The sequence below is a fragment of the Bacillus sp. z14 (2026) genome (assembly GCF_058313575.1).
Genome location: NZ_JBZFQK010000007.1, coordinates 1 through 57671, shown reverse-complemented (window position 1 = coordinate 57671; position 57671 = coordinate 1). Strand labels below are relative to the sequence as shown.

General features: G+C 38.7%; 60 protein-coding genes, 10 tRNA genes and 1 rRNA gene (1 of these 71 running past the window's edge). 53 read left to right on the top strand and 18 right to left on the bottom strand.

The window, feature by feature from the left end; genetic code table 11:
- Nucleotides 1–351: the start of a cation:dicarboxylate symporter family transporter gene (locus tag AC4G3O_RS17310; protein ID WP_066102597.1), read on the bottom strand. It extends 912 nt beyond the left edge of the window; only the first 351 of its 1263 coding nucleotides appear in the window; its start codon is at nt 349–351; the stop codon falls past the left edge of the window.
- A 479-nt stretch (nt 352–830) separates the two neighbouring features.
- On the opposite strand from AC4G3O_RS17310, the gene AC4G3O_RS17305 reads away from it, so the two are divergent.
- Together AC4G3O_RS17305 and manA are read left to right on the top strand one after the other, a co-directional pair.
- Nucleotides 831–1397 carry a superoxide dismutase family protein gene (locus tag AC4G3O_RS17305; protein WP_066102594.1) on the top strand — a complete coding sequence of 189 codons (567 nt, stop codon included), beginning with the start codon at nt 831–833 and terminating at the stop codon, nt 1395–1397.
- Nucleotides 1398–1572: 175 nt separating this feature from the next.
- On the top strand, nt 1573–2520 hold the full coding sequence (gene manA / locus AC4G3O_RS17300) for a mannose-6-phosphate isomerase, class I (RefSeq protein ID WP_491136504.1): 948 nt from the start codon (nt 1573–1575) through the stop codon (nt 2518–2520).
- Between the two features lie 25 nt (nt 2521–2545).
- Here manA and AC4G3O_RS17295 read toward each other — a convergent pair whose 3' ends face one another.
- A complete protein-coding gene (locus AC4G3O_RS17295; protein WP_066102587.1) occupies nt 2546–3226 on the bottom strand; it encodes an N-acetylmannosamine-6-phosphate 2-epimerase in 681 nt (226 codons plus the stop codon).
- Between the two features lie 137 nt (nt 3227–3363).
- Between AC4G3O_RS17295 and AC4G3O_RS17290 the strand changes: the two genes are divergently transcribed.
- Both AC4G3O_RS17290 and AC4G3O_RS17285 read left to right on the top strand, forming a co-directional pair.
- Entirely contained in the window at nt 3364–3900 is a 537-nt protein-coding gene (locus tag AC4G3O_RS17290; protein WP_066102583.1) for a GNAT family N-acetyltransferase, read from the top strand.
- A gap of 260 nt (nt 3901–4160) precedes the next feature.
- Nucleotides 4161–5066, top strand: a complete 906-nt coding sequence (locus AC4G3O_RS17285; protein ID WP_491136503.1) for an AEC family transporter — start codon at nt 4161–4163, stop codon at nt 5064–5066.
- Nucleotides 5067–5122: 56 nt separating this feature from the next.
- On the opposite strand, the gene AC4G3O_RS17280 is transcribed toward AC4G3O_RS17285, so the two are convergent.
- The 6 genes from AC4G3O_RS17280 to AC4G3O_RS17255 all read right to left on the bottom strand — a co-directional run bounded on the left by AC4G3O_RS17280 (nt 5123) and on the right by AC4G3O_RS17255 (nt 9528).
- Nucleotides 5123–6106: an ABC transporter permease gene (locus AC4G3O_RS17280; RefSeq protein WP_491136502.1), complete on the bottom strand. Its 984-nt coding sequence runs from the start codon at nt 6104–6106 to the stop codon at nt 5123–5125.
- Nucleotides 6103–7005 carry an ABC transporter permease subunit gene (locus tag AC4G3O_RS17275; protein ID WP_139892861.1) on the bottom strand — a complete coding sequence of 301 codons (903 nt, stop codon included), beginning with the start codon at nt 7003–7005 and terminating at the stop codon, nt 6103–6105. Before AC4G3O_RS17275 ends, AC4G3O_RS17280 begins: the two co-directional genes overlap by 4 nt.
- 12 nt (nt 7006–7017) lie before the next feature.
- Nucleotides 7018–7554 (bottom strand): hypothetical protein, encoded by a 537-nt coding sequence (locus AC4G3O_RS17270; RefSeq protein WP_140462293.1) that lies wholly within the window; start codon nt 7552–7554, stop codon nt 7018–7020.
- Between the two features lie 151 nt (nt 7555–7705).
- A complete protein-coding gene (locus tag AC4G3O_RS17265; protein WP_066102570.1) occupies nt 7706–8563 on the bottom strand; it encodes a manganese catalase family protein in 858 nt (285 codons plus the stop codon).
- A gap of 30 nt (nt 8564–8593) precedes the next feature.
- Nucleotides 8594–9103, bottom strand: coding sequence for a DUF3231 family protein (locus AC4G3O_RS17260; protein WP_490558951.1), 510 nt, complete (start codon nt 9101–9103; stop codon nt 8594–8596).
- Between the two features lie 119 nt (nt 9104–9222).
- Complete coding sequence (locus AC4G3O_RS17255; protein WP_491136501.1) at nt 9223–9528, bottom strand: iron-sulfur cluster assembly accessory protein; 306 nt, start codon at nt 9526–9528, stop codon at nt 9223–9225.
- Nucleotides 9529–9653: 125 nt separating this feature from the next.
- Between AC4G3O_RS17255 and AC4G3O_RS17250 the strand changes: the two genes are divergently transcribed.
- The 3 genes from AC4G3O_RS17250 to gshAB are packed head-to-tail and all read left to right on the top strand — an operon-like array spanning nt 9654 to nt 13632.
- Nucleotides 9654–10001, top strand: coding sequence for an ArsR/SmtB family transcription factor (locus AC4G3O_RS17250; protein ID WP_066102562.1), 348 nt, complete (start codon nt 9654–9656; stop codon nt 9999–10001).
- A 20-nt stretch (nt 10002–10021) separates the two neighbouring features.
- On the top strand, nt 10022–11371 hold the full coding sequence (locus AC4G3O_RS17245) for an MATE family efflux transporter (protein ID WP_066102559.1): 1350 nt from the start codon (nt 10022–10024) through the stop codon (nt 11369–11371).
- A 26-nt stretch (nt 11372–11397) separates the two neighbouring features.
- Nucleotides 11398–13632, top strand: a complete 2235-nt coding sequence (gene gshAB / locus AC4G3O_RS17240) for a bifunctional glutamate--cysteine ligase GshA/glutathione synthetase GshB (RefSeq protein ID WP_491136500.1) — start codon at nt 11398–11400, stop codon at nt 13630–13632.
- A gap of 79 nt (nt 13633–13711) precedes the next feature.
- Here gshAB and AC4G3O_RS17235 read toward each other — a convergent pair whose 3' ends face one another.
- Nucleotides 13712–14041, bottom strand: coding sequence for a four-helix bundle copper-binding protein (locus AC4G3O_RS17235; protein WP_066102553.1), 330 nt, complete (start codon nt 14039–14041; stop codon nt 13712–13714).
- Nucleotides 14042–14204: 163 nt separating this feature from the next.
- Here AC4G3O_RS17235 and AC4G3O_RS17230 point away from each other — a divergent pair, with 163 nt between their 5' ends.
- The 7 genes from AC4G3O_RS17230 to AC4G3O_RS17200 all read left to right on the top strand — a co-directional run bounded on the left by AC4G3O_RS17230 (nt 14205) and on the right by AC4G3O_RS17200 (nt 20248).
- The gene (locus tag AC4G3O_RS17230; RefSeq protein ID WP_491136499.1) at nt 14205–14957 is read left to right on the top strand and encodes a MerR family transcriptional regulator; all 753 of its coding nucleotides are present in this window, start codon (nt 14205–14207) and stop codon (nt 14955–14957) included.
- Between the two features lie 211 nt (nt 14958–15168).
- The gene (locus AC4G3O_RS17225) at nt 15169–15711 is read left to right on the top strand and encodes a helix-turn-helix domain-containing protein (protein ID WP_066102679.1); all 543 of its coding nucleotides are present in this window, start codon (nt 15169–15171) and stop codon (nt 15709–15711) included.
- 28 nt (nt 15712–15739) lie between these two features.
- On the top strand, nt 15740–16846 hold the full coding sequence (locus AC4G3O_RS17220) for an ABC transporter ATP-binding protein (protein ID WP_491136498.1): 1107 nt from the start codon (nt 15740–15742) through the stop codon (nt 16844–16846).
- Nucleotides 16836–17627, top strand: coding sequence for an ABC transporter permease (locus AC4G3O_RS17215; RefSeq protein WP_066102545.1), 792 nt, complete (start codon nt 16836–16838; stop codon nt 17625–17627). The genes AC4G3O_RS17220 and AC4G3O_RS17215 overlap by 11 nt, the downstream gene beginning before the upstream one ends.
- Before the next feature lie 10 nt (nt 17628–17637).
- A complete protein-coding gene (locus AC4G3O_RS17210; RefSeq protein WP_066102542.1) occupies nt 17638–18438 on the top strand; it encodes an ABC transporter permease in 801 nt (266 codons plus the stop codon).
- Nucleotides 18435–19508: an ABC transporter substrate-binding protein gene (locus AC4G3O_RS17205; RefSeq protein WP_139892865.1), complete on the top strand. Its 1074-nt coding sequence runs from the start codon at nt 18435–18437 to the stop codon at nt 19506–19508. The genes AC4G3O_RS17210 and AC4G3O_RS17205 overlap by 4 nt, the downstream gene beginning before the upstream one ends.
- A gap of 197 nt (nt 19509–19705) precedes the next feature.
- Entirely contained in the window at nt 19706–20248 is a 543-nt protein-coding gene (locus tag AC4G3O_RS17200; protein ID WP_066102534.1) for an REP-associated tyrosine transposase, read from the top strand.
- Between the two features lie 463 nt (nt 20249–20711).
- Here the strand turns inward: AC4G3O_RS17200 and AC4G3O_RS17195 are convergent, their stop codons facing one another.
- From AC4G3O_RS17195 to AC4G3O_RS17185, 3 genes are read right to left on the bottom strand one after another with little or no spacing between them, the layout of a single operon-like run.
- A complete protein-coding gene (locus AC4G3O_RS17195; RefSeq protein ID WP_066102530.1) occupies nt 20712–21452 on the bottom strand; it encodes an amino acid ABC transporter ATP-binding protein in 741 nt (246 codons plus the stop codon).
- Nucleotides 21453–21470: 18 nt separating this feature from the next.
- Nucleotides 21471–22133 carry an amino acid ABC transporter permease gene (locus tag AC4G3O_RS17190; protein WP_066102526.1) on the bottom strand — a complete coding sequence of 221 codons (663 nt, stop codon included), beginning with the start codon at nt 22131–22133 and terminating at the stop codon, nt 21471–21473.
- Nucleotides 22134–22149: 16 nt separating this feature from the next.
- On the bottom strand, nt 22150–22938 hold the full coding sequence (locus tag AC4G3O_RS17185) for a transporter substrate-binding domain-containing protein (protein ID WP_066102523.1): 789 nt from the start codon (nt 22936–22938) through the stop codon (nt 22150–22152).
- 263 nt (nt 22939–23201) lie between these two features.
- Here AC4G3O_RS17185 and AC4G3O_RS17180 point away from each other — a divergent pair, with 263 nt between their 5' ends.
- Nucleotides 23202–23456, top strand: coding sequence for a metal-sensitive transcriptional regulator (locus AC4G3O_RS17180; RefSeq protein WP_139892867.1), 255 nt, complete (start codon nt 23202–23204; stop codon nt 23454–23456).
- A gap of 88 nt (nt 23457–23544) precedes the next feature.
- On the top strand, nt 23545–23841 hold the full coding sequence (locus AC4G3O_RS17175) for a rhodanese-like domain-containing protein (protein ID WP_066102518.1): 297 nt from the start codon (nt 23545–23547) through the stop codon (nt 23839–23841).
- Nucleotides 23842–24115: 274 nt separating this feature from the next.
- Here the strand turns inward: AC4G3O_RS17175 and AC4G3O_RS17170 are convergent, their stop codons facing one another.
- Together AC4G3O_RS17170 and rraA are read right to left on the bottom strand one after the other, a co-directional pair.
- A complete protein-coding gene (locus tag AC4G3O_RS17170; protein ID WP_066102677.1) occupies nt 24116–25414 on the bottom strand; it encodes a hemolysin family protein in 1299 nt (432 codons plus the stop codon).
- A gap of 526 nt (nt 25415–25940) precedes the next feature.
- Nucleotides 25941–26426 (bottom strand): ribonuclease E activity regulator RraA, encoded by a 486-nt coding sequence (gene rraA / locus AC4G3O_RS17165; RefSeq protein WP_066102514.1) that lies wholly within the window; start codon nt 26424–26426, stop codon nt 25941–25943.
- Between the two features lie 146 nt (nt 26427–26572).
- On the opposite strand from rraA, the gene AC4G3O_RS17160 reads away from it, so the two are divergent.
- Nucleotides 26573–27472, top strand: coding sequence for a diacylglycerol/lipid kinase family protein (locus tag AC4G3O_RS17160; RefSeq protein ID WP_490558940.1), 900 nt, complete (start codon nt 26573–26575; stop codon nt 27470–27472).
- A 68-nt stretch (nt 27473–27540) separates the two neighbouring features.
- Nucleotides 27541–28350 carry an AAC(3) family N-acetyltransferase gene (locus tag AC4G3O_RS17155; protein ID WP_491136497.1) on the top strand — a complete coding sequence of 270 codons (810 nt, stop codon included), beginning with the start codon at nt 27541–27543 and terminating at the stop codon, nt 28348–28350.
- A gap of 167 nt (nt 28351–28517) precedes the next feature.
- Here the strand turns inward: AC4G3O_RS17155 and AC4G3O_RS17150 are convergent, their stop codons facing one another.
- Nucleotides 28518–29126, bottom strand: coding sequence for a histidine phosphatase family protein (locus AC4G3O_RS17150; protein WP_175354241.1), 609 nt, complete (start codon nt 29124–29126; stop codon nt 28518–28520).
- Nucleotides 29127–29307: 181 nt separating this feature from the next.
- On the opposite strand from AC4G3O_RS17150, the gene AC4G3O_RS17145 reads away from it, so the two are divergent.
- The 9 genes from AC4G3O_RS17145 (at nt 29308) to uvsE (ending at nt 42209) form a co-directional block, all read left to right on the top strand.
- Nucleotides 29308–29643 carry a metal-sensitive transcriptional regulator gene (locus AC4G3O_RS17145; RefSeq protein WP_066102506.1) on the top strand — a complete coding sequence of 112 codons (336 nt, stop codon included), beginning with the start codon at nt 29308–29310 and terminating at the stop codon, nt 29641–29643.
- A gap of 12 nt (nt 29644–29655) precedes the next feature.
- Complete coding sequence (gene copZ, locus AC4G3O_RS17140) at nt 29656–29862, top strand: copper chaperone CopZ (protein ID WP_139892872.1); 207 nt, start codon at nt 29656–29658, stop codon at nt 29860–29862.
- A 74-nt stretch (nt 29863–29936) separates the two neighbouring features.
- Complete coding sequence (locus tag AC4G3O_RS17135; RefSeq protein ID WP_491136496.1) at nt 29937–32348, top strand: heavy metal translocating P-type ATPase; 2412 nt, start codon at nt 29937–29939, stop codon at nt 32346–32348.
- Nucleotides 32349–32493: 145 nt separating this feature from the next.
- Nucleotides 32494–34860 (top strand): penicillin acylase family protein, encoded by a 2367-nt coding sequence (locus AC4G3O_RS17130; protein WP_491136495.1) that lies wholly within the window; start codon nt 32494–32496, stop codon nt 34858–34860.
- Nucleotides 34861–35251: 391 nt separating this feature from the next.
- Entirely contained in the window at nt 35252–36019 is a 768-nt protein-coding gene (locus tag AC4G3O_RS17125) for a hypothetical protein (RefSeq protein ID WP_139892878.1), read from the top strand.
- 193 nt (nt 36020–36212) lie between these two features.
- The gene (locus AC4G3O_RS17120; RefSeq protein WP_491136494.1) at nt 36213–37286 is read left to right on the top strand and encodes a D-alanine--D-alanine ligase; all 1074 of its coding nucleotides are present in this window, start codon (nt 36213–36215) and stop codon (nt 37284–37286) included.
- 212 nt (nt 37287–37498) lie between these two features.
- Complete coding sequence (locus AC4G3O_RS17115) at nt 37499–38866, top strand: UDP-N-acetylmuramoyl-tripeptide--D-alanyl-D-alanine ligase (protein WP_491136493.1); 1368 nt, start codon at nt 37499–37501, stop codon at nt 38864–38866.
- 765 nt (nt 38867–39631) lie between these two features.
- The gene (gene cshA / locus AC4G3O_RS17110; protein ID WP_066102485.1) at nt 39632–41125 is read left to right on the top strand and encodes a degradosome RNA helicase CshA; all 1494 of its coding nucleotides are present in this window, start codon (nt 39632–39634) and stop codon (nt 41123–41125) included.
- A gap of 97 nt (nt 41126–41222) precedes the next feature.
- The gene (gene uvsE / locus AC4G3O_RS17105; RefSeq protein WP_491136492.1) at nt 41223–42209 is read left to right on the top strand and encodes a UV DNA damage repair endonuclease UvsE; all 987 of its coding nucleotides are present in this window, start codon (nt 41223–41225) and stop codon (nt 42207–42209) included.
- Here the strand turns inward: uvsE and AC4G3O_RS17100 are convergent.
- Together AC4G3O_RS17100 and AC4G3O_RS17095 are read right to left on the bottom strand one after the other, a co-directional pair.
- Nucleotides 42169–43308, bottom strand: a complete 1140-nt coding sequence (locus tag AC4G3O_RS17100) for an AimR family lysis-lysogeny pheromone receptor (protein ID WP_066102479.1) — start codon at nt 43306–43308, stop codon at nt 42169–42171. The genes uvsE and AC4G3O_RS17100 overlap by 41 nt on opposite strands.
- 82 nt (nt 43309–43390) lie before the next feature.
- Nucleotides 43391–43978: a rhomboid family intramembrane serine protease gene (locus AC4G3O_RS17095; protein ID WP_066102476.1), complete on the bottom strand. Its 588-nt coding sequence runs from the start codon at nt 43976–43978 to the stop codon at nt 43391–43393.
- Nucleotides 43979–44074: 96 nt separating this feature from the next.
- Between AC4G3O_RS17095 and acpS the strand changes: the two genes are divergently transcribed.
- The 14 genes from acpS to AC4G3O_RS17025 all read left to right on the top strand — a co-directional run bounded on the left by acpS (nt 44075) and on the right by AC4G3O_RS17025 (nt 55288).
- Nucleotides 44075–44428, top strand: coding sequence for a holo-ACP synthase (gene acpS / locus AC4G3O_RS17090; protein WP_066102473.1), 354 nt, complete (start codon nt 44075–44077; stop codon nt 44426–44428).
- Between the two features lie 286 nt (nt 44429–44714).
- A complete protein-coding gene (locus AC4G3O_RS17085; RefSeq protein WP_225983700.1) occupies nt 44715–45728 on the top strand; it encodes a LolA family protein in 1014 nt (337 codons plus the stop codon).
- Nucleotides 45729–45851: 123 nt separating this feature from the next.
- Nucleotides 45852–47024, top strand: a complete 1173-nt coding sequence (gene alr, locus AC4G3O_RS17080; protein ID WP_066102467.1) for an alanine racemase — start codon at nt 45852–45854, stop codon at nt 47022–47024.
- Nucleotides 47025–47184: 160 nt separating this feature from the next.
- Entirely contained in the window at nt 47185–47466 is a 282-nt protein-coding gene (locus AC4G3O_RS17075; RefSeq protein WP_049672447.1) for a CopG family ribbon-helix-helix protein, read from the top strand.
- Nucleotides 47459–47821, top strand: a complete 363-nt coding sequence (locus tag AC4G3O_RS17070; RefSeq protein WP_066102464.1) for a type II toxin-antitoxin system PemK/MazF family toxin — start codon at nt 47459–47461, stop codon at nt 47819–47821. The genes AC4G3O_RS17075 and AC4G3O_RS17070 overlap by 8 nt, the downstream gene beginning before the upstream one ends.
- A gap of 337 nt (nt 47822–48158) precedes the next feature.
- Nucleotides 48159–48995, top strand: coding sequence for an RsbT co-antagonist protein RsbRA (locus AC4G3O_RS17065; protein ID WP_066102461.1), 837 nt, complete (start codon nt 48159–48161; stop codon nt 48993–48995).
- Complete coding sequence (locus AC4G3O_RS17060) at nt 48992–49348, top strand: STAS domain-containing protein (RefSeq protein ID WP_066102458.1); 357 nt, start codon at nt 48992–48994, stop codon at nt 49346–49348. The genes AC4G3O_RS17065 and AC4G3O_RS17060 overlap by 4 nt, the downstream gene beginning before the upstream one ends.
- A gap of 4 nt (nt 49349–49352) precedes the next feature.
- A complete protein-coding gene (locus tag AC4G3O_RS17055) occupies nt 49353–49754 on the top strand; it encodes an anti-sigma regulatory factor (RefSeq protein WP_066102671.1) in 402 nt (133 codons plus the stop codon).
- 11 nt (nt 49755–49765) lie between these two features.
- Nucleotides 49766–50776, top strand: coding sequence for a PP2C family protein-serine/threonine phosphatase (locus AC4G3O_RS17050; protein WP_139063803.1), 1011 nt, complete (start codon nt 49766–49768; stop codon nt 50774–50776).
- A 62-nt stretch (nt 50777–50838) separates the two neighbouring features.
- Entirely contained in the window at nt 50839–51171 is a 333-nt protein-coding gene (locus AC4G3O_RS17045) for an anti-sigma factor antagonist (protein ID WP_066102453.1), read from the top strand.
- Nucleotides 51168–51641, top strand: a complete 474-nt coding sequence (gene rsbW / locus AC4G3O_RS17040; protein WP_066102448.1) for an anti-sigma B factor RsbW — start codon at nt 51168–51170, stop codon at nt 51639–51641. The genes AC4G3O_RS17045 and rsbW overlap by 4 nt, the downstream gene beginning before the upstream one ends.
- On the top strand, nt 51619–52419 hold the full coding sequence (sigB, locus tag AC4G3O_RS17035; RefSeq protein ID WP_066102445.1) for an RNA polymerase sigma factor SigB: 801 nt from the start codon (nt 51619–51621) through the stop codon (nt 52417–52419). Before rsbW ends, sigB begins: the two co-directional genes overlap by 23 nt.
- Nucleotides 52416–53018: a PP2C family serine/threonine-protein phosphatase gene (locus tag AC4G3O_RS17030; RefSeq protein ID WP_225983640.1), complete on the top strand. Its 603-nt coding sequence runs from the start codon at nt 52416–52418 to the stop codon at nt 53016–53018. Before sigB ends, AC4G3O_RS17030 begins: the two co-directional genes overlap by 4 nt.
- Before the next feature lie 104 nt (nt 53019–53122).
- Nucleotides 53123–55288, top strand: coding sequence for a Tex family protein (locus AC4G3O_RS17025; RefSeq protein WP_491136491.1), 2166 nt, complete (start codon nt 53123–53125; stop codon nt 55286–55288).
- Between the two features lie 20 nt (nt 55289–55308).
- Here AC4G3O_RS17025 and cmpA read toward each other — a convergent pair whose 3' ends face one another.
- Entirely contained in the window at nt 55309–55428 is a 120-nt protein-coding gene (gene cmpA, locus AC4G3O_RS17020; protein ID WP_139063802.1) for a cortex morphogenetic protein CmpA, read from the bottom strand.
- A 114-nt stretch (nt 55429–55542) separates the two neighbouring features.
- Here cmpA and AC4G3O_RS17015 point away from each other — a divergent pair, with 114 nt between their 5' ends.
- From AC4G3O_RS17015 to AC4G3O_RS16960, 12 genes are all read left to right on the top strand, one after another.
- Nucleotides 55543–56007, top strand: a complete 465-nt coding sequence (locus AC4G3O_RS17015; RefSeq protein ID WP_490558932.1) for a SprT family protein — start codon at nt 55543–55545, stop codon at nt 56005–56007.
- 203 nt (nt 56008–56210) lie between these two features.
- A tRNA-Glu gene (locus AC4G3O_RS17010) sits at nt 56211–56285 on the top strand.
- A gap of 37 nt (nt 56286–56322) precedes the next feature.
- Nucleotides 56323–56396, top strand: a tRNA-Met gene (locus tag AC4G3O_RS17005).
- 10 nt (nt 56397–56406) lie between these two features.
- Nucleotides 56407–56483: transfer RNA gene (locus AC4G3O_RS17000), tRNA-Asp, on the top strand.
- A 68-nt stretch (nt 56484–56551) separates the two neighbouring features.
- Nucleotides 56552–56626: transfer RNA gene (locus tag AC4G3O_RS16995), tRNA-Gln, on the top strand.
- A 4-nt stretch (nt 56627–56630) separates the two neighbouring features.
- Nucleotides 56631–56706: transfer RNA gene (locus AC4G3O_RS16990), tRNA-Lys, on the top strand.
- Nucleotides 56707–56716: 10 nt separating this feature from the next.
- Nucleotides 56717–56801 (top strand) — tRNA-Leu (locus AC4G3O_RS16985).
- A 68-nt stretch (nt 56802–56869) separates the two neighbouring features.
- Nucleotides 56870–56956: transfer RNA gene (locus AC4G3O_RS16980), tRNA-Leu, on the top strand.
- Between the two features lie 15 nt (nt 56957–56971).
- Nucleotides 56972–57048, top strand: a tRNA-Arg gene (locus AC4G3O_RS16975).
- A gap of 6 nt (nt 57049–57054) precedes the next feature.
- A tRNA-Pro gene (locus tag AC4G3O_RS16970) sits at nt 57055–57131 on the top strand.
- A gap of 25 nt (nt 57132–57156) precedes the next feature.
- Nucleotides 57157–57230 (top strand) — tRNA-Gly (locus AC4G3O_RS16965).
- A 113-nt stretch (nt 57231–57343) separates the two neighbouring features.
- Nucleotides 57344–57671: ribosomal RNA gene (locus tag AC4G3O_RS16960) — 16S ribosomal RNA — on the top strand; the annotation flags it as partial.

The window sequence follows — 57671 nt, the reverse complement described above, 5'->3', positions numbered from 1 at the left end:
CGTTTGCTCCAAATTTTCCATGTTTACGCCTTTTCCGGGCTGGAAAATATTTGCGGATACTAGTCCGACAACAATGGCTACCATAGTTACACATACAAAGTAAAGTAACGATTTACCACCAAGTTTCCCGACTGCTTTTATGTCTCCAACGCCAGCTATAGCAACAATAATACTTGAGATAATGATAGGTACGACAATCATTTTAATTAAATTGAGGAAAATATCTCCAAGCGGCTGTAGGTACGTTTGTGCAGTTGTGTTCTCATAAAAAATTGCACCAACAATAATTCCTAATACTAAGCCGATTAAAATTTGAGTAGCTAATGAAAATTTAAGTTTAGATGTTTTCATATAGTTAGCTCCCTTCTTTGGATGTTTTTTAGGATAAAAGCGTTTCGTGTTGAAATTCTTACTTCCTATCTATCATAAAGAGGAATATTAAAAGAGTGCGGATAGAAAGAGAGAGCAAGAAATATGAGTAGTTAGCTATGTAATAAACTAACTAAATCCTTTTAGACAGAATTAACAAAACAATAGAGGTATTACCACGGAGAGGCAAATTTAACAGCTAAGGGTATTAATGGCACAATAAACACATTTTAACACAAATGTTCAGAAAAGAGGAAATTTGAGAAACCGAGCATTTAAGATAGTATATTTAGGACTGGTAAATTAAAAGGTAAGGGTAGACTTCATTACAGAACTGTACAAGAAAATATATAGATCAATGTTATTTAACAGTTGTTTTCAGGACTTAGGACACATTTTTAAAAATAATTGTTTATTTTTGGGAATGGATGGTATGGAGATACAAAAGGAGGAAGCGATCTATGTTAAAGAAAAAAGGGATGTTCTTCGTACTGTTCATACTAATTTTATTGGTAGCCTGCAATAAAGACGTAGCCGAGCAAACAACGAATGATACAAAGAATAGTGGCTCGGATAAGGTAGAGAGTAAAGTGATAGATATATACAATAATAAAGAAGAGAATATTGGAACAGCAGAGCTTAGTGAGGTAGCGAAGGGAGTAGTGATAGAACTGAAAGCAGATGGACTGCCGCCAGGACTGCATGGATTCCATTTTCATGAAACAGGAAAGTGTGAGGCACCTAGTTTTGAGACTGCAGGCAGTCATTTTAATCCAACTGATGCGAAGCATGGCATGGAGCACGAGGATGGTCCGCATGCCGGCGATCTTCCTAATTTGGAAGTGGGTGAGGATGGGTCCGTTAATGTGACGGTAAACGCAGAAAATGTGTCACTATCTAAAGGGGCCGATGCTGCTTTAGTAGATTCTGATGGAACCGCCTTGATTATACATGAAAATCCAGATGACGGAAAAACTCAGCCAACAGGCGATGCCGGTGATCGGTTGGCGTGCGGAGTCGTAAAATAAAATGAATCATAGGAAGAGTGTCATAAGGAGAGAAATATCAGGTAGGCTGAATCGTACTGGTTCAGCTTTTCTTTTTAACCAGTAATTTTTTATAAAAAAGAGATTAGACAGGGGTTCTCTCTTGAATTATAGTAAATAATATACATATTAATCCCGTATTGGAGGTATTACATCAATGACAGAACCTCTTTTTTTAAAACCTGTCTTTCAGGAGAGAATTTGGGGTGGAACAGAGCTGAAAACTAAATTTGGCTATGAGATTCCATCTGAACATACAGGTGAATGCTGGGCGATATCCGGTCATAAAAACGGCCCGTCCATTATCGAAAATGGCCCTTATGCAGGCAAGACTTTAATCGAATTGTGGAATGAGGAACGCCATTTATTTGGTGAGATGGAAGGGAATGTGTTCCCTCTGTTAACAAAAATATTAGATGCCAATGCAGATTTATCCGTGCAGGTTCATCCGAATGATGAATATGCAAACATTCATGAAAATGGTGAACTTGGCAAAACAGAATGCTGGTATATCATTGATTGTAAGGATGGCGCTGAAATGATTTACGGGCATACCGCGCAATCCAAGGAAGAGTTTGCTTCCATGATTGAGAAGGGCGAGTGGAATCATTTACTGCGTCGCGTTTCCATAAAGCCAGGAGATTTCTTCTATGTTCCAAGTGGAACGGTCCATGCTTTATGTGAAGGGACGCTTGTACTTGAAACACAGCAGAGCTCAGATACAACCTACCGTGTATATGACTACGACCGCACGGAACAAAACGGACAAAAACGTGAGTTGCATATTGAAAAATCAATTGATGTGAGTATGGTGCCGCATCAGGATGCAGAAGTGCAGATTTCCAAGACCGTATTGCCAGGGGCAGAATTGACTACGTTTGTGGAAACGGAGTTTTTCTCAGTTTATAAATGGGATATTAGTGGATTATCTTCATTTGACCAGAATCAGCCCTTTATGCTTTTTAGTGTTATTGATGGAGAAGGGGCTCTTAGAATGAATGAGGAGACTTATCCGTTAGAAAAAGGTGCTCACTTTATTCTTCCATCGGGTACAGGTAATTTTGAACTTGAGGGGAATCTTTCCTTGATTGTGTCACATCCATAAAGAGAAGCGTAAGGGGAATATCCTCTTACGCTTTCATTTTTTCTGTGAATCGCTTTGTGATTTGCTGAGGTCTTGTTATTGCACCGCCTACAACAACAGAATGGGCACCAACCTCTAAACAGCGCTTAGCCATTTCAGGAGTTAGAATATTTCCTTCTGCAATGACTGGGATTTTGACGGTTGATACAAGATCCCGCAATAATTTGAAGTCATCATTATAAATGAATTTCCCCTTTGAATAAGGTGTATAACCAACTAGTGTGGTTGATATACAATCAAATCCAATTCGTTCTGCTTCAATTGCTTCGCCCAGAGTGGAGATGTCAGCCATAAGTAATTGATTAGGGAAGTGCAGGCGAAGAGATTGGACAAAAAATTCAAGTTCCACATTAGATGGTCTGGGACGATAAGTTGCATCCATCGCGATCATATCTGCTCCGGCAGATACAATATCGCTTACCTCTCGGAGCGTCGGAGTGATATAGACAGGTGAATCAGGATATTCACGCTTCACAATTCCTATAACAGGTAAGGGGACCTCCTGTTTGATTGCAACGATGTCATCATGTGAGTTGGCGCGTATTCCGCCAGCACCCCCCTGCATGGCAGCAAGCGCCATTTTCCCCATAATCATTGGGCTGTGCAGCGGTTCATCTTCAAGTGCTTGGCATGAAACGACTAAACGTCCTTTGATAGCCTGTAACATATGTAATCAAGACCTCCTGTAATAAATATACGAGTTACTATCCAATTCTATTTTACACAGATGAGCTAATCATGTTTAGGATAATTAATTAAATATTATCCTGCGTTGTAATCTGTTGAGAGAGGAGTTGATTTTGTATGAAAAATATTTCACTTTATATGAGTGCTACATTAAGAGATATACCAGAAGCTATCTTACCAAGCGGTTTTAATTTTCGACTGTTCAGAGAAGGTGATGAACAATATTGGGCTGAAATCAATACGGCTACAAAGGAGTTTACCAATATGAAATCCGCTCTGAAACGGTTTGAGTCTGAATTTATGCCATATAGGATAGAGGCGAAAAAAAGGGTAATCATTCTTGAGACAGACGAAGGAAAACCGGTGGGAACCGCTGCTGCCTGGTTTGGCGATTTTAACGGTAAACAAACTGGCAGGCTACATTGGGTTGAAATACTGCCTGAATATCAGGGAAGGAAATTAGGTAAACCCCTTGTAATAAAGGCACTCGAAATTCTGAGCTCTTTCCATAATGAAGCCTATCTGAAAACCCAGACAACGAGTCTGACTGCTATCCATATTTATCTTAAACTCGGGTTTAAGCCGGTCATCAGAAACGCTGAGGATCAGGAGGGGTGGAACTTAGTGTTTTCTCATTTTCAATGTAAAAAATAGCGGTCCTGTTGACTGCCTTTTTAGATATGGATAAAAAATATATCAAGAAGATGATAAACATCTTTTTCGAATATTACTTGCAATAAGTGTGCTTGGAACAAATTATCCATACCTACGAGATAAGCTAATGTACATACTATCTAGTGAAACCGCCGTATGGAAAAGATTCCCGTTTCGTGGAAACGGGTGGAATTGAGGGGCATTCTTTTTTGTAAGAATAGTAGTGATAGAATTAATAATAGTGTAAAGGAGGGAACTCGTTGAATCAGGAATTTTTATATATTGTCATCATTATTGCACTCGGTTACCTTCTAAAAAGGACTGGAATTCTAAAGGAATCTGATGGAGAGGTAATTTCGAGAATCATCTTTAACATCACCTTGCCATCCCTAGTCATTGTATCCCTGCAAACCTCCACTATAACGGTATCTTTATTGGGAATCACTCTTATTGTTATTCTTTACGGGATTCTTTCTACAATAGTGGCCTATTTTGTGTTTAGGAATGAGACACGTGAGATTAAAGGAACTTTTATGATGCTTGCCTCAGGATATAATGTCGGACTGTTCGCCTTTCCGCTTGTTGAGGCCTTTTGGGGCACAGAGGGATTACTGTATTTTGGTATGTTTGATGTTGGTAATTCTTTTATTGTATTTGGATTGGCCTATATAGTAGGAAGTTATTTTTCTGAAAATGGAATGAAGCTGGAGGGGCGCGCCATCCTTATGAAATTTGGTAAGTCCATTCCTTTAATGACATACATTGTTATGAGTCTCTTGAATTTTGGTCATATCCAGCTTCCATCGGCGCTTTTAGAAGTAGCAACAATCATATCTAAAGCGAATATGCCACTGGCCTTATTGCTGCTCGGAATATATTTGAAATTTTCTTTTGAAAAACAGTATATACGCCCAATTATAAAATACTTATCATTCCGATATGGCTTTGCATTGCTGGTCGGTATTTCATTATATTTTGTTCTTCCAGTTGATGATATGTTTAAATACACGATACTACTCGGTTTAGTCCTGCCAATTGGCCTCGCTGTTATACCGTATGCCCATGAATTTAAATATCGAACGACAATGATGATAGGTACGGTCTCAAATTTATGTATCCTCATCAGCATGATCTTAATGTATTTATTTTCCCTGTTTATTTTATAAGTACAATAGAAAACCCCTTTTTCAGCTATGTGAAAAAGGGGGCCTTTACATCTATATTAATTGATGGGGGTTACCAGTTGGAAGCCATCTTGCTCAATTTTTACCGGATGAGCCTGCTCCTTTGTTTTGTGGATAAGAGAGCGGTCTGCCAGCACGCTTTGAATTCCTCTCAGCATGAGGTTCAGAGAAAACAAGCTAAGTATAAAACCAAGTGATGGGCCAAGGACAATCCATTTATTGTAACGCAGTTCATGATAGGAGAGACCGATCATCCCGGACCATTCATGTGAAAGAGAGGTGGCAACATTATAAGGATCACTCATTGGAGCACTAAGGTCTATTGTTTCATAACCCCCAATCACGCACATAAAAGCGCCTAGCTGAACTAGCAGCACTAATGATTGGGCGATTTGCTGAAGAAAAATGACAATCAACCTTGATCTTAAATGATGCCTAATATGGACCTTTATAATCCACCATTTAGATCCTCCCAACAGACGGGATGCATCGATGAATTCATTTTTTAAGTAATACCGAAGTTCATCTCCTATTACGGAGGTTAAAGGAAGAAAGGTAATCAATGAAAGCATTAAGCATTGCTGAAAAATCACATCTATTCCACTTTCAGATATAAAAAACATCATGGCAATCAATATGGTTGGAATAAAACGAAATGCTCGAGTCAAAGGTTCTATTACCCAGTTGAAACGCTGATGATACAATCCATATAAGATTCCACTTCCCATTCCTAAAAACATCCGCAAAAGTCCAATTAATACAGCAATGAATAATGTATATTTAGCTCCTTCAATTACGTTCCAAAATGTATCCTGACCAAGTCTGTCTACACCGAAGGGATGCGTTAAGCTTGGTGGATAAGCCGGTTGATCAACAAGTTTTCCATCTTCATAAATAAGCTCAGGCGGAGGCTCGAGATGCGGTTTAATCCAAGCGGGATAGAGAAGGCTGGTTACAATAAGGATGAATAAAAATAGAAAACCAATCATAAAAGAAGGATTTTTAAGTAATTTTTTTATCATCCGTGTTCACCGCCCATCACTCGTTTTACAATCGTTTTCCCCCATATATCTAATAAATAGAAGGGGATAAATAAGAAGGTCAATCCTACAGCTATAAACTTGATGTCCAGCCCGTTTATAAAGGAGAATAGTCCATCCATATTTAATAAGCGCTCCAGAATGAGCAGGCTTGAGATGATGAACCACAGTAGATATTGCAGATTTGAAAAAATAGTGATTGTCGTGTTGCGAAGGATATGTTTGAAAAATATCTCTCTTTTGGACAAGCCCTTTGCATAAGCATATTCCACATACATCTTTTGTTGCTCTTCACTGACAGATAAATCAATCATTTGGAATAGCATAAAAATCGGCAAGATAGATAGAGCGATAATAGGTAGAAGGTAGACATGATCCTCTCCTAAAGCAACGGGATCCAGAATGAGCAAGCCTGTTTTTTTGAAAATCCATATTGAAAATAATTGAATCGCGAAGATCATGATGACATCTGGGATAGACTGAATAAAGAAGGCAATTTCACGAAAAAAATTCTGAAGGATTCTTGGTGAAAAGTAATGGAATACTTCAAATAATAGAGCGGCAATAAATGTTGCTAGTAAAGTGCCTCCTAAAATAAGAAGTGAATAAATAAACGGGTCTTTGAGACTGACCCAGAACAGTGAAAATTTCGGTATTCCTTGAGAAAAACTATAGTCTACCATGATTTGAATTTGATCGATAAATAAAAATGCCTCATAAATATCCTTGGCCTGGTTTGAGAAAGCCTTCCACCAGCTAATGGATGGATCTGCATTATTCCATACCCATAAAGAACTAAAAAAAAGAATAATAAGGTTTATAGCCAGAATGGTTAATATAAAATCTAATAAATGGGCAGAAATTTTTTTAAACTGTTTCATATGTATATTCACCTACTCCAACATGCTTTCTATATTGGCAAAATCTGAGACCAACTCCCATGACTTGTGTTGGCTTTTGCCATCTGTTTCTTTATCAAAGGTTGTCAAAATTCCATACATAACAATCCCGTCCACTTTTTTTCCGTCATATGTATAAGACCTGTATCCCAGACTGTCTTCTCTGATATACTCTCCAGATTCTCCATATATCTCTTTTACAGAAGCGGGTTGTTTATCAGGTACAAAGAGGACTTCAAGTTTATACTGCTCTGAAATTTTAGGGCGTTTGAATTCATATTTTATGTAGCCGTCTTCTTTGACTTTTGTTTCACCTTCCCATGCGATTTGGTCACTGCCGTTTTCTTTTAAGGTCACATGGAGAATAGAATTTTCATGAAGTGTACTTGAAAGTGATAAAATAACACTTCTATCACTATATTCCTTTATTGATCCCATAATTAAAACATCCTGTCTCAATTGGCCTCTGCATCCTATTAAACTGCAGAATAGGGAAATTATGAAAACTCCCATAACCCACTTCTTAAGCATCTCAATCTACCCCCCCTTTTTATCCCGGTATGTTGGCACTATAATGTTCATTCTATCCAAAGATTAATCAATATGTAAACAAAATATTTGGAATTTTTAATTAATCGATTGATTAAAAAAATACAGCTTCCATTTGGAAGCTGCATTCCTTTTATCTATTTAAATCGCTTATCCCTGGAGCGTGCTCGTTTGGCATTTCCGGTAGCTGTGGAACAGGGAATCCTTGCGGTGGAGGTGTGACTGACAAGGTTCCACCGTTTCTGCTCGGTGTTTGTCCCTGGAAAACTTCGGCGATTCTAGTTGGATCTAATCGGAAGTTAAACTGAGCATTATGGAAGCCCATATCCACAAACTTTTTGCATTCAGGATATTTATTTATATCATAATTTGGAACAGGGAAGATTTTGCCCCAATCCACACCCAAGGTTTCAAGTGCTTTGGCAAAAGCATTTTGATGAGCATTATCCCGGACAATTAAAAACCCGAGAGTCTCACGAAACGTTTGATTATTGCTCATTTCATATATTCTTGTTTTCTGAAGTACACCAGTTGATTCAAGCATCAAATTATTCAGCAGATTAGCAATTAAATTACCATGGTCATAAACCCATGAGCCATTCCATGGATTGCCGCCTGCATCTACTGGAAGAGATGACTGAGCTCCCATAATATAATGGTGTGGATTGGCATGTTTGATTGCTTCATCTAGAGGAGCTCCATCTGAGCCGCCATCACCAGGCTGTGAAGAAAGGCCAGAATCATTTAATAATTGATTAATGGTGTTCTGAACAAGCTCCACATGACTGATTTCCTCTAAAAAGATCCCTCGAAGCAAATCCTTATACTGAGTGTCTTTACCCCTGAAATTGTTACTCTGAAAGAAAAATTGCATCATTGTGCGCATTTCACCAAATTGACCGCCTAAGGTCTCCTGTAAGACTTTAGCAGCAGCAGGATCTGGCTTATCTGGTTTAATTATATTGATTAGCTCTTCTTTGTAATAATACATGCAGGCTTCTCTTCTTTCTTAATGAATTTATTAGTCAGTTGTCGTTACAACATGAAGAGGAGGCGGAACTAACCAGCCTTTTTCTTTGTTTATTTTTAATAATGCGGCCCCGAATTGCGCCTTTTTCATATGGAATTGTCCAAACATTAAGCCAATATCTTCACGAATACATTGAGCCATTGCCTGAGCACAGGCAACAAGTCCAGCAGCAATATCAGCCGATACAAGTCCAGAAACCTCTTGGTCTGTAAAACGTGCACCAGGAGGAATAGCCTCGATTTGGCTTTCTGGTTTTTCAGGTGGTGCAGGCGGCAGAGCAATACCATTATGTTTTAGTAATTCCTGCAGTTGTTTTACATCTGACCTAGCATTGGCAATCATGTCATCTAATAAATCTTTTAAATCATCATCACCAGTATGGTTTTTTAGGGCTTGAAAGCCAGGAATCATGGCCTGTGCACCCATTAATTGTGACCATACAGCAAATACCTCACCATAATGCATTGGTTCTTTTTGCGGATTTCCACTTAAAATGCCCATTAATCAGTCGACTCCTTATATTTAAATTTGAAGAACTCATCTATTAATATGAACCAATTAACTACCAATTATACGTAAAAGAGGCAACCGATTGAACGGCTGCCTCTACATTGAATATTTTAATGATGGTGTCCATGTCCGCCTTTATGAGGGTTTGTTATTTCAAAACCTGGTTCAGGTAGATGGAAGTACTTAATCCACACTCCATCCAGGAATTCTTCTCGCTTATCAAGCAAGACATCAATATCCTTATCAGTCTTAACAATTTCGTCCTGCTCAGTTGGTGTACTCAATTCAATATCATAGTGAGCATGGTCGCCATGCATATGGGAAATCACAACACGAATCATTTTCCCGTCGGCTTCCTCTGTACTCAATAATTTTTTTAATTCTTTGGCGGCATTCCGATTTATTTTACAATTCATTCTATCTCCTCCAATCTACTAGATCTCTTATAAGTGTAACTTAAAAATTTCCATTATTAAAATAATGAAGTATAATATAACCATAAAACTAGTTTTATGGTTATGTGAAGAGGAGGGGAATGTAAATGTCTTGGGTAATGAAAACAGATCATCGAATGCGCTGTATATGCGAAGAAGGTAAACAACAGCTACCAGCCGTTCATAATGAACAATCATTACTGGAGCTAGCAGAAATGTTTAAGGCACTTGGTGATTCTACTCGCCTGGAGATTCTGTCATTATTATTAATTGAAGATTTATGTAAATGTGAAATTGTTACAGCTCTTTCGCTTCCTAATTCCACGGTCAGCCATCATATTAAAATTATGGAAAAAGGCGGAGTTATTAAAGGAAGAAGAGAGGGGAAATATACAATTTATCGATTATGCGAAGAAAGGCTGGAGTCAATTATCAGCTTTTTACGTAAGCAGTAAAAAAGATAGGGGGAAACAAGATGAAGGGTGCTTATAACTTAACAGAAAATGCAATCTCCTCATCTCTTCTGAAGCTTTCCGTTCCTATAATAGCAACAAATTTTATTCAAACCACATATGGAATGGTCGATATGATTTGGGTTGGCAAGCTTGGCAGCGGTCCAGTTGCTGCCATAGGTACGGCAAGTTTCTTCGTTAATTTGGCGCTGGCTCTTGCAACAATGGTCTCGATTGGGAGCGGAGTCAAAATCGCTCATTGTATGGGGGCGAACAAAAAAGAGGAAGCGGCAGAATACATAAAAAACGGGTTTATCATGTCACTGATCCTGGCTATTTTATATACGCTTGTTGTATTTATCTATAAAGATTCATTTATTGGCTTCTTTGAGCTGGGCGATTCTCAGGTGGAGAGAATGGCTGTGCAATTTTTAGTCATCTCTATGATTGGTGTTATATTTTCTATTATAAATTTACTGTACAGTATGATTTTAAATAGTATGGGAAACAGTAAAACGCCATTTCGCGTCTACACTATTGGTTTTCTCGTTAACATGATCTTGGATCCTTTTTTAATTTTTGGGATCGGATTTATACCTGGAATGGGGGTTGTTGGAGCTGCGCTTGCAACATTAACAGCAAACATTATTGTTACGCTCCTTTTCTGGTTTAATTCTAAACGATTCATATCATTAGGGAGCCATACAAATTGGAATGGACGTAAGATGATAGAAGTAATTAAAATGGGGATTCCAATTACAGTCCAAAGAGTAGTATTCATCGGCATATCCATCATTATTGCAAAGATTATTGTGCAATGGGGAGCAGAGGCGATTGCTGTTCAAAAAGTTGGTATCCAAATTGAGTCGATTTCCTATATGACTATTGGGGGGCTGCAGGGTGCGATTGCCGCCTTTATTGGACAAAACTATGGTGCAAACAAAATGGACCGAATCCATGCAGGGTATAAAATAGCATTGGCTATGACCATAGGGTTCGGTTTACTTACGTCACTACTATTTATCCTGTTTCCAGAGCAGCTTTTTTCTATTTTTATCAGTGAGCCTGATAGTATAAAACTCGGAGCAGACTATATGAGAATCCTTGGATACTCGCAGGTATTTATGTGTATGGAGCTTTTAACAGTCGGAGCATTTAATGGGTTGGGGAAAACCTATATTCCGCCTATTTTTAGTATCACCTTTACAGTGCTCAGAATCCCGATGGCCATCCTTCTTTCCGTTCCATTTGGATTAAATGGGGTATGGATGAGTATCGCAATCAGCAGTCTTTTGAAGGGTGTTGTATTGGTAATTTGGTTTATGTTTACATTGCGAAAAATAAAAAATAAGACAGCAAGAATACACGCATAAGAACGGTTGGTAAGGAGAGTACATATATGACAAATATAGACCATAGACTTCTAAAGCTCATGAAAGAAAAACACCTATCGGAAACATTGTTTAGGGGAAATTTTGGCCTTGAAAAAGAAAATAATAGGGTTCATAAAATTGGGACATTAGCTTTAACACCACACCCGTCTTCATTCGGTGACAGAGCAAAGCACCCGTACATTACAACCGACTTTTCTGAGTCTCAGATAGAGATGGTGACTCCGGTGTTCCCGACGATTGATGAGGCGTTTGAGTTTCTGGAAAATATACATGATATTGTGAGTTTAGAATTATCTAAGCAAGGAGAATACTTATGGCCAGGCAGTAATCCTCCTATTCTTCCCGATGAATGCTTGATTCCAATCGCCAAGCTGGAAAACGATCAGGAGACCGAGTACCGATATAAACTTGCACAGAAATACGGAAGAAAAAAGCAATTAATAAGCGGTATCCATTACAATTTCTCGTTCTCTGACGAACTATTGCACGTATTGTATGATGAACAATCCAGCCATAAAACATATAAAGAGTTTAAAAATGATATTTATTTAAAAATCAGCCGTAATTTTAACCGCTATCGAGATTTATTGGTTGATGTGACTGGGGCCAGTCCAGTGTTTCATAATACTTATAACCAAGACTGCGTCTTAAGGGCAGAGCAATTAAATCAAGGAAGTTATTATCTCCCTCAAGTTCATTCATTTAGAAACAGCGTATGTGGTTATAAAAATCGAAAGGACTACCAGGTTTCCTATCAATCAGTTGAAGAATATGTTGAGGATATTCACAATTTGATTCAGAAACATGAATTGTTGAGCGCAAAAGAATATTATCATACGCTCCGCTTGAAGGCAGGTGCTGGTGAAGATCCCCTGCAAGGTCTTTTAGATAAAGGGATTCAATATATTGAGATTCGGTTGTTAGATTTGAACCCTCTGTTTAAAATCGGTACAAGTAAAGAGAATCTCTATTTCATTCACTTATTTATTTTGTATATGCTTCTGCTTGAAGAAGAGGAAAAGACCGATTTGAATTATTTATCCATCATAGCTGGAATGAAGGAAATGGCACGAGAATTATCTCTAGCTGATAAATACATCCATATACTGGTCGAAGTTGAAAATATGCTAATTGATCCGGAACTCTCTTATGCAGCAAGAATAAAGGAAGGTATAAAGCAGTCATCCTACGAATTGTTTCATATGAAACATTCTTTTGATTATTTACACGAAAGTGAAAAACATTCATTCACTTTATTGGGATATGAGGATATGGAGCTTTCAACGCAAATTTTAATTAAAGATGCTATTAAAAGAGGAATAGGAATCGAGATTGTTGATCGAGATGAAAACTTTATTGCTTTATCTGATGGGAAGAAAACAGAGTATGTGAAGCAGGCGACCAAAACATCGCTCGATTCATACAGTACTGTTTTGGTTATGGAGAATAAGCTTGTTACGAAGAAGATTCTTCGAAATGCTGGGATGAGAGTTCCGAATGGAGGGGCCTATCAATCACTAGAGGAAGCAGTTATGGATTATGAGAAATATAAGGCCAAGCAAATTGTAATCAAGCCGAAATCAACAAATTTTGGTTTGGGAATTACGATTTTCAAAGATTCATTTTCAAAAGAGGACTATGAAAAAGCATTAGGGATGGCTTTTCTTCATGATAGTACTGTGTTGGTTGAGGAATTCCTCAGTGGAAAGGAATATCGGTTTCTTGTAATGGGAGATGAAGTGACAGGGATCCTTCATCGTGTCCCAGCCAATGTGAAAGGTGATGGACAATCCAGTATTGCTGAATTGGTTACAGCGAAAAATAAAGATCCTTTACGGGGAAAGGGCTATAAAACACCCTTGGAGAAGATTCAGTTAGGGGAAAGTGAAGCACTTTTCCTAAAGGGACAGGGAAAGGATTTCGATTATATCCCGGCGGAAGGAGAGCTTGTTTATTTAAGAGAGAATTCTAATATCAGCACTGGCGGGGATAGTCTAGATCTTACTGATGCTATATCAGGGAGCTATAAGGAATTGGCCATTCAAGCTGCAAAAGCTGCTGGTGCTACAATCTGTGGAGTCGATATGATGATTGATGATCCGACTGCCAATGTCAGTGAACAAAATTATGGAATTATCGAACTTAATTTTAATCCTGCGATCCATATTCATTGTTATCCTTACAAAGGAGAAAATAGAAGAGCAGGGGAGCGAATTCTTCAATTACTTTTTGGGAAGTAAAAAGCGGCCGCAACAGGTTTAGTAATATCTGTTGCGGCCTTTTGCTAAATATAAGAAAATAAACTCCTGCCATATTGATTTAGGCAGTCATGCTGAGACAAGCATCAGCGCATTTGAAGCAAGCCCCGGCACATTTTTGGCAATGGTCATGATCGTGCTTTTGACATTCCTCGCCGCAAGCTTTACAAATCACTGCACAAAGATTACAGATTTCTTTTGCAAAAGGACTGTTAGATTGCATTGATTTAACCGCCAATGCACAAATGTCCGCGCATTCTCGATCCAGGCGGATGCAATCTGCCATCATCTTCATGTGATCCTCTTCTAAGCAAGCATCGAAACATACATTACAAGCATCTATACATTCAATACAGGCATCTATACAGACTTGGTACATGTCTTTATTCATAAAAAAACCTCCTCATTAAAAATGGTTATATCCCTATCTATTCACATTCCCTTGCTGGAAGGGAATAAACTTTGACGTTCGCTAATCTCATTAAAATATCTAAAATGCTTTGACTCTAACGTTACGTCATCATTTACGATATAGGAAGGGAGGGGTGAGAGAGGTGTATAAGATAAAGGAAGTCTCCGAGCTTGCTGGAGTCAGTGTTAGAACTTTACATTATTATGATGAAATTGATCTGTTAAAACCAGCTCATATTGAGGAGAATGGATATCGTTTATATAATGAGGGAAATTTAGCACGCCTTCAGCAAATATTATTTTTTAAAGAAATGGACTTACCGCTAAATAAGATCAAAGCTATTCTGGATGATCCCCAATTTGACCACTTGGATTCCTTGATGAAACATAAAAAGGTTCTGGAGGAAAAGCAGAAGCGGCTGGAGAAAATTATTCAATCCATAGATCAGACCGCCCAGGCAATTAAAGGAGGAAGGAAAATGTCAAGGCAGGATATGTTCGAGCCATTTGATATGAGTAGAGTTGAAGCACATATAAAAAAGTATGAAAAAGAAGTTAAGGAAAAGTATGCAGACACGGAGGCATTTCGCCAATCCCAGCAAAAAACAAATGGCTATCAAGCAGATGATTGGAAGGCAATTGAAATAGAAAGACAACAAATTTATCAGTCTTTAGCTGAATTAATGGACCGGGATCCTGCGGATAGTGAGGTTCAACAAATCGTCCATGAATGGCGAATGCATATTTGTAAACATTTTTATAATTGCACACCGGAAATATTTAAAGGGCTTGGCGAGATGTATATTTCTGACAAACGTTTTACTGATAATATCGATAGTACAAAGCCGGGGCTTGCCCGATATTTACATGATGCTATTCAAATCTATTGCCGCTAATTAAATAGAATGACGTATAGGTGCCTGAAAAGATAGGCACCTATTTTTTATAAAATTTAAAAATCTTATTTTGCTATATATTTTTGTTGATGTTTCCTAAAAATGTTGTATAATAATCTGAGTTTGGTAGTAAACATTAAGTTTGATAATAATAAACTTTCTCTAGTTAGAGTTTACTTATAATAAACGAAATTGAGGTCATACCATGTTAATGGAAATCGGAAGCAAAATTAAAAATTTAAGATTAAAAAAAGGTCTGACTCAAGAAGAACTTGGTGAAAGAACAGATTTAAGTAAAGGGTATATTTCACAACTTGAAAGAGGTCTCAGTTCACCATCTATCGAAACATTCTTCGATATACTCGAGGTTCTCGGCTGTACCCCAAAGCAATTTTTTGATGAGGAAGAACGTGAACAAAAAGTAGTATACGGAAAAAATGATACGACAGATTTTATAGATGAAGATCGGGGTTATCAAATCCAATGGCTTGTTCCAGAATCAAATGAAAAAGAAATGGAACCCATATTGCTTACATTGCAGGAAAAGGGAGAGTTCAAAAAATTTGAGCCCTCACTTTCAGAGACATTTGGCTATGTATTAAAAGGGAGAATCATGATAACACTCGGCAGAAGGACATACTTTGCCAAGGCAGGAGAAGCAATTTATTTTAACGCAACCGAAGAACATCAGATAATTAATGATTTCAACGGGATTTCAGAATTATTGCTTGTAGCGACGGATTCTTATCTATAATTAATATCCACAAGAAGGAGTAATGAACATGAATGATCATACAATTATTCGTTTTGAGAACGTCACGAAGCAATATGATGACGATCCAGCGGTATTAAATGATGTTAGCTTTGAAATTGAAAGAGGGAAATTCTATACACTCTTAGGACCATCAGGTTGCGGAAAAACGACGATTCTCCGCTTAATTGCCGGATTTATGCAGCCCTCTGAAGGAAAGATTTACTTTAACGGTAAATTAATAAATAATGTCCCGGCCAATGAGCGCCAGGTAAATACAGTATTCCAGGATTACGCCCTATTTCCACATCTAAATGTATTTGAAAATGTTGCATTTGGTTTACGCATTAAAAAAATGAAAAATGCAGACATTGCCAAGAAAGTGACAGAAGCATTACGCTTTGTTAACCTGGCTGGTTATGAAAACCGTGAAATTAAAGAAATGTCCGGTGGACAGCGTCAACGTGTAGCCATTGCCCGTGCGATTGTAAACGAACCGGAAGTAATCTTACTTGATGAACCTTTATCGGCGCTCGATTTAAAGCTTCGTACTGAAATGCAATATGAATTGCGTGAGCTTCAACGCCGCCTTGGTATTACCTTCATCTTTGTTACGCATGACCAAGAAGAAGCATTGGCGATGAGTGATGAGATTTTTGTTTTGAACAAAGGCAGAATTCAGCAAAGTGGTACGCCAACTGATATCTATGATGAGCCTGTTAACCGATTCGTCGCAGACTTTATCGGAGAATCCAATATTGTTCCCGGTAGAATGATTGCCGACTATATAGTAGAATTTGCAGATAAACGTTTTGACTGCGTAGACGGCGGTTTCAGAGAAAATGAGTCTGTAGAAGTGGTAATCCGTCCTGAGGATTTAGAGATTACTACACTCGAACAAGGAAAAATGCAGGTACGCGTTGATTCCCAATTATTCCGTGGTGTTCACTATGAAATTTGCTGTTTTGATGAAGCAGGTAATGAGTGGCTAGTACACTCTACGAAAAAAGCGGTTGTTGGGGAAGAAATTGGGTTGAGTTTTGATGAAGAAGCCGTTCATGTCATGCTGCCGGGGGAAACGGAAGAAGAATTCGATAAACGCTTAGAAGCATATAATGAGGCCGGCCATGAAGAATAAAGCGAAAACTCTCTATCTGATTCCATACTCTATTTGGATTGCATTGTTTGTTGTATTCCCGATTATCCTGGTTGTCTATTACTCCTTTATTGGGATTGACGGCCAATTCACGTTGGATAATTACAGCAACTTCTTTACACCAGTCTATTTGAAAATGACATTAAGTTCGTTTTGGTATGCTTTCTTAGTTACAGTTATTTCTTTATTAATTGCATACCCAACGGCATTTTTATTAACGAAAACAAAGCATAAGCAATTATGGCTCTTATTAATTATCTTACCAACCTGGATTAATCTACTTTTAAAAGCATATGCCTTTATTGGTATTTTTGGCACATATGGTGCTGCCAACGCCTTTTTAGAGGTTTTTGGAATAGGAACAAAGCAAATTCTATTTACTGATTTTAGTTTCATCTTTGTTTCTACCTATATATTTATACCGTTTATGCTATTGCCAATTTACAATGCGCTAGAGGAAATGAACCAATCCTATGTAGATGCAGCCAGTGATCTTGGAGCATCCAAATGGATGACTTTCCGCCGTGTCATTTTCCCTCTGACACTCGACGGAGTGAAATCAGGTGCACAGGCTGTCTTTATCCCAGCCCTGTCATTGTTTATGATTACTCGTTTGATTGCAGGTAACCGAGTGATTACATTGGGAACAGCAATTGAACAGCATTTTCTCGTTACGCAAGATTGGGGAATGGGAGCTACGATAGCGGTATTCCTAATTATCGCAATGGCATTAATCATGATTCTGACAGGCAGAAGAAAGTGAGGGATGGACAATGAAAAAGAAATTTAAGCTATCAAATCTATATCTAATCTTAGTGTTTGCCATCCTTTATGCACCAATTTTCTATCTGATGTTCTATTCATTTAACAGCGGCGGAAAAATGCATGGCTTTGATGGTTTTACGCTGCAATGGTATAAAGAAGTATTCGCCGATACACGATTGCTTATTATTGTGTTGAATACACTGGTTATTGCTCTGCTTTCAGCTACAATTTCTACAGTGATTGGTGTTTTTGGAGCACTGGCCATACATGAGGTACGCAAGAGAAGGACGAAAAATACATTACTTTCCTTGAACAATGTTTTGATTGTAAGCCCTGATGTCATTATTGGTGCTTCCTTCTTAATTATGTTCACCATTATTGGGATTAAACTTGGCTTTATGTCCGTTCTTTTATCCCATATTGCTTTCAGTGTTCCGATTGTTGTAATTATGGTATTGCCTAAACTTCAGGAAATGAGCCCGACATTGATCGATGCGGCTCGTGACTTGGGGGCGAGCCAGTGGAATGTGCTGACAAAGGTTATTCTGCCTTACATCACATCCGGTATTTTTGCTGGTTTCTTTATGGCATTGACCTATTCACTGGATGATTTTGCCGTAACCTTCTTCGTGACAGGGAATGGATTCTCCACACTATCCGTAGAAATCTACTCCATGGCTCGTCAAGGTATATCGTTAACGATTAATGCATTATCAACCTTGCTATTCTTATTTACAATTTTATTGGTTATTGGATATTACTTTATTACACAAAGAAGCACCAAGCCGCGAATGGGGGTTAAGGAATGAGCAAGCTAACCCGTACCCTGATTCTGATTTTGGTTGTATCATTCGGCCTTTTATATTTGATCAATCGATTAAATGCACATGAAGGATATGCCGGAGATAATACCTTAACGGTTTACAACTGGGGAGATTATATCGATACGGATTTAATTGAAAAATTTGAAGAGGAAACAGGCATTAAAGTCATATACCAAACCTTCGATTCAAACGAAGCGATGATGACGAAAATCGAACAGGGCGGTACGTCCTATGATGTAGCTGTTCCTTCAGAATATGCAATCAGCAAAATGAAGGAAGAAAACCTGTTGATTGAAATAGATCACGATAAAATACCAAATTTAAAGCACATTGATTCTCGCTTCCTAGACCTTTCCTTTGATAAGGGAAATAAGTATTCCATTCCATATTTTTGGGGAACAGTCGGAATTGCTTATAATACAAAGCTCCTTCCGAATAAAGAATTCAAAAGCTGGAATGATTTATGGGACGAAGAATTAGAAAATAAAATCTTGCTTGTTGATGGTGCTCGTGAAGTCATTGGAATGGGATTGAATAGCCTTCATTATTCATTAAATGACACGAATGAAGAGCATTTGCAGGAAGCTAAGGATAAATTAGATACATTAACTCCGAACATTAAAGCAATCGTGGGTGATGAGATCAAAATGCTTCTCGCTCAGGAGGAGGCAGCAGTCGGGCTGGTTTGGTCCGGTGATGCAGCTGATATTATGTGGGATAATGAAAACATTGATTATGTAGTGCCGGAAGAAGGCTCTAATCTCTGGTTTGATAATATGGTTATTCCGAAAACATCCAAAAATGTGGACGGAGCACACCAATTCATTAACTTCATGCTGGATCCTGAAAATGCTGCTCAAAACGCAGACTATGTAGGCTATTCCACACCAAATAATGCAGCGTTAGAAATTTTAGGAGAAGAAGTTTCAGGGGATGAACGCTTCTATCCACCTGCTGAGCTAACAGACCGACTTGAGGTCTACGATAATCTCGGCAAAAAGATGCTCGCGCATTATAATGAACTTTTCCTTGAATTTAAAATGCATAAAAAATGACACTTTGAAAACCGATTTCACCTGGGGGTGGGGTCGGTTTTTCTGTTTATCTAAAGAAATGATTTTCTTGAAGTAGCCAGCAAACCAGAATGTAAAAGAGGGACGTAAAATTATGTTATATTTTTCACAATCCAAAAGGAATTTTGCCAGCCATGAACGAAAGAGTAATGTATTAACTTATTAAGGAGGAAAAATACTTGTCCAACACTCTGAATCAATTTGAAATAACTTCAATTTATCACATTACCAATAGAGGGGTTAGAAAGGAGCCAATATTCCATAATATGATCGATAAGCATAGATTCATGATTATTCTTGCTGAAGCCCATAGTAAATATGATTTTAAACTCCATGCGTACTGCCTTATGAACAACCACTTTCACCTTCTCTTAGAAACCTCCAATTCTCCTTTAAGCAAAATCATGCAAACCATTCAACAAAGATATGCCATGTATTTTAACCATACCTACAAATCTCAGGGGCATGTATTTCAAGCAAGTTACTATTTCAGAATCGTTGATAGCTCAAATGATTTTTTAAATGTCAGTAAATATATCCATATAAATCCTGTTGTGGCAGGATTGGTTACAAACCCTCAGGATTATCAGTGGAGCAGCTATGCCACATTCTCCAATCACTCACCTCGCAATCATCCACTAATCGAAACGGATACTACCTATTCTTTTTATCCAAATAATTCAAAAGAATTATATAAAAAATTCATTGAAAAACAATCATAATGGTTGTCATAGACTAAAAGGTGCTCATTCATTGAGCACTTTTTTTGTGGAAGAGCATATGAGCATTTCTGGTCCACCTTTATGCAGTCATAAAAAGTTCCCTATATTATGTGGAAGGTGGGTGAAAGGCAGGTGAAGTCCGGGGGAAAGCTGAGCTCTAGCCGAGCTATGAGGCACCTATGGACCGGCTATACCGGGGTAAAGGAGGGTGAAAGGTGGTTGAAGTCCGGAGGAAAGGACCTATTCCCGAGCTATGAGGCACCTATGAACCAGCTATACCGGGGTAAAGGTGGGTGAAAGGCGGTTGAAGTCCAGAGGGAAGCACCTATCCCCGAGCTATGAGGCACCTATGGACCAGCTATACCGGGGTAAAGGCGGGTGATAGGTAGTTGAAGTCCATGACGAAGCTAAAATACGTAAAAAAACCCTCCCATTGATGGAGGGTTCAACATAGTTAGGGATATTATAACTGACTTCCAAAGAACTCTCGTGTCCGTTCTTCTTTAGGATTTTCAAATATTTGCTCAGGAGTGCCTTTTTCCAGGATGTTTCCTTCGTGCATAAAGAGGATTTGGTCAGCAACTTCGCGTGCAAAGCCCATTTCGTGAGTGACAATAACCATCGTCATTCCATCCTGGGCGAGTTCCTTCATGGTGGTCAATACTTCACCAACCAGCTCTGGATCCAGGGCAGAGGTTGGTTCATCGAATAGCATGATATCAGGTTTCATCGCCAGGGCACGGGCGATGGCTACACGTTGCTTTTGTCCACCGGATAGTTTATTTGGGTAAACATCTGCCTTGTCATCAAGGCCAACCTTTTTTAATAGCTCTAATGCTTCTTGTTTAGCTGTATCTTTGGCTATTTTCTTTACCATAATAGGTGCTTCAATTATATTTTCCAGTACAGTCTTATGAGGAAAGAGGTTAAAGTGCTGAAAGACCATCCCGATTTTTTGGCGTACTTCATTAATATTATGGGTTGTTGTTTCGATTTGTTCACCTTCAATAATGATGGAGCCGCTATCCTTTTTTTCAAGATAATTTAAGCAGCGCAGCAATGTACTTTTACCAGATCCGCTTGAACCAAGTAAACAGACAACATCGCTTTCATAGACAGTCAAACTAATATCTTTTAATACATGCAGATCTCCAAAGGATTTATTCAGATTTTCGACTTTTATCATTTCTCGTAATTCATTCATTTTTGTTTCCCCCTCTTACTAATCGCTAATTGCCATTCTTTTTTCAAGTGCTCGAAGACCCAGTGTTAACACAGCAACCAATATTAGATAGTAGACAGCAACAATGAGTAAATAGGTCATCTCGTCAAAATTATTGGATCCGAGAGTGGTCGCCACATTAAACAGCTCATTCAATGAGATGAAAGCAGCGAGAGAAGAATCCTTTAGACCGATAATAAATTGGTTACCGAGTGGCGGGAGGGCTCTTCGTAAGGCTTGAGGGAAAATGATTCGGCGCATGGCGAGTCCGCGTGTCATACCAAGCGAGCGGCCAGCCTCCATTTGTCCTTTATCAATGGATTGAATTGTTCCCCGGAAAATCTCAGCAATATAGGCCCCGTTATGAAAGGCGAGAGCCAATGATGCTGCCCAGAAATCCGGTATAAGAAAGATGCCGCTGAACCCAAAATAAAGAATGAAAATTTGGACAATTAACGGGGTTCCGCGAACAAGATATATATAAGCATCGGAAATGTAACCGAGCAATTTAATTTTCGAGATTTTAAGTAAAGCTACAAATAGTCCTATTATAATTCCGATTATGATGGAGACGACAGTCAATTCAAGAGTTAACAGAAGTGCATCGAAGAATACCCCGCGGGTATCAACTAATGTTTGAAAAAAGTGTGATAAATCTTGCAATCGTAACAGCTCCCTTTCATTCTTTATTATCTGGTTTTTGAGTAATATCTTCGCCAAAGTATTTCATACTAATTTTTGATAGAGTACCGTTTTTGCGCAGTTCCTCAAGTGCTTTATTAACCTCTTCAAGAAGTTTTGGATTATCCTGTGGAAGCACTATAGCTTGCTCACTTCGTTCAATCAGCTGTTGTCCAACAATTTTGAAGCCTTCTTTGGCAGCGGTTTTCCCAGTGACAAAATCGGTAATGACAGCATCATGTCGGCCATTGCTTAATGCCTTGAGTGCAGTCACATCACTATCGTATGTTTTAATATCTGATGTATATCTGCTCGCAGTGTCTGCATATGTAGATCCTTTGGCGGCTGCAACTTCTTTCCCTTTTAAATCTTCAACTGTCTTGATATCACTGTCTGGACGGGTGAAAATTTGTGGTCCTGAATAGTAGTAGGGAGTGGAAAAGAGGACGAATTTTGAACGTGCCTCATTAATGGTATGGCTGGCCACTGCGGCATCAGCTCTCCCAGTTTTTACACCTTCAACAATTCCCTTGAATTTCATTTGTTTTTGGACAGGCTCAAGCCCCAATTGTTTAGCGATGGCTTCCCCAACTTCAATATCAAAGCCAGTCATTGTCATATCATCGTTCATATAGCTGAAGGGCTTAAATTCCCCGGAAGCGGTGAAAACGAATTGATCGTTATTAATCAATTCTGCCCCGCTTGCCATTTGCTCCTTTTCTGCACAGGCAGTCAAGGAACCTAGCAGAAGGAGTAGAAAGATAAACGGAAGAATATTTTTTTTCATTCCAGTTGAATCTCCTTTCAGTGTCAATAGAGCTTGCTTTCTAACTAAATACCCATTAATGCCAGTAATTAACCAAAATACTAAAAAACAACTTTATTGGAATAGCAAATAGTAAGAAGAAGGACCTGTATGTCATCATAGAATACGCTGAGATTTTCAGGTATACTGATACTAATTAATAGGGAATAAATAGTATAAAGAAGAAGCTGAAAGATGAATTTATCGCTGATATAGATTTGAATAACTTAAGGAGTGATTTTCAGATGGAATATGATGATAAAGTCAAAAACCGTATTAAGAGGATGGAAGGTCAATTACGCGGGATACTTAAAATGATGGAGGATGGAAAAGATTGCAAAGAAGTCGTGACTCAGTTATCTGCGGTAAGGTCTGCAGTAGACAAGACAATTGGAGTCATTGTCAGCAGTAACCTTATTGAGTGCGTGGAAAATGCGGAAGATGTAGAGAAGGAAAAGTTAGTGAATGAAGCAGTGCATCTGTTGGTCAAAAGTCGCTGAGAGTTTCGGTTGGCTTTTTTTAATAAAATTTGATATACCTATAGGGGTAATGTTACGTTGAAATCTTAAAGGAGGCGGAATCAGTACGATGAAAACAATTGAGCCACAAGAAGTGGAAGCAAAACTAGCTGAAGGGCAGTCCTTAAATATTATTGATGTTCGTGAAGTAGATGAAGTACGTAACGGGAAAATTCCAACAGCGGTTAATATTCCATTAGGCCTGCTTGAATTTCGGATGAATGAGTTAGATAAATCAAAAGAATATATAGTTGTTTGCCATGCAGGAGGAAGAAGCGCCAGAGCTGTTCAGTTCCTTGAATCTGAAGGATACGATGTGACCAATATGAATGGTGGCATGCTAGAGTGGGAAGGGAAAACTGAATAATAAGAAAAGACGAGAACTTGGGGTCTATCCCATTCTCGTCTTTTTTTGCAATCATTTTTTTGAAATTAATTGAGTTCAGGTGAATTAATAGAATCCTAATGTTTTTTATTGATGTCCATATCAGTTTACTGGATCCAATTAAATTCTTTGCTCCTATATAATAGGAAAATCCAAATGTAATCAACAAAATCTTAATAAAAATGGGTTCATAATACTAACTTACTATTCTAGCAATAAGCATACAACCATTCAGTGTGTATGCTCCTTTTATTATTTACTCGGATGCTTTTTTCACTTCAATATATAAAAGATGGTGATCTTCAGCATCCTCTACAGTAAAGATGAATCCATCCTCTTCCAATGTATCCCCAATGGCTGCATCGATTTTATGAGTTAAAAACCAACCGCCTAATGTATCTACATCCGGATAGTCCATTTGTATTCCAAGCAAATCCTCAATCTCAGACAATAGCATTTTTGCATCTAGAATATAATGATAGTCACCTATTCTACGAATCTCTGGTAGCTCATCTGTATCGAACTCATCGCGGATTTCCCCAACGATTTCTTCAAGAATATCCTCAACCGTAACAATACCGGAAGTACCGCCGTACTCATCAAGTAACACGGCTATGTGTATGCGTTCCTTCTGCATTTTCACAAGTAAATCGTGAATAGGAATCGTTTCAATTACCGTGATAAGTGGTTTAACATAATCACGGATTGGCATATCTGTTTTCAAACCGCTTCTAAGACTGGCTGTTAGTAATTCTTTAACATTCACAAATCCAATAATCGTATCTTTATCTCCATCTGTAACGGGATAGCGCGTATATTGTTCATTATTTAAAGAAGCAACAATATCTTCTAAAATATCATCCTTTTGAAACGTTTGAATTTCTGTTCGAGGCACCATGATTTCTCTGGCAATCCGATCATCAAATTCAAAGATATTGTTTACATATTTAAATTCAGATTGATTGATTTCTCCCTTTTTATAACTGTCAGTCAGAATCATCCGCAACTCTTCTTCAGAATGGGCAATGTCTCCTTCGCTAGCCGGTTTAATGCCAAATAGGCTTGTGATAAATCGGGCAGAATGGTTCAATGCCCATATAATCGGAAACATCACTCTATAAAACATAATAAGCGGCCGTGCGAAATTCATTGTAATCGTTTCTGCTTTTTGAATCGCAACGGATTTAGGCGCCAATTCTCCCACTACAACATGTAAAAAGGTAATAATAGAAAATGCAATCACAAAGGAAATAATACTTGCTACAGAATCCTGGATGTGCAATTTTTCAAATAGGGGATCAATGAGATGTTTAACGGTGGGCTCCCCAAGCCAACCGATCCCTAATGATGTAATCGTAATCCCAAGTTGTGTCGCTGACAAATATTCATCTAAATGTGTTACGACCCTCTTGGCTGCCATTGCTTTTCGATTTCCTTCTGCAACAAGCTGATCTATTCTGGTCGCACGGACCTTAACAATGGCAAACTCTGATGCCACAAAGAACATCGTACTCACCAATAAAAATAAAAGTAAAACTATATTAACTATGTCCATCGTCTCCATTCAATCTCTTTACCCGTCCGGAGTAAAGATTCACCTCCTGACAAATATCCCTTTGTATATTTCTTCACCATCAGGAACGGGTTTAAACTTTTTTGCGACATATGGGAAAAAATACACATATAAACAGGATACTCCTGTAAGTGACTTTGCTCAATCTTTATGATACTCTTTAAATAGAAAGAATCATGAATGGTGGGCATTCATGATTCTGCAAAAGCCACTCCTTAACGGAGACGAGTATTGATTTTTTTAGGCCTCACTATCTTTTTAGAGCAGTGAGGTCTATTTTTTATTATTTATCGTGATTACTGTTAGAAGTAAGGTGGCAAAGCTGAATGTTACCATAAATGTCTCAAAGATTGACATGGGACATCACTCCATTTCGGATGGTTGGTGTCTACTTAATGGAAGTGACTTTTGCTAGTTCATTATAGCATACATTTAGTAACAATAAGAACAAGTGTTCGTTTTAAGTGGAAATAATGACTTTCGACTCATCAAAAAAGCCGAGATATATTTATCCCGACTTGGATTCCAATGGTTTTTCTGAAATAATAATCCCATCATCATCAGCATACACAAATTGTCCAGGAGTCCATTCTACGTTTCCGAATGATAGTGTTCCGCCTTTTGTACCTTCGCCTCTCTTTTTACTTTTAAATGGGCATGTTCCAATCGCTTTTATTCCAACTTCTATATGGGCCAAGTCAGCTGAATCCCGGACACAGCCATTAATAATGATTCCGTTTATTTTTCTCTCAGCTGCAATGGCTGCCAACTGGTCACCCAATAATGCACAATTTAGAGAGCCCCCACCATCTACAACTAAAATAGTTCCAGGCTCAATCGTTTCCAAGCTTTCTTTTACCATTGAATTGTCTTCATATACCTCAACGGTTCGTATTTCGCCCTGAAATTCCTTTTTCTTACCATAAGAATAGAAAGGGGTTTTACATAGACTTAACCTGTCAGCGTACTCATCACATAAATCAGCCGTTTTCATGGAAACATCCTTTCAAAATTTAGTTGCAAGTTAATTATATTGAATTTTCTGTAAATTTTCCATTTATTAAGAGATGAATGTTTCTAAATACCGGCTTCATGGGAATATAAGAGATACAAGTTTTCTGAAGATAAGGAGAAAAAATAATGAGTATGTTTAATAAGGTACTATTTATTTACAATGGTTCTGCCGGTCAGACAGAAACAGATCGGGCACTTGCCGCCGTACTCCCTGTAATTAGTACTGAAACGAAAGAATTAAAAGTGGTGCAAACGGAAGAGGCAGGTGAAACCAAAAAAATCTGTCTTAAGCTTGGGGAAGAATATGACCTTGTTATTATCCTTGGTGGAGATGGAACGGTACATGAAGCTGTCAATGGGCTTGCTGCTCTGGATAAGAGGCCTGTTTTAGCTATTTTGCCGGGTGGTACATGTAATGATTTCAGCAGAATGCTTAATATCCCGCAAAATCTAAAAAAAGCGGCAGAGACAATCATGAGTGGCCAACAAGTTCCGGTAGATGTAGGAAAAGTTAATGATGACCACTACTTTCTTAATTTTTGGGGGATCGGGCTAATCACCCATACATCAAGCAATATTGATGAAAACCAAAAGAGATTAATGGGGAAAATGAGTTACTTTATTAGTGCATTACGAACGGTGAAAGAGGCAGAGACATTTCATTATAAAATGAAGACTGATCAAGGTGAGTATGAAGATGAGGCAGTCATGATCATGGTGCTGAATGGGAAATTCATTGGATCTAATCAAATCCCTCTGCCATCCATTAATATGGATGATGGATTATTTGATGTATTAGTAGTGAAAGAATCATCATTTGGTGCGTTTCTTGATTTATTTTCACTTAATTCTCCTGATATAAACCTAAATGATGCTGAAACAAGGCTGTTCCATTTGCAGACGAAATCATTGTCAATTGAAACAGAAGAAGTTCTGGAAGCGGACACAGATGGCGAAATTTATTTGGAAACTCCCGCAACTATGGAAATCCTAAAGCATCATATACACATGATCAAGGGTTATTAGTATCTTGGGGTTACAAAGTATACCTTTTCCTTTAAAATGGTAGAAAAGCCAGAATCGGAAGTGAATTTATGTCTAAGTTGATAGAAAATACACCATTCCCCCGTACAAGAGAGATGCTACGTACTGATATGCGCAAAATGGGGTTAAAAAGAGGTATGAATGTCCTTGTTCATTCCTCGCTATCATCAGTTGGATGGGTGAATGGAGGGGCTGTTGCCATTATTCAGGCATTGATGGATTCGGTTACAGAAGAAGGAACCATTATCATGCCGGCTCAATCTGCGGATTTGTCAGACCCAGCTGAATGGTTGAACCCACCAATCCCTTGGGAATGGTGGGAAACCGTGAGAAATACAATGCCAGCTTTTGAACCTGCTGTTACACCTACATATGGCATGGGGAAAATTGCAGAACTATTTCGTACATATCCAGGTGTTTTAAGAAGCAACCATCCAAATGTTTCGTTTACTGCATGGGGTAAGCGTAATGGTGAAATCCTTGCCAATCATCAATTGGAAAATGGATTGGGTGAAGGATCTCCACTAAGAAAACTTTATGATTTAGATGCTCATGTCCTGTTCATCGGAACGAGCTATGAAACGAACACCTGTTTTCATCTGGCAGAATATCGATCAGGTACCAGGGAAGTAATCCAAAAAGGTACTCCCATTCTTGTAGATGGAGAGCGGAAATGGGTGGAGTATACGGATATTGAATATGATGATACTGAATTTGATACAATCGGAAATGCTTTCGAACAACAGTACTCCGTTAGGAAAGGTAAAATCGGCAGTGCTGATTCCAAGTTGTTTTCCTTTTGTGAGGCAGTTGATTATGCGGTGGAGTTTTTTAAAAATGAAGCGAAGGCGAAGGTTTAGCTTTATAGTTGATTACCCAAGAATGAAAGTGTTCTTTTATTTGTCGTGTCTTTTTTTCTTGATGACTGTCTCGAACTTGATTAAACTTCCTCACTGATCTCCACATCTATCCTGTACAAAAAGAGGCTTTCCCAATAACTTGACTATGGGAAAGCCTCTTGGATTATTTATTCTACGTGCTGCATATCATTTTCGAATAAAAGTTCCATTTTACCATCATGAAATTCAAGCTTCGTTAAACTTGTATTCCCTGGCGGTGTCGCTTTAAAGACATCTGAAAGTGGTGTGTTTTTAATATGCGTAAGCAGAACACGCAGGAAAATAGAATGGGTCACAATAAGGATGGTACCGGAAGGGTTTTCGTTTATAATTCTTTCGAACACATCGACAGCTCTTTTCTTGAGCTGATTAAAGGTTTCACCTGTTTCTGTCTCAAATAAATGTGGCGTTTCCCAAAAGATTTTAAATTCCTCAGGAAATTCTGCCTCAATCTCATCTCTAATGCGCCCGTCCCAATCTCCAAAATGCATTTCACGTAAGTCATCTTCCTTAATCAGGCTAATCTCACGATCACCGATGATATATTGAGCTGTTTCATAAGCACGTTTTGATGTACTGCTGTACACTTTATCAAGTTTTACATCAGCAAGCCTCTTTCCAAGAGCTTTTGCATCATTAATACCTTTTTCGGTCAGTTCGCCATTTCCCCAGCCTTGCATAATACGATTGACATTCCATTCTGTAAGTCCATGTCTAGTTAAGTAGATTGTTAGCAACGTACATGTCTCCTTTGCAATTTGTGAATAATCATAAGTATAACGCAATCAAGGTTGGATAGAAAAACAATGGATTGTCAGTCTAATTTTAAAAAGATCGATCATAAGTGATAAACGTTGAAGAATATACTATAGGGGGGTATAGTATATTTAATAATAGAAAAACGGGAGGGAGGTCACTATGAGCGAGATAGAGATTACTGAAGATATGGGTAATCATTGCCATCATGACCAAGAACGAAAAAGCCATCATTCTGATAACGTAAAAAAAAATTTGATCAGTCGTTTAAATAGGGTTGAAGGGCAGATTAGAGGGATTAAAGGCATGATTGAAAAGGATGTATATTGCGATGATATTATAACCCAGATTGCAGCTACACAATCAGCCCTGAATGCTGTTGGAAAGTTGATGCTTGAAGGCCATATGAAATCATGTGTGGCAGAAAGAATTCAACAGGGTGATATGGAAGTACTCGATGAAGTATTAATTACCATACAAAAATTAATGAAAAAATAGGAGGAATTTAAAATGGAAACAACGATCTTAAATGTAAAAGGTATGTCCTGCGGGCATTGTGTGAAAGCAGTCGAAGGCAGTGTAAGTGAGTTAAACGGAGTTAGTTCTGTGAAGGTTACATTGGATACGGGAAAAGTGGAAGTCCAATATGACCCGGCAATGGTTAATCTAGAAACAATTAAAGAATCTATTGATGAACAAGGATATGATGTCGATTAATATATGATTCGAATTAATAGGCTAAGCCACGCCCTATTTAAATAATGCAAGTTCAACAATAAGGTGGTGAGTTTATGAAGCATGTCCATTTGCAGATTACGGGAATGACCTGTGCCGCCTGTTCAGCAAGGATTGAAAAGGTACTGGGGAAAATGGAGGGAGTTAAAGAGGTAAATGTGAACTTAGCCACTGAAACATCTGCTATTCTTTATGATCCTACTCTCTTATCAGCGAACGATTTAAGAGGAAAAATAGAAAAGCTAGGGTACGGGGTTACGACTAGAGTATCGGAACTAATGATTACCGGAATGACCTGCGCCGCCTGTTCAGCAAGAATTGAAAAGGTATTGAACAAGACGGAGGGTGTCTTAATTGCCAATATAAATCTGGCCTTGGAATCAGGCACGATTGAATATTCTAGCAGTGAGTTATCTGAGGAAGATCTCATTGCCAAAATAGAAAAACTAGGCTATGGTGCTTCACCAAAGGAACAGCATAAACAGGAAAGTGAAGACCCGAGGCAATCGGCTATAAAAAAACAACAGCTTAGGTTTATAGCAGCTGCTTTCCTTTCATTGCCACTATTATGGACGATGGTAGCCCATTTTTCTTTTACCTCCTGGATGTATATACCGGATATTTTACTGAATCCGTGGGTTCAGTTGGCTTTAGCGACACCTGTTCAATTCATTATTGGTTGGCAATTTTATAAAGGGGCCTATAAGGCTCTGCGAAATGGCAGTGCCAACATGGATGTATTAGTGGTGCTTGGTACATCTGCTGCCTATTTTTATAGTTTATATGAATCTATAGTAAAAAGTGGGCATCATCATGCTGAGATGCCGCATCTTTATTTTGAAACAAGTGCCATTTTAATAACTTTAATTTTACTGGGTAAATTATTTGAGGCTAAGGCAAAAGGCCGTACATCAGATGCGATTAAGAAGATGATTGGCTTGCAGCCTAAAACGGCGATTGTCATTTGTGATCAAAAAGAAGTGAAAGTTCCGCTTGCCGATGTAGTAGTAGGGGACTTAATCTATGTGAAACCCGGAGAGAGAATTCCAGTAGATGGTGAAGTGCTCGATGGCAGCTCAGCTGTGGATGAATCCATGTTAACGGGTGAAAGTGTTCCGGTTGATAAAAATCCAGGGGACCAAGTCTTCGGAGCCACCATTAATAAAAATGGTGCATTAAAGATGAAAGCCATTAAAGTGGGTAAAGATACAGCCCTATCCCAAATTATTAGAGTGGTTGAACAGGCACAGGGTTCGAAAGCTCCAATTCAGCGGTTAGCGGATAAAATATCAGGTATCTTTGTTCCGATTGTAGTGGGAATAGCCGTTTTGACATTTATAGCATGGTATTTTATCGTGGATCGTGGAAATTTCACTACGGCACTAGAAAATATGATTGCTGTTCTTGTAATAGCCTGTCCATGTGCGTTAGGGTTGGCTACGCCGACATCCATAATGTCTGGGTCTGGCCGGGCAGCTGAATTTGGTATTTTATTTAAAGGCGGAGAGCATTTAGAGACCGCTCATCAGATTAATACCGTACTGTTGGATAAGACAGGGACAATAACGAATGGTAAACCGATTTTAACGGATATTATACCAATCGGAAATTGGGAGCAGGAAAAACTGTTAAAACTCATAGCGGCAGCAGAGAAACCATCCGAGCATCCTCTAGCACAGGCAATAGTCGAAGCAGCCCATGAACATAATCTGGAGCTTACAGAGGCAGTAGATTTTCAAAGTACTCCTGGATTTGGAATTCGCGCTTCTGTTGGGCAGGATAAAGTCCTGGTAGGAACGAGAAAATGGATGACGGCTAATCAGCTTGATATCACCTCAACTCAGCCTTTTATGGAGGATCTTGAGAAAGAAGGGAAAACGGCGATGATTGCCGCGGTGAATGGAAATGTGGCTGGTATCATTGCTGTTGCTGATACGATTAAAGAGACATCCGGACAGGCGGTGCAACGTCTAAGGGATATGGGCATCGAGGTGTGGATGATTACAGGAGATAATCAGAGCACCGCGGAGACAATCGCAAAGCAGGCGGGTATTCAACATGTGATTGCTGAAGTTCTTCCAGAAGGAAAGGCGAATCAGATTAAAAGATTCCAATCTGAAGGAAGAAAAGTAGCGATGGTCGGCGACGGAATTAATGATGCTCCGGCCCTAGCGTTGGCCGATATCGGTATTGCTATCGGAACAGGTACAGATATTGCAATAGAAGCAGCGGACATTACCTTGATGAAGGGCGACTTAAATGGAATTGCAGATGCGTTTTATTTAAGTAAGCAGACGATGCGTAATATTAAACAAAATCTATTTTGGGCTTTTGGCTATAATACCCTTGGAATTCCAGTGGCGTTTATGGGACTGCTCGCCCCTTGGTTGGCAGGTGGTGCTATGGCATTCAGTTCGGTGAGTGTTGTCTTAAATGCCCTGCGCCTTCAACGAATTAAGCTAAAGTAAATAGAGTGAGGAAATGCCGACATGGTAAGTGTCGGCATTTTTTTGCGTTGTATAACAAGTATAAGCAGCTGAGGCAATGGTTTAAAACAAATAAAGGAAACTCTCATCTTTTATAGAATGTAAAAAGCATGAGAGGTGGGATATTATGGAAATGGAGATTCCAAGGAAACGGGTGTCAAAGGGGAAGAAAATTAGTTTATGGGTAATTGCTATTTTAGTAGTCATTCTTATAATTGGTTCACTGGGAGCGGTTTATTTTGTTAAACGGCCTTTACCGCAAATGGAAGGTGAACTTGAACTTTTGGGTTTACATAATGAGGTAGAGGTTTTGCGTGATCAAGAAGGAGTTCCGCATATAAAGGCCGATGATACACAGGATTTATTTTTTGCCCAAGGTTATGTACAGGCTCAGGATAGGATGTTTCAAATGGATTTATCAAGAAGGCAGGCATCAGGCAGATTAAGTGAAGTAATAGGGGAAGCCATGCTTAAAAACGATAAATATTTCCGAACGCTAGGTTTGAGGAGAGCTGCTGAAGATTCTTATGAATCCTATTCACCGGAGGCAAGAGAAATACTTCAGTCATTTGCTGAGGGTGTAAATGCCTACATAAAAGAAAAAAAGGCCAAAGGGAAATGGCCGATAGAATTTACCTTTCTTGGGTATGAGCCAGAGGAGTGGACTCCGATTGATTCACTGACGATTGGTAAGTATATGGCTTTTGATTTGGGAGGAAACTGGAACAGTCAGGCTTTTCGTCACTATTTGCTGCAAAGTTTCCCGAAGGAAAAAGCATATGAACTATTCCCAAGCTACCCTGCAGGAGCACCAGTGAATATAACCAAGGATGAACTCGACATAGAAGGCAGTTTATCTTCTTCTGTTGTCCCGAATGAATATAACGGAAGCAATAATTGGGTAGTCTCAGGTGAGAAGACCCAATCTGGAGAACCATTATTGGCGAATGATCCACATTTATCTTTGGCCACCCCCTCTGTTTGGTATCAAAATCATTTGGAAGGGCCTGGCTATAATGTTAGCGGTGTCATATTTGCCGGTATTCCTGGAATCATTTTAGGTCATAACCTAACTATTGCATGGGGAGTTACGAATGTGGGTCCTGATGTACAGGATTTATATATTGAGAAGAGAAACCCTGAACAGGAAGATGAATTTCTTTACAAAAAAGAATGGGAAAAAGCTCAGGTTATTCATGAGAAGATAAAGATAAAAGGACAGAAATCGGAGGATTTTAAAATAACCATTACACGTCATGGGCCTGTCATCTCAGAATTTTTAGGAAGTGTTGGCAAGGAGCATGTTTTGGCTTTAAAGTGGACCGCTTTGCAAACCTCAAATGAGCTGGAAGCCGTGCTTAATATGGGTAAATCAAAAGATTGGACCGAATTCGAAAAAGCGCTGGAGGATTTTGAATCGCCGGCACAAAATTTTGTCTTTGCCTCAAAGGAAGGAACAATTGCTTATAAGGCTAATGGGAAGATTCCTATTCGAAAAGATAAGCAGGATGCTCTTTTACCGGTAGAAGGCTGGACGGGAGAAAATGAGTGGGTTGGATATATTCCATACAACGAATTACCGCGTACGATTAATGCTGAAAAAGGATACATATCAACGGCTAACAATAAAGTAACAGATGAACACTATCCGTATCATATAAGCCATGATTGGGCCCAGCCCTATCGCCAAATGAGGATTGATGAAGTTCTTTCAGGCAATGATAAATTAACGATTGAAGAGATGAAGAATTTGCAAATGGATCAGCGAAATCTGCAGGCGGAGGAGTTCCTGCCGAAGTTTATAGAAGAACTATCAGAGACTAAAGAAACAGAGGCCATTGATGTTTTAGAGGACTGGAATTACATGGATGACAAAGAAATGGCAGCTCCGTTACTCTTCCAACTATGGATGGCAGAAATCTCGGACACCTTATTCGCAGATGATATATCTGAAGAAATGCTCACCCTTTTCAGAGGCAGAAAGCAAGCTGTTGATCAGCTTCTTAGAAAAGCGTTAAATGGTGAAAAGAGTATTTGGATTGAAGACAAGGGTGGCTTAAAGACGGTGCTGGAAACCAGCTTGAAGAAAGCTGTTACAAAAGGGAAAGAGATACAGGGAGGGGTTCTTTCTAATTGGAGATGGGGGGATTATCACCAAATTCAATTTAAGCATCCGCTATCCTCAGTCAGTCCTCTTCAATATGTGTTTAATTATAAGGGGGAACTAGAGAGTGGGGGAAGTGCGGTTACGGTTCAGGCAGCTGGTTACGATACGAAGGGAACTATTAATCATGGAGGATCATGGAGGTTTATTGCGGATCTCTCTGATTTATCCAAGGCCTCACATATAGTCGGACCAGGACAGTCCGGGCAATTGGGAAGCGAATGGTACCAAAACCAAATGGAAGATTGGGTTACAGGGACATATCATCTAACGAAACTAAATGAAAAGAATGGAGTCAAGCTCCGGTTAATACCAAAAATAAAAAGGTAGTATTTTCCGAATAAGTAAAATAATTTAAAACGGTGCGTAAGTTTAGTAATGTTGGGAAAAAAGTCTTATAATTTTATACGAGAAAGTTTGAATCTTTTAAAACAGTGGGATTATATAATTTTAATCTTTATTTAAAAAATAAGGCTGGTGCCTACTCACTTTTTGCTACAGGTCAGATTAAAGGATTACCAATGTTACAACAACTTTACAATATAATTTTTTTACGGTTTTTTGAATCTTTTTTGGTTTAATATCGTCTAGAATAAAGGAGAAACTATTTACACCGATAGGATAAGCAGGGGATAGGTAATTAGATGCAGGCTTGACTACTCAAAATAGTCTAATAGCCACCTAACATCGTATTGATGAAGACATGCCGGAGGGGTTTGTATTGAAACATGGTAAAAGAGATTTTATATACCTTCATAAACAAGAAGCTGAGCATTTTGTAGCTTCATTTGGCATAGACTTTTTTAGTTTTATGCAATCGTTGAAAGAGCCGCCGCCAAATGTTTTATTATTGGATCATCCTTTTATGGATGTTGAATATGATATGCATACACAGTTTAATTATGTTTCCTTTCCCTCATATAAGAAATATTATAAAGAAAGTGGGAAGGAGTATGGGCATATAAGCTGGATTGATTTTGAGGATATTGAGGGGCTGGAAGAATTAGCTCCATGGGAAATCGCTGAAATCCTGTATATCAGACATACATTTAACCATCTAAGATCTCCCTTTTATCCGAAATTAAATAATCGGTTTGTCTATTTAACATTAGAGGATGGCTTTTATAATAAAGTTTATTACCGGTATTGGAATGATTTTTACCAGTTAATTTCCAAGTTAATTCCTGAGCATGTGGAGATAAATAAGCCGGATCGATTATGGCTGGGCGGTAGAAAAAAAACAGAGAACGCAATAATCCCTACAGAGATTCTGAAACAGTTATCCCCTTTGTTTAATGAGGGCGTAATCATCAGCTTTCATAAGTCAATTCAAACAAGACAAACTATCGAGATTCCAGTGTGGGTTGTTGGAGATTATCGGCATGAAGATGAGCTGAGAGATGAATTAAGGACGATATACCAAAAACGGCAAACTGTTAATCTCGTTTATCAGAAGAAAATGAAGGAATGGGTCATAGATGGAAAATAAACCTCCTGTAAAATTAAGGAGGTTTTCCTAATTTATTATACAGATATTCAGGTTCACAAATTATGTTCGAATATGCATATAATAAGAAGAATGTAAGTTTTGCCTATAAGGGGAACGTGTCGCATATTAATTTAATGTTCTGAAAAGGAAATGATACAATATATTATGTATCAACTAACGGAGGGTAAATTCAATGAAAATTAAACTAGGATTATTATATGGTGGGAAATCTGCTGAACATAAAGTATCCATGCAAACTGCTATGGCAGTCATCAAAGCATTGGATTCATCTAAATATGAGATACATCCGATTTACATAAATGAAGATGGTGAATGGATAAAAGGGCCGCAATTACAGGGGCCGGTTGAATCTGTTAAGGAGCTAGAGTTTGACCACAGAAGTCAGGCTGTTCAAACAACTGGTTTTAACAGTATTATTGCACACGGATCTGATGATGCATTTGATGTTATTTTCCCATTATTGCATGGCCCGAATGGCGAAGATGGTACAGTACAGGGGTTGCTCGAGCTGCTTAACATTCCGTATGTAGGAAATGGTGTTCTTGCTTCATCTGCAGGCATGGATAAAGTAATCATGAAGAATATATTTGCCCAGGCTGGGTTGGGGCAGGTTGGTTATGTTTCTTATTTACGTTCAGAATGGAGCGGAAATGAAGAAAAGGTATGCCAAGAGGTAGAAAAAGCATTGGGATATCCGTGTTTTGTTAAACCGGCTAACTTAGGTTCCAGTGTTGGTATCAGTAAATGTGAAAATGCTGAAGAGCTGCATAAAGCATTTGAAGAGGCATTCCAATTTGACCGAAAAGTAATCATTGAAGAAGGTGTTACTGCAAGAGAGGTTGAGATTGGCGTTATTGGAAATGATTATCCTGAGTGTTCTGTTGCAGGGGAAATTATTCCGAAAAAAGCGTTTTATGACTATAAAGCTAAATACGAAGATGGCGATACAGCATTGGTAATACCTGCAGAGATTTCTCAGGAAGAATATCAAATGCTGCATGACATGGCAATTAAGGCATACAAAGCATTGGATTGTTCCGGGCTTGTAAGGGCAGATTTCTTCCTTACACATGACGGAAAAGCTTATATTAATGAAGTAAATACAATGCCAGGATTTACGCCATTCAGTATGTTCCCATTACTTTGGAGCCACACTGGAGTGGAATATCCGCAATTAATTGAAAAACTGATTAATTTAGCTATTGAAAGACATGCTGAAAAGCAAAAAATTAAATATACTATTTAATATAATGTAGCCTGGCTGTATAAATGAGAAATGTAGAATCTGCGCATTAGATATTCTCGATGGGTTGATTTACGAACATCATTTCCGGCTTATTACTATTGATAGGGTTATGCATACTCAATTAAACGGCAGAGGAATGCTGTACAGCCGATTATTTAATTGGCTGTATCTGTTTTTTTTTCAGGGATGATAAAGGGTAATGGAGGATTAATATGATCAAACGTACATTGGCTGAAATTGCAGCTATGGTAGATGGCAGCATAAATGAAGGTTTCAAAGATATACTTGTTTCAGGAGTAACAAATGATACAAGAAAGATCGAGGAAGGCAATCTATTTGTTCCTTTGCAGGGTGAAAATAGCAATGGACATAATCATGTAGAGACAGCATTCGCTCAGGGAGCAGCTGCTTCATTTTGGGAATCAGATGCACCGAATCCTCCTGAAAACAGAGCACTGATTTTTGTTAAGGATAGTTTAAAGGCATTACAGCAGTTATCTAAAGCGTATTTACATGAGTTGGATACGAAAGTAATCGGGATTACTGGCAGTAATGGGAAAACGACTACTAAAGATATGACTGCCTCAATCATGAAAACAAAATATCGGGTACATAAAACAAGTGGGAATTATAACAACCACATTGGATTGCCGCTTACGATTCTGTCTGCTCCGGAAGATACAGAAATCCTGATTCTAGAAATGGGAATGAGCAGCAGTGGGGAGATTTCACTCCTTTCACAGATTGGGCAACCTGATGTAGCGATTATTACTAATATTGGTGAGGCGCATTTACTTGACCTTGGTTCTCGTGAAGGAATTGCAGACGCCAAAATGGAAATTGTCGAGGGTTTAAAGAAGGATGGAACACTCATTTTTAATGGGGATGAACCTCTTCTGCTAAGCAGGGTATCCAAGCATGCCTATAAACAGATTACCTTTGGCAGCAGCATAACAAATGACTATTATCCTGTTCAAAGCAAAGCAGGAGAGAATGAAATGGAATTTACAATTGATGTAGATGGTAATCATCCTTTCGTATTGCCGCTCTTAGGCAATCATAATGTGCTGAATGCATTGGCGGCGATAGCTGCTGGCAGAACGATGGGAGTCTCCTGGGAACAACTCACGACAGGCCTTGCTGAAGTAAAACTATCTAATATGCGGATGGAAGTATCCTTTGGAGCGAGAGGCGAAAAAATCATAAACGATGCTTATAATGCCAGCCCGACTTCAGTTAAAGCAGCTATTGAATTAGTGAAAGGGATGACAGGTACGGGCAAGAAGATTCTTGTACTAGGCGATATGCTTGAATTGGGACCAGAGGAAGAGATGTATCACTCCAAAATGGGTGAATTAATCACAGAGGAGATTGATTATGTCTTTACGTATGGTAAATTGGCTGAAAAGATTGCCGAAGGTGCTGCAGAAAATTTGAATAAAGAACGCATTTATCATTTCAGTGATAAGGATCAATTATCATTGAAGTTAAAAGAAGTCATTGATGAACATTCTATTGTGTTGGTCAAAGCTTCGAGAGGGATGAGACTTGAAGAAGTCGTTCGTAGCCTTCAAGACTAAACCTTAAAGATATACTATCCCACGATGTCATTCATTCTTTAAGGATGAATGAAATTTTTAAAAATTTCATACATATCTGCATGATTTGAATGAAATCTGGGTAATATATAACTGTATGTAAATAGAGGTTATTTATTAGTTAATTGGCGTTTTTATGCTGCACACTAAACTAGGTTAGTTAATCAATCGATTGATTAGTAGGTAAATGTAATATTTTATTTAATTTTGATACCAAGATCAGATTGCTTTGTATAAATCGAGTCCTGGCATAAATCATCTATGTGTACTACAAACAAAATTCTGTAAATATGTTTATAAACCTCTATTTTATTTAAAACAAATCGTGACTATAACGACTTATCGTGTACAAGATTAGTGTGCAGCGTCTATTCTTCACCCATCAACGGCTTTAAAAAGGGAGAATACAGTTCTTAAATTAGCTAATTTAGAACCACAAAGGTATCTGTTAATAGCTTGAAGATTTGAAGCAGGACAAATAGCATAATAGAATATTGCAAGTGCGATTATTTGCAATCCCGGTCTGTTTTTGTTAACATAAGTTAAATACATGCGTTTCATGAAAATTTTCCAAATGAATTGGACTTATGAACTCATGCTGCCGGGATACTGACGGCCGCTTTTTTTTGTGAGATCGAACCCTGTGCAACAGGCATGATTAAATTGACCGTAATCCTGTTTTACAGGAATGAAAAATATATTGAAGCAATTGTTAAAATAACACCTATCTTGGGGGTAGAAAAATTAATGACATTATTTAGTGAATTAGGAATTAGCAGCGACACATTAAGAGCAGTAGAAGGCATGGGGTTTGAAGAAGCAACTCCAATCCAATCTGAAACGATTCCACTTGCATTGCAGGGTGGGGATTTAATCGGACAAGCTCAAACAGGTACTGGTAAAACTGCTGCGTTTGGAATTCCGATGATTGAAAAAATCGATGTAAAAAGAGACGAAATTCAGGGATTAATCATTGCACCGACACGTGAACTTGCTATTCAGGTTTCTGAAGAGCTTTACAAAATCGGAGCAGGCAACCGTTCCCGCGTTCTGGCAGTATATGGCGGTCAGGATATAACTCGTCAAATCCGTGCGTTAAAAAAACGTCCGCATATCATCGTGGGTACACCAGGCAGACTGTTGGATCATATTAACAGAAAAACAATTCGTTTGAACAATGTTCATACTGTAGTTCTTGATGAAGCAGATGAAATGTTGAACATGGGATTCATTGAAGATATTGAATCTATTCTATCTTCTGTTCCAGATAATCACCAAACTCTATTGTTCTCTGCAACTATGCCTGATCCAATTCGTCGTATAGCCGAAAGATTCATGCATGAACCAAAAACAGTTCGTGTAAAAGCGAGAGAAATGACTGTACCGGCAATCAGCCAATATTATGTACGTGTTCCGGAAAGAGAAAAATTCGATGCATTAACTCGTCTAATTGATATCCATACGCCGGAATTAGCTATTATATTTGGCCGTACTAAACGTCGTGTTGATGAATTAGCAGAAGCATTAACAGTACGTGGTTATACAGCTGAAGGAATCCATGGTGATTTGACACAAGCACGTCGTATGTCAGTCTTACGCAAGTTTAAAGAGGGAGCAGTCGATATATTGGTAGCTACGGATGTGGCTGCACGTGGTCTTGATATTTCCGGTGTTACTCATGTTTATAACTTTGATATTCCTCAGGATCCTGAAAGTTATGTTCACCGTATTGGACGTACAGGAAGAGCGGGTAAAGAAGGTATGGCAGTTACATTCGTAACTCCACGTGAAATGTCTTATCTTGAAGTGGTTGAACGCACCACTAAAAAGAAAATGGAGCGTATAAAAGCTCCAACTGTTACAGATGCGCTTGAAGGACAGCAAAGAACTGTAAAAGAAAAATTGTACAATGTTGTTTCTTCTGAGGACTTAACGGCATATCTTCCGTTGGCTAAAGAAATGATAGAAGATCATACTGCAGAGGAATTAGTTGCTGCAGCATTGAAATTGTTCATTAGAGAGCCGGATGAAAAGCCTGTAACCATCTCAGAAGAGAGACCACTTCCATTCCGCAAAGATGGCTATAAAGGCGGAAAAGGTGGCGGAAGCAAACGTCCATATAACAGAGGCGGAGACAGAGATAGCCGTGGTGGCGGAGACAGAAGACGCAGCAGCAGCACCAATCAAGGTGGACGCAGAAAGTCTTACTCAAACTCTAAACCAAAAAACACAAGTAAATAAGATTTAAATAAAGGCCAATCCTACACATTAGGATTGGCCTTTTTGTAATGAATTACCTTCCATTGTTCATAATAAGCATAGGAGGTGAGTAAATCTTATGACTATTATTCGCTTAGGTTATGTAGCTATGAGTATGGAATTGAAAAATGCATCCCCCTCAAAAACAATGACATATGCGCAATTCAGCAAGCTGGCAAATAGAGAAGCCGCTATAAAAAGACTGGAGAAAATTGCAAAAACCAATCTTAAAAACTGCCTTCGTTTATTAATTCATAATGAAGTAAATGGTATCCAATTCTTTCGATTTTCCTCAAAATTAATACCACTTGCCAACCATCCGGATTTAGAAGATTGGAATTATATGGACGGTATAAAAGAGGAAACAAGTGCGATTAAAGAATATCTAAAAAAGCATTCTCATATGAGAATTGATTTTCATCCGGATCACTTCGTTGTTTTAAATAGTGAAGATAAGAATATCTTGAAAACATCAATTAAGACATTAAGGATGCATTTTCGATTACTAAAAGCTTTTGGATTATCGCCAAAACATCGTTGTGTATTACATATTGGTGGTTTATATCAAGATAAGGAACAAGCTCTTGAACAATTTATTCATAATTGGGGATATGTGCCTGCGGATATTCAGGAAATGATTATATTGGAAAATGATGATACGCTATTTGGCATACAGGATACCCTTTACCTATGTGAAAAACTATCCATTCCAATGGTATTTGATTTACACCATCATAAACAAAACTGTCAGGGAGATTGGAAAGATCACTGGCCAAGGATTGTGCAAACCTGGAGTAATTCAAGCTTGCCTGTTAAAGTCCATCTTTCATCCCCGAAGAATGAAAAAAATAAAAAAGCACATGCTGATCATGTGCAAAAAGAAGAAATGATGGAATTAGTGCAGGGGAATATTAATTTGACAAGCCAAGTTGATTGTATGCTGGAGGCTAAGCATAAAGATTTTGCTGTTTTCAAGTTGATTGAGCAATTAAAATTGCTAGATGGCTTTAAAATAATGGATGGTGCTATATTTTCGTATGAGCCTGTGACAAATGAAAGTCGATAAGCTTGGCATAATAGTAATTACGGCTATGTATGAAAAGGTTCTGTGCCTCTCGTAATTCATGAGGACCTTTACCAATAGCTAAATAAAAGTGTTCGAAAAGGGTGAGTGATCCTTTTTCTGTTTGCAAAGTCTCTAATATCTTGCTTCCTAGATGTGTTTGGCCAGTTACCATATAACGATAGGCTTTTTCAGATGGGGATGTCGGTTGTATATCCAATTCTCTGCGCCATAAGCTCCTGAATATATCCAAAGAACAATTAAGTGAAGCCTCCAAATAAGGTCTGCGTTGCATATGGACATTTTTCAGCAGAGCTAATCCCTTCGTAACCCATTCTTTTGCTATAGGGAAGCTATCGAACATATAAGAATGAGCTATGATGTGAGACAGGCTGATTTCCAGAGTAGGGAATTGTTGCAATAAATCTTTATTGTTAAAGTATTGTTGGCAGGCGTTTCGAACGTTCTCTGGATTTGTGCTGCTGCATAACATAGAGACTAAATACATTTCTCCAAGCTGTATTTTAAAGATAGACAGCAAATCCTCCTCTTTACATAGTAAAAGCATGGGTTCGACAGCCTTTATTAATTTATTGAGTGGCTCTTGCAATCTTAACTGACTAATCCCATACATATGTGAAATGATAGAAGCAATATTAATTTCTAAACAGCTTGAAGACAGATTAAATGCTTGATCAATAAGCTCTGAGTTATCGATCTGAGCCTCTGCCTGAGCAATATAAATAGAAAATACATTTCTTAATTCATTATTTTCTGGGTTGGAGGAATCTTCGAGTATTAATGTTTTAATCCAATCCATGCATCCTAAACGGAATAAATATTCCAGGACAAAGAGTTTCTGAACTACTCCAGATGTACATTTGCAGTAATATGATTTTACAATTTTGAAGGCTTCCTTTTCATTTGTTAGTGATACAGAAGCCATTGCCTGCATGACATAGATTGGATGATACTGTTCATATGTATGAATAGAGAAGGTGTCAGATAAATTCATCCATTCAGGGATAGAAAATGTAAGGCATTCTTGGCCATTTCCTTTTATGGGTTGAGGAATCAAAAATTCACTGAATGATAAATCCATAGCTTCTACCTTCTCTCTCTAATTTAAAGATGCTATTTCTATTATAGTTAATTTTTCCTAGAGAGGAAATAGATTCATCTAATTATCGATTAACTAAAAATAGACGGGAGAGTGCAAAGCCCATTATAAGGCCGCCAATATGCCCTGTGATATTAATGGATGATTGGAAAAAAGACATGACTACCCCGATAATAATTAAAGCTAGTATAACCTGTGAATTTTGCTGCGAAATTAAATCTTTTCTAAAAAAGATGATATAGGCAAAACATCCAAATAGCCCATAAATGGAACCGCTGGCTCCCACATGAGCATACATTAAAGGTTCTGCAAAGAATGTAAGAACATTCGCAAGGGTACCGGACAGTATAAAAAGGAGACTGAATCTAAATGTACCTAATATATTTTCCAGTCCAGGACCAATAATAATTAAGGAGAAACTATTGAATAATAGATGGGAAAAGCCAATGTGAAGAAAGATTGGTGTGACCAATCTCCAATATTCACCCTCTGCAATGAATAAGTTAACTCCGCTTAATAAGGTGTAAAGATCTCTTCCAAGAGAGATTGGTAAAGAAGTGATAATAAAAAGAACTATACACACAGCTGTTAAAAGACTGACTCCCGGGTAAAAACGGATAAATTGCCCGAAACTTTCGGTACGAGTGAACAAAAGACATCATCCTAACATAATAAGATTTGGTAAATCATTTATAATGAGGTAATGTTTAAACTAAAATAGCTATATAAATTGTGAGGGTGTGAACCAATGATTGTTGGAATTGGTATCGATATTATTGAACTTGAGAGAGTGAGAGATATTCTTAAACGGCAGCCGAAATTTGTTGATCGTATACTAACTGAAGATGAAAAGGAATACTATCTGTCACTTGGTGAAAATCGAAAAATCGAGTGGCTTGCCGGACGATTTTCTGCTAAAGAGGCATTTTCAAAAGCAAATGGTACAGGTATCGGCGGTAAACTATCGTTCCATGATATTAGCATTATTCCTGACAAGAATGGTAAACCGATTATCAAACATCCTTTAGAGGTAAAGGCACACTTAAGTATTACCCATACTAAACAATATGCGGCTGCCCAGGTTCTACTTGAAAAACGATAAAAATAAATTGTTTGTCCCCCGCAAGCACATATTCAGAAGGATTGTCTCATATATTCAATTAACGAATTGGAGAGACAAGGCCTTGTTTTGGACATTTACTACCCATATGTATTTAAGATAAAACACTCTTTGCGGGCTTTCAACAGCGTTATTGAATTAACATAAGAATAGCAGAAATAAAGAATGTTTTGAAAGGATGTATCTTAAAAATGTACTGGAATGTAAATGAACAAACCGGATCGGGCTTTCCTCTCCCTTTTACTTACTACTGTTAAAAGGGGATGAGATCTTGAGGAGGTTAATGATGCTGACGCTGACATTGGGATTTATGTTGGTCTTAGCAGGCTGCGGGGAAAAATCGCAAACTGAAGTTGTGGATGCGTTAACGGAAAAGATGAATGAATTAAAGGGATACAAAGCAGATGCGAAAATGACTTTAAAAATGGGTACAGAACCACAAGTATATGATGTGGAAGTATGGTATCAATCTCCATCAAATTACCGGGTAAACTTGAAAAATGCTCAAAAGGATCAAAGTCAAATCATCCTGCGGAATGAAGAAGGGGTATTTGTATTAACTCCAGCGCTTAATAAAAGTTTTAAGTTTCAAAGTGAGTGGCCAAAAAACAGCTCGCAGGCCTATCTGTATGAGTCTTTAATTACAGATGTAACTGTTGATAAGGATGCAACCTTTAAGGCAACAGATGATAGTTATGTGTTTGAGACAAAAACAAGATATCAGAACAATAAGATGCTTCCATTGCAGGTCGTGAAATTTGACCGCAAAACACTAGAGCCTGTAAGTGTAGATGTAATGGATTCTGATCGTAATGCATTAGTTCAGGTTGAATTTGAAAAAACGAAGTTCAATCCGAATTACAGTAATAGTGATTTTGATGTGAAAAAGAATATGACAGGAGCGCAATTGGAAGTGCCGGTAATGTCTTCTGAAGAAGATATTGATTTTGAAGCTCAATATCCAACAGCCGAGATACAGGGTGTGGAGCCTGCAGGAGAGAAAATGATCAAAACAGAGGAAGGAAAACGAGCCGTTCTGACATTTGCGGGTGATGAAAAACAATACACGTTAATTGAAACTAAATCAAAGATTGTCAAAGAAGCTGCGGTCACCATAGCAGAAGGTGAGCCGGTTGATTTAGGATTCACAATTGGCAATATGACAGAAAACTCAATATCCTGGTCTTATGAAGGGATAGATTTCATGCTCGCTGCAAAAAATCTCACATCAGACGAGATGATCATGGTTGCGAAATCAGTGCAGGAAACTGCAGAAAAATAGAAGTGGATGGACCTGTTAATAAAGGCAGGTCTATTTCTTTTTAGTTTCTGAGGAATGAATTGACTATCCTTTCATTAAGGGGAATAATCAAATTATAATCATCTAAAGGTAGGTAAACCTCTTATGAAAAATAGTCAATTATCCTATAGAGATACATGGGCAGAAATCAATTTAGATCATATAAAGCATAACGTTGAACAGATTAGGCATCTGTTGCCTCAAACTACTGACATCATGGCGGTTGTAAAGGCAAATGCATATGGACATGGAGATCGGCAAGTGGCTGAAGTGGCATTAGGTGCCGGAGCAACCAGTTTGGCCGTAGCTTTCTTGGATGAGGCGATCAGGCTTCGTCAGGCAGGTATAAAAGTGCCGATCTTAGTACTAGGTTCCACTAGGGCGGAAGACTCCAAGGTAGCCGTGCAGTACAATATCTCTTTAAATGTACATGACATTGATTGGATAGGGAAAGCTATAGCATATTTACAGGAAGAAAATATACAGCAACCGCTAAATATACACATAAAAATTGATACAGGCATGGGCAGACTTGGGATAAGGAATATACAAGAGATGAAAGAAATAGAATATATGCTTAAGAATCAAGATTATATTCATCTTGAAGGTATATTCACTCATTTTTCCAGTGCAGATGAGCTGGACTTGGACAAAACTCAAAACCAATTGTTGAAATTCAAGGAGATTCTTGATAATATGGAATACTTGCCGCCTTACATTCATACTAGTAATAGTGCGGCAGCTATGAGATATCCTGATGCCTATTTCAATACAGTAAGGCTTGGTATTTCCATGTATGGCTTAAGTCCATCACCGGAAATATCAAAAGACCTCCCAGTAACGTTGAAGCCTGCCTTATCTCTTTATACAAAGATAAAGCAAATCAAGAAGATTTCAATGGGTGATACAGTTGGGTACGGTGCAACGTATACAGCGAGTGAGCCTGAATGGATAGCCACTTTGCCTATTGGATATGCGGATGGATGGATCAGAAAACTATCTGGGCAATCTGTACTGGTTAAAGGACATAGAGCACCTATTGTCGGACGCATTTGTATGGATCAGTGCATGGTTAAATTAGATCAGTCTGTTCCTGAGGATACAGTGGTTACTCTTATCGGGAACGATGGTGATGAGACAATTACAGTTGATGAGATCGCCGAGAAATTAGAAACGATTAATTACGAGGTTATTTGTCAACTATCAAGCAGAGTCCCTCGAGTGTATAAGCAGGATGGTTTAATTGTTGAAACTGTAAATCAGTTATTTCATTATTAATTATTTAACACATATGTGCATGAATAATGAATAAAGGACAACTATTTAGCCTCATAATAAGAAAGAAATGTACTAGACACCTTTGCATGCAGAAGTAATAATGGTAAGATATAATAGTAAAGAACTATGTGGTTTGTAGTGATGGTGGAGGTGTTTGCCTGTGTCTGAGTCCAGTGCAACTACGGAAATTCTAATACGCTTGCCCCAAAATTTGCTAAGTGAGTTGGATGGATACGTGAGAGAAGAAAATGTGAATCGAAGCGAATTTATTTATCAAGCAACTAAAATGTATTTGCAAGAACGCAAAAAGAAAGAGTTTCGCGAATCCATGCGCCGTGGATATATGGAGATGGCCAATATTAATTTAACTATGGCTGCAGAAGCTTTCCAGGCAGAATATGAAGCTGAACATGCTGTGGAGCGTTTAGTTAGCGGTGAATAAGGGTTTAAATGTTAAACGTGGTGATGTGTATTTCGCTGATTTGTCTCCAGTGGTTGGATCTGAGCAAGGAGGGGTAAGACCTGTACTTGTTATTCAGAATGATATCGGAAATCGATTTAGCCCTACCGTAATTATTGCGGCAATTACGGCTCAAATACAAAAAGCGAAACTGCCGACCCATGTAGAAATTGACGCCCAAAAATATGGATTCGAACGCGATTCTGTTATTTTACTTGAACAAATTCGAACAATTGATAAGCAGAGATTGACAGATAAAATAACACAGCTGGATGATGAAATGATGCGTAAGGTTGATAATGCGCTCCAAATCAGTCTGGGACTCGTGGAATTGTAATAGTAAAAAGATTATAAATAATAAATATACTTCTGTGTTGAAGGTTAGGCTGCCAAGAATCCGAATTCTTGGCAGTTTTTTTTGCACTTTTTAACTTAGAAAAACTTATTTTTGGTTTAAGTTAGTGACAAAAAGGGAATGAAGTACAGGTTATAGAAATTACAAATACGTTGTTGCTGTATTACGGCAATATTACGAAGGAATTTAAGATTTCCTATTTCCTTTTTAAGTGTTTATAATAGTTTGTGAATATGGTTTTTTTGAAATTATTAAATAAATTAAAGTGCATGTATCCATATAAAAGAATCTAACAGAAAACTTGATGGAGGAGGAACTAATGAATAAACTTGTGCAAAACTATATCCAGGGTCATAAAGACATCATTTTGCAGCAGTGGATTGAACGTGTAAAGGATAAAGCGGATGATCGAGTCGTGAAGATTGTTTCAGATCAAATGTTTATTCACACCAGTAATGAATTTATTGAAGTGCTGATTTCTAATATTAAAGATTCTGATGAAGAATTTAAAGTGAAACTTAGTGATTTTGCAGCTAAAATTATTCGTTTAGGCTGGCCGTTAACATTTGTGAATGAGGGATTGAAAGCATTTAATGTAGTTGTTACAGACGGTATGGTAAATGAAGGGGTAATGACAAAGGAAAATCAGCTTGAGATTGTGCTGGATTTTGACGAGTGGATTACCCCTTTAAATAATGAAATTCTGAATGTTTATACATCTACGTGGGAACGAACCGTTTCTTTGCAAAAAATTGCACTCCAGGAATTATCAGCACCTCTTATTCCTGTGTTTGAAGGGATTACTGTAATGCCTCTTATAGGTACAATAGATACAGAACGCGCGAGACAAATTATGGAAAATCTTTTGGATGGCGTAGTAAAGCATCGTTCTGAGGTAGTGTTGATTGATATTACTGGAGTGCCTGTTGTTGACACTATGGTGGCTCATCATATTATTCAGGCAGCAGAGGCTGTTCGTTTGGTTGGTGCCCGTTGTATGTTGGTGGGAATACGTCCGGAGATTGCTCAAACAATTGTCAACCTCGGCATTAACTTAGATGAAATCATAACTAAAAATACATTGAAAAAGGGTGTAGAGGCTGCCCTGGAAATTACAAATAGAAAAATTATCGTAACCCCGGAGGAATTAGTATGAGGATTCCGATATTAAAGTTGCATGATTGTCTCCTGATTTCTATTCAATGGGAATTGGATGATGCAACAGCGCTGCAATTTCAGGAGGATTTACTGCATAAGATACATGAAACAAATGCAAATGGAGTGGTGATTGATCTAACTTCAGTAGATATCATTGATTCTTTTATAGCTAAAGTCCTTGGCGATGTCATTGACATGTCAAAATTAATGGGAGCAAAAGTAGTGATTACAGGGATACAGCCTGCAGTTGCCATCACATTAATTGAATTGGGCATTACATTATCCGATGTGATGACAGCTTTGGATCTTGAAAAGGGTTTGGAGAAATTACAAAAGGAACTGGGGGACTAGCATGATGAGCACCCAATCCTACGTAAAAATTCTTAATGAGTGGGATATTGTTGCAGCCCGACAAGTGGGCAGAAATGTGGCCAAAGAGTTGGGGTTTGGCACCGTGGATCAGGCAAGAATAACCACAACCATAAGTGAATTAGCAAGGAATATCTATCTCTATGCAGGGCAGGGCCAAATATGCATTGAAAAAGTCTATGACAATGGGAGAACGGGTCTCAGAGTCATAGCAGAGGATAATGGTCCGGGAATAAGTGATATAAGAAGAGTAATGGAAGATGGATATACAACATCGGGAGGTCTGGGAGCTGGTTTGCCGGGAGTCAAGAGATTGATGGATGACTTTGATATTGACTCTGATGTTGGAAAGGGTACGCGAATAATGTCTACTAAATGGCTCCGATAGGGGGAAGGTATGTGGAAAATAGAGAGTGCATGGAGGAAAGATACCGTGAAGCTCTCTCGAATTACTTGAAAGAGCATACGGAAAAAGCGTTATATCTCGGACATAAAATCAGCAAAGAAGCTATAGAACAGATGGTATCACCTGAAGAGATAATAAGTTTGCATAAAAATACGCTAAAAGAAATACTTCCTGATATTTCGGAAGAAGTCAGCCACTCTTTTGATTTTTTGTTGGAAATTATGATGGAGTATGGTGTAGCCTTTCGTGAATTACAGAGTCTCCGCCATCAACAAAGAGAACTGAAGAGTGAGATGGAGATAGCGGCTAATGTTCAGCAGACTTTATTGGAAACGCGAGTTCCTGTACTAAAAAATCTTGAAATTGGAGCCATAAGTGTTCCGGCTAAGCATATGAGCGGAGATTATTTTCATTTTGTTCAGGATGAGCATAATCGAGTGGCTGTAGCGATTGCTGATATTATTGGCAAAGGGATACCGGCGGCGTTATGTATGTCCATGATTAAGTACGCGATGGATTCTTTGCCGGAGCATCGCACATCCCCAGCGAGTGTTCTGGAAAGTATTAACCGTGTTGTGGAGCAAAATGTTGGACCGAGTATGTTCATAACGATGTTTTATGGTCTATATGATCCCTCAAATCATATTTTTACATATGCTTCAGCAGGCCATGAACCGGGATTTTTCTATAATTACGAAAAAAATGAATTTACCGAGTTAACTGCTAAGGGTCTGTTGCTTGGTGTAGATAAAAAAACAGTATACAGGCAATATGAAAGAAAGATTGAAATAGGCGATATGATTATCCTTCTATCTGATGGGGTAACAGAGTGCAGGACAAATGAGGGATTTATAGAAAGAGATACGTTGGTTCAATTTATTCGGGAATCTATTCATTTAGATGCCCAAACCATTGTAAACAATCTCTATAAAAAGTTGGAAAAGATGCAACATTTTCAATTAAGAGATGATTTCACCTTGATAATTATGAGACGGAAGTTTTAAGTGGATAATTTCGGGTAAAGAAGGATAGCGGAACATGACTTTTTGAGGAGAGGTACAAATTCATGAATATTTCTATTGATGTACAGAATGTAAATTCTGAAATACATGTAAATGTTAAAGGCGAGATAGATGCATACACAGCACCGAAGTTAAGAGAGACACTATTTCCTTTGTCGGATCAAGATAAAGTAGTCATGATTATTGATTTAACCGATGTTTCTTATATGGACAGCACAGGTCTTGGGGTATTTGTAGGATTATTTAAAAATGTTCGAGCGCACAATGGGGATTTTAGAATCATCGGACTATCAGAGAGATTACATCGTCTTTTTGAAATCACTGGTTTAGCGGATATAATCCATATAAAAAGCCATGCAGAGGGTGGAACGCAATGAGTGAAACATACGAATATATTGAAATGAAGATACCTGCAAAACCTGAATTTATCGGGGTAATGAGATTAACTTTATCAGGAATAGCCAGCCGTATGGGGTTTTCATATGATAGTATAGAAGATTTGAAAATTGCTACGAGCGAGGCTTGTACAAATGCAGTTCAGCATGCGTACAAGGGCGAGCGAGATGGGGAAGTTATCATAGGCTTTGGATTATATGAAGACCGTCTTGAAGTAATGGTAGTCGATAATGGCGAAAGCTGTGATTTTGAAGAGGTGCGACAAGGCTTGGGGCCTTATGAGAGAGACCAATCAGTGGAATTCTTAAGAGAAGGAGGATTAGGTCTATATCTGATTGAAACGCTCATGGATGAAGTGAAAATACACCATAATGAAGGTGTGACAGTATTCATGACGAAGTTTCTTGAGGGAGAGCAGGTGGAGAGTGATGCAGAAACAATCTCAAACTAGTGATGAGAAAAAGGCACAAATGAGAGACCAAGTCACGGAATGGATTAAAGCCTATCAACTCCATGGAGATGAAGAAGCACAGGCTCAACTTGTTCAGCACTATACCGGGCTAGTTGAAACGATTGCGAGAAAGTATTCAAAGGGAAAATCATATCATGAGGATATTGCCCAGGTTGGCATGATTGGATTGCTGGGTGCGATTCGCAGGTATGATGATTCCTTCGGAAAAAGCTTCGAGGCTTTTGCTGTCCCGACGATAATTGGAGAGATTAAACGCTTTTTACGTGATAAAACATGGAGTGTTCACGTTCCTCGCAGAATTAAAGAGCTTGGTCCAAAAATCAAGTCGACTGTTGAAGAACTTACCTCAGAATTGCATCGTTCTCCTAAGATTGAAGAAATTGCTCAGTACTTAGAAGTTTCTGAGGAAGAAGTTTTAGAAGCGATGGAAATGAGTAAAAGTTATCAGGCGCTATCAGTGGATCACTCAATCGAGGCGGATTCAGACGGCGGAACAGTCACTTTGTTAGATATCTTCGGAAATGTGGATGAAGGATATGAAAAGGTGAATCAGCGGTTGGTTTTGGAGAAAGTTCTCCATGTATTGTCAGATCGCGAAAAGAAAATCATACAATACACCTATCTAGAAAATCTAAGTCAAAAGGAAGCGGGAGATCGATTAGGTATATCTCAAATGCATGTATCCCGTCTTCAACGCCGTGCTATAAAAAAACTGCAGGAAGCCATTAATGCTGAGAATTCGGAGTATATACGGTGAATCAAGAAGTGCTAAGGGATAGTAGAGTGCAATTAATTGTGTCTCAATCACCTAAACAAGGAAAGCTGTTATGTGGTGATGACTATTTTTATGAAGTGACGGATGATTACTTTATTTGTGTCATCGCAGATGGATTAGGATCAGGGGAGTTTGCTCATGAATCCTCTCGGGCAGTTACTAATGTAGTTCGGGAGTATCAGAGCGAGGATGTTGGAGATATTATGGAACGATGTAATCAGGCCCTGCTAAGAAAGCGAGGCGCCGCTGTCGCTATTTTAAAAGTGGACTTCAAAAAGAAAGAATTTCAGTACAGCTGTGTTGGTAATATCCGTTTCTATCTATATCCTCCAAATGATAAAATGATCTATCCCCTACCTGTAACCGGATATTTATCTGGAAGAAAGCAGAAATTCCATACTCAACAGTTTACATATACTCCGTCCACTAAATTTTTCATTCACTCCGATGGATTTGAAATGAAGGGGACGAAAAATTTCCTGCGAAATGCTAGTTCTCTTGAAGAAACTGCGAAAAAATTAGAAAGTCAAAATAGTGCCTTGAACGATGATATTACATTCATTTTTGGGAGTCTTTTATAATTATAAGAGACTTCTTTTTTGTGTTATTTATGAGAGTCCAGTATTTGTAGCAGAAAAGGTTATGATACTATAAAGGTAATTATTTGCAGAGGGAAGGTTTGTTAATGAAGTCGAAGAGTGAATTGGTTCAATATATAGCGTCAGAGCTTTCAGTGAAGGGGAGTCAAGTATCCAATGTATTGGCGCTTTTAGAGGATGGTAATACGATTCCATTTATAGCGCGTTATCGAAAAGAAATGACCGGCTCATTGGATGAGGTTGAAATTAGAACAATTTCTGAGCGGTGGACCTATCTCGATAATTTGGAAAAAAGAAAGGAAGAAGTCCTGCGTATTATTGAGGAGCAAGGGAAACTCACAGAGGAGTTATCACGTGAAATCATCAAGGCAGTAAAACTGCAAACTATTGAAGATTTGTATCGTCCTTTTAAGCAAAAGCGTCGCACAAAAGCAACGGTCGCAAAAGAAAAAGGATTAGAACCGTTGGCGAAATGGATCATGGAAGCTCCTCAAACTGCAAACCCACTTGAAAAAGCTGCTCAATTTGTTGATGTGGAGTTGGGAGTGACAACGCCAGAAGAAGCTTTAGATGGTGCGAAAGATATTATAGCAGAGAATATCTCTGATAATGCCTCTTTCAGAAAATGGATTCGGGATGAAACATTTAAGTTTGGCTTGATTAAATCTGTTAGTAAAGATGAGAAGAAAGATGAGAAAAAGGTATTTGAGATGTACTACGACTATGATGAAGCAATAGGAAAAATAGTTCCTCATCGCATTTTGGCACTTAATCGTGGTGAAAAAGAGGGAGTGCTTCGAGTTTCCATCAAAACCGATACACAGAAAATACTGGATTATCTCGCTAGAAAAATGAATTTGAATACAGCCAATCCGAGTGCAGTGATTATGAAGGAAGCAATAGAAGATAGCTATAAGCGATTGATTCAGCCTTCTATTGAAAGGGAGATTCGTAATGAGTTGACGGAAAAGGCTGAAGACCAAGCTATCTATATTTTTTCTGAGAATCTCAGAAATTTACTGCTTCAGCCGCCTTTAAAGGGAAAAATGGTATTGGGTGTAGATCCGGCTTATCGTACAGGCTGTAAATATGCAGTAGTCGATCCTACAGGGAAAATGCTTGAGGTAGGAGTGATTTATCCGCATCCGCCAGTAGCTAAAAAGAAAGAGGCAACGGAGGCTATTCTGTCTATACTCAAAAGATATAACATAGAAATCATCACAATCGGGAACGGAACAGCATCTCGAGAGACAGAACAATTCATTGCAGATACGTTGAAGAAGCAAAGTGAAAAAATCTATTACGTAATTGTAAATGAGGCCGGTGCAAGTGTTTATTCGGCATCGGATATCGCAAGAGAAGAGTTTCCGGATTTACAGGTGGAGCAGCGAAGTGCGGTCTCGATTGCAAGAAGACTACAGGATCCCTTGGCAGAATTGGTGAAGATAGATCCTAAATCAGTAGGTGTTGGGCAATATCAACATGATGTTTCAGAAAAAAAACTGAATGAGTCACTTGGTTTTGTGGTTGAAACGGCAGTAAACCGAGTGGGGGTTAATGTGAACACAGCCTCTCCTTCCCTATTGCAATATGTGGCGGGTCTTTCCAAGTCTGTAGCCCAAAATATCGTAAAAAAGAGAGAGGAAGAAGGAGCTTTCCGAAATCGAGCTTCTTTAAAAAAGATTCCAAGGCTTGGTGCGAAAACCTATGAACAAGCCATTGGGTTTTTAAGAGTAATTGGTGGGGAAGAGCCGCTTGATCGGACATCCATACATCCTGAAAACTATCAGTCCGTTCGTTCTTTGTTGAAAATGCTCGGTTTCACAACGGATGATTTAGGAAGTGAACGATTAAGAGAAGCTCTAACCACGGTGAAGAAAAGTGAAATGGCGGAGAAATTGAATATTGGCGAAATCACATTGGGAGATATTCTGGATGCCTTGATGAGACCAGAAAGAGATCCGCGTGACGAATTGGCTGCACCTCTATTAAAATCCGATGTGCTGAAGATGGAGGATCTTAAGCAAGGGATGGAGCTTCAAGGTGTTGTTCGTAATGTCGTTGATTTTGGCGCATTTATTGACATCGGCGTAAAGCAGGCTGGTCTAGTTCATATCTCAAAATTGAGCAATCGATATGTAAAGCACCCAATGGATGTTGTATCAGTTGGGGATGTGGTTACTGTCTGGGTTGATCAAGTTGATATACCTAAAGAACGAATTGCCCTTACAATGATAAATCCGGCCGGCTAATATGAACGTAAAGCATTGCCTTAATCGTATTGGGCAATGCTTTTTTTATAAAAAAACCAACATTGATTCAATAGTTGCACTTGCTTGCTGTTTTTTTCAAGAAAGGCTCTTTGGATTTGGTTTTGCAACCAAGCAGGCATATTTAGACCTCCTTTCATAAATGATGTACTATGAATAGGTGATAAGCCCATGGTTAGTTTATTGTATGTAACAGCCGCCGGGTTTGTTACTTTAAAAGTGTGGAGGTTTAACTTATGACGGACCGGGAATTACAGAAATTAGTTGAAAAAATATCCATAGAGGATTTTGGGATACCATTCACTCATAAGGCAATCTTTAATAACAGATTAAGGACAACAGGCGGACGGTATTTATTAGTGAGCCATAATATTGAGATTAATCGAAGATACTTAGATGAACTAGGAATGGAAGAGATAAAGGGAATTATTAAACATGAATTATGCCATTATCACCTGCACCTGCAAGGGAAGGGATACAGGCATGGAGATCGGGACTTTAAACAATTGATGGCAAAGACCAACTCACCTCGTTTTTGCTCAGCCCTGGAAAGCAATATCCGTGCTGTACGGCCTGTGAAATGGCTATACGAATGCCGATCTTGCGGTCTGGAATATCGACGAAAAAGAAAGCTTGATACAAAGAAATATGTATGTGGAAAATGTCGTGGAAAAATTATTTTAAAAAAATCGTTGACATAGACCTTGCTAACATGGTAACTTATTTGAGCGGCCTTATTAAAGCCGAAAGCAAAAATGACATCAAACTTTAACGAAAAAAACTTTTAAAAAAAGTGTTGACATGTTAAAAGAGATTCATTATAATAGATAAAGTCGACTGGGGCGCTTGAAGTTCTCGTGAAGAGATGAGAAAGTGCTTGAGAGACTGAAAGTTAGTAATGAACGGCCCCTTGGTCAAGCGGTTAAGACACCGCCCTTTCACGGCGGTAACACGGGTTCGAATCCCGTAGGGGTCACCAATCAAACCTCAGATTGTTTGAGCGAGATTAATATCGTCGCGGGGTGGAGCAGTCTGGTAGCTCGTCGGGCTCATAACCCGAAGGTCGCAGGTTCAAATCCTGTCCCCGCAATTAAACAAATGGTCCGGTAGTTCAGTTGGTTAGAATGCCTGCCTGTCACGCAGGAGGTCGCGGGTTCGAGTCCCGTCCGGACCGCCATTTATAAAATAACACTTATCTTATAAGAGAAAAGTGATTATAATAAAAAGTGTGTTATAAAACACCTTTGGGCTATAGCCAAGCGGTAAGGCAACGGACTTTGACTCCGTCATTCGTAGGTTCGAATCCTGCTAGCCCAGCCATTTAGAGCCATTAGCTCAGTCGGTAGAGCATCTGACTTTTAATCAGAGGGTCGAAGGTTCGAGTCCTTCATGGCTCACCATTATAAATATGCGGGTGTGGCGGAATTGGCAGACGCACCAGACTTAGGATCTGGCGCCTTACGGCGTGGGGGTTCAAGTCCCTTCACCCGCACCATTTATTACCACTTGAATTACGGTGGAATAAATACTATAATGATTGTTGTCGTCGCGTTATAACAAAACGCGGTCGTGGCGGAATGGCAGACGCGCTAGGTTGAGGGCCTAGTGGGGGTTAACCCCGTGGAGGTTCAAGTCCTCTCGGCCGCACCAACCAAATTAAATTATGCGCCCGTAGCTCAATTGGATAGAGCGTTTGACTACGGATCAAAAGGTTAGGGGTTCGACTCCTCTCGGGCGCGCCATTATATCGGGAAGTAGCTCAGCTTGGTAGAGCACTTGGTTTGGGACCAAGGGGTCGCAGGTTCGAATCCTGTCTTCCCGACCATCAACTTCTCTAATAAATTAAATACGCGGGTGTAGTTTAGTGGTAAAACCTCAGCCTTCCAAGCTGATGATGAGGGTTCGATTCCCTTCACCCGCTCCAATTATATGATTGTTCTTTGAAAACTAAACAAAACGAAACGCCAAGCAAGTCTAAAAAACAAGAGATTTTTAAAATCTCGTCAATTTGCTTTAAAATTTAGCTAGATCAAACATCTTTCGGAGAGTTTGATCCTGGCTCAGGACGAACGCTGGCGGCGTGCCTAATACATGCAAGTCGAGCGAATCTGAGGGAGCTTGCTCCCGAAGATTAGCGGCGGACGGGTGAGTAACACGTGGGCAACCTGCCCCTAAGATTGGGATAACTCCGGGAAACCGGTGCTAATACCGAATAGTTTCCAACACCTCATGGTGTTGGAAGGAAAGTTGGCTTCGGCTAACACTTAGGGATGGGCCCGCGGCGCATTAGCTAGTTGGTGAGGTAACGGCTCACCAAGGCAACGATGCGTAGCCGACCTGAGAGGGTGATCGGCCACACTGGGAC

Excerpts from the sequence above, each read along its gene's own strand:
- AC4G3O_RS17055 (WP_066102671.1), top strand. The coding sequence starts at position 49,353 with ATGAGCACCCAATCCTACGTAAAAATTCTTAATGAGTGGGATATTGTT.
- rraA (WP_066102514.1), bottom strand. The coding sequence starts at position 26,426 with ATGAAAACGGCTGATTTATGTGATGAGTACGCTGACAGGTTAAGTCTA.
- AC4G3O_RS17225 (WP_066102679.1), top strand. The coding sequence starts at position 15,169 with ATGGAAATCGGAAGCAAAATTAAAAATTTAAGATTAAAAAAAGGTCTG.
- AC4G3O_RS17270 (WP_140462293.1), bottom strand. The coding sequence starts at position 7,554 with ATGCTTAAGAAGTGGGTTATGGGAGTTTTCATAATTTCCCTATTCTGC.
- AC4G3O_RS17100 (WP_066102479.1), bottom strand. The coding sequence starts at position 43,308 with ATGGATTTATCATTCAGTGAATTTTTGATTCCTCAACCCATAAAAGGA.
- AC4G3O_RS17245 (WP_066102559.1), top strand. The coding sequence starts at position 10,022 with ATGAAGGGTGCTTATAACTTAACAGAAAATGCAATCTCCTCATCTCTT.
- AC4G3O_RS17060 (WP_066102458.1), top strand. The coding sequence starts at position 48,992 with ATGAGGATTCCGATATTAAAGTTGCATGATTGTCTCCTGATTTCTATT.
- AC4G3O_RS17025 (WP_491136491.1), top strand. The coding sequence starts at position 53,123 with ATGAAGTCGAAGAGTGAATTGGTTCAATATATAGCGTCAGAGCTTTCA.
- AC4G3O_RS17160 (WP_490558940.1), top strand. The coding sequence starts at position 26,573 with ATGAGTATGTTTAATAAGGTACTATTTATTTACAATGGTTCTGCCGGT.
- AC4G3O_RS17255 (WP_491136501.1), bottom strand. The coding sequence starts at position 9,528 with ATGAATTGTAAAATAAATCGGAATGCCGCCAAAGAATTAAAAAAATTA.
- manA (WP_491136504.1), top strand. The coding sequence starts at position 1,573 with ATGACAGAACCTCTTTTTTTAAAACCTGTCTTTCAGGAGAGAATTTGG.
- AC4G3O_RS17195 (WP_066102530.1), bottom strand. The coding sequence starts at position 21,452 with ATGAATGAATTACGAGAAATGATAAAAGTCGAAAATCTGAATAAATCC.
- sigB (WP_066102445.1), top strand. The coding sequence starts at position 51,619 with ATGCAGAAACAATCTCAAACTAGTGATGAGAAAAAGGCACAAATGAGA.
- AC4G3O_RS17155 (WP_491136497.1), top strand. The coding sequence starts at position 27,541 with ATGTCTAAGTTGATAGAAAATACACCATTCCCCCGTACAAGAGAGATG.
- AC4G3O_RS17305 (WP_066102594.1), top strand. The coding sequence starts at position 831 with ATGTTAAAGAAAAAAGGGATGTTCTTCGTACTGTTCATACTAATTTTA.
- AC4G3O_RS17120 (WP_491136494.1), top strand. The coding sequence starts at position 36,213 with ATGAAAATTAAACTAGGATTATTATATGGTGGGAAATCTGCTGAACAT.
- AC4G3O_RS17280 (WP_491136502.1), bottom strand. The coding sequence starts at position 6,106 with ATGATAAAAAAATTACTTAAAAATCCTTCTTTTATGATTGGTTTTCTA.
- AC4G3O_RS17045 (WP_066102453.1), top strand. The coding sequence starts at position 50,839 with ATGAATATTTCTATTGATGTACAGAATGTAAATTCTGAAATACATGTA.
- gshAB (WP_491136500.1), top strand. The coding sequence starts at position 11,398 with ATGACAAATATAGACCATAGACTTCTAAAGCTCATGAAAGAAAAACAC.
- alr (WP_066102467.1), top strand. The coding sequence starts at position 45,852 with ATGAAAAATAGTCAATTATCCTATAGAGATACATGGGCAGAAATCAAT.
- AC4G3O_RS17235 (WP_066102553.1), bottom strand. The coding sequence starts at position 14,041 with ATGAATAAAGACATGTACCAAGTCTGTATAGATGCCTGTATTGAATGT.
- AC4G3O_RS17130 (WP_491136495.1), top strand. The coding sequence starts at position 32,494 with ATGGAAATGGAGATTCCAAGGAAACGGGTGTCAAAGGGGAAGAAAATT.
- AC4G3O_RS17175 (WP_066102518.1), top strand. The coding sequence starts at position 23,545 with ATGAAAACAATTGAGCCACAAGAAGTGGAAGCAAAACTAGCTGAAGGG.
- AC4G3O_RS17220 (WP_491136498.1), top strand. The coding sequence starts at position 15,740 with ATGAATGATCATACAATTATTCGTTTTGAGAACGTCACGAAGCAATAT.
- AC4G3O_RS17295 (WP_066102587.1), bottom strand. The coding sequence starts at position 3,226 with ATGTTACAGGCTATCAAAGGACGTTTAGTCGTTTCATGCCAAGCACTT.
- AC4G3O_RS17170 (WP_066102677.1), bottom strand. The coding sequence starts at position 25,414 with ATGGACATAGTTAATATAGTTTTACTTTTATTTTTATTGGTGAGTACG.
- AC4G3O_RS17250 (WP_066102562.1), top strand. The coding sequence starts at position 9,654 with ATGTCTTGGGTAATGAAAACAGATCATCGAATGCGCTGTATATGCGAA.
- cmpA (WP_139063802.1), bottom strand. The coding sequence starts at position 55,428 with ATGCCTGCTTGGTTGCAAAACCAAATCCAAAGAGCCTTTCTTGAAAAA.
- copZ (WP_139892872.1), top strand. The coding sequence starts at position 29,656 with ATGGAAACAACGATCTTAAATGTAAAAGGTATGTCCTGCGGGCATTGT.
- uvsE (WP_491136492.1), top strand. The coding sequence starts at position 41,223 with ATGACTATTATTCGCTTAGGTTATGTAGCTATGAGTATGGAATTGAAA.
- AC4G3O_RS17210 (WP_066102542.1), top strand. The coding sequence starts at position 17,638 with ATGAAAAAGAAATTTAAGCTATCAAATCTATATCTAATCTTAGTGTTT.
- AC4G3O_RS17265 (WP_066102570.1), bottom strand. The coding sequence starts at position 8,563 with ATGTATTATTACAAAGAAGAGCTAATCAATATAATTAAACCAGATAAG.
- AC4G3O_RS17205 (WP_139892865.1), top strand. The coding sequence starts at position 18,435 with ATGAGCAAGCTAACCCGTACCCTGATTCTGATTTTGGTTGTATCATTC.
- AC4G3O_RS17275 (WP_139892861.1), bottom strand. The coding sequence starts at position 7,005 with ATGAAACAGTTTAAAAAAATTTCTGCCCATTTATTAGATTTTATATTA.
- AC4G3O_RS17135 (WP_491136496.1), top strand. The coding sequence starts at position 29,937 with ATGAAGCATGTCCATTTGCAGATTACGGGAATGACCTGTGCCGCCTGT.
- AC4G3O_RS17145 (WP_066102506.1), top strand. The coding sequence starts at position 29,308 with ATGAGCGAGATAGAGATTACTGAAGATATGGGTAATCATTGCCATCAT.
- AC4G3O_RS17215 (WP_066102545.1), top strand. The coding sequence starts at position 16,836 with ATGAAGAATAAAGCGAAAACTCTCTATCTGATTCCATACTCTATTTGG.
- AC4G3O_RS17185 (WP_066102523.1), bottom strand. The coding sequence starts at position 22,938 with ATGAAAAAAAATATTCTTCCGTTTATCTTTCTACTCCTTCTGCTAGGT.
- AC4G3O_RS17015 (WP_490558932.1), top strand. The coding sequence starts at position 55,543 with ATGACGGACCGGGAATTACAGAAATTAGTTGAAAAAATATCCATAGAG.
- AC4G3O_RS17180 (WP_139892867.1), top strand. The coding sequence starts at position 23,202 with ATGGAATATGATGATAAAGTCAAAAACCGTATTAAGAGGATGGAAGGT.
- AC4G3O_RS17260 (WP_490558951.1), bottom strand. The coding sequence starts at position 9,103 with ATGGGCATTTTAAGTGGAAATCCGCAAAAAGAACCAATGCATTATGGT.
- AC4G3O_RS17115 (WP_491136493.1), top strand. The coding sequence starts at position 37,499 with ATGATCAAACGTACATTGGCTGAAATTGCAGCTATGGTAGATGGCAGC.
- cshA (WP_066102485.1), top strand. The coding sequence starts at position 39,632 with ATGACATTATTTAGTGAATTAGGAATTAGCAGCGACACATTAAGAGCA.
- AC4G3O_RS17290 (WP_066102583.1), top strand. The coding sequence starts at position 3,364 with ATGAAAAATATTTCACTTTATATGAGTGCTACATTAAGAGATATACCA.
- acpS (WP_066102473.1), top strand. The coding sequence starts at position 44,075 with ATGATTGTTGGAATTGGTATCGATATTATTGAACTTGAGAGAGTGAGA.
- AC4G3O_RS17065 (WP_066102461.1), top strand. The coding sequence starts at position 48,159 with ATGAATAAACTTGTGCAAAACTATATCCAGGGTCATAAAGACATCATT.
- rsbW (WP_066102448.1), top strand. The coding sequence starts at position 51,168 with ATGAGTGAAACATACGAATATATTGAAATGAAGATACCTGCAAAACCT.